Here is a 56,412-nt window from a genome sequence, read left to right on the forward strand (position 1 = left end):
TGCGGATGCAACCGACGATCATCAGTTCATCCATGTCGATCCGGAACGCGCGGCCAAGGAAACGCCTTTTGGCGGCACCATTGCGCATGGCTTTCTGACGCTGTCGCTTTTGTCGACGCTGGCTTATGAAGCGCTGCCGATGCTGGAAGGCGCGACCATGGGCATCAATTACGGCTTCGACAAGCTGCGCTTCCAGTCGCCGGTCAAGACCGGCGCACGGGTGCGCGCGCGCTTCAATCTGGCCGATGCGGATATTCGCCCATCGGGCCGCGTCGTGAATTATTACGACGTGACGCTTGAGATCGAAAACTCGCTCAAGCCTGCGCTAACGGCCACCTGGCTGACGATAGCCGTCGTCGAGCCGCCAGAGGCTTAAGCAGCCGAAAGCTAAGCCGCTTCGCGATATTGCACCGGAAGCCGTCCTTCTTCATCAAGAGGGGCGGCTTTATCTTTATGCGTGGTCATCAGCTCGCGAAAGAAAAACGGGCCATGCAGGAACATGCCGAAATCGTAAAAATTCTTCTTCTCGGCGCCGCGCACATAGAGAAGGTGCATCAGGAAGAAGTTGCCCTTGGAGCGCTTGTAGCGGTTTTCGCTGTGCACATTCTTGAAGCGGATGCGATGAATGAGTGGCGGGTTTGCCGTCTTGATCTTCAGGGCGCTGGCCGGGTCTGAACCGTAGAAATGGATGATATCCGTCAGCACCTGAAATTCCGACCACAGGACCGGGCTATCTTGAAGCACGACGCGCACATCTTCACGCAGCTCCTTCGCTCGTGGATGCAGCGCGATCATCATCAGGCAGGAGCCGACGGCCAGAAGCGACACGGGTTGCCGTGTCAGAAGCTCGGGGCGGTGGCGTTGAACGGCGGCAAGCGCCTCGACAGCTGGCACGGTGCCGAGACTATGCGCGACGATGATGACCTCGTCGGCCTGACTTTCTTCGATCTTGCGCATCAGCGCGTCAGCGAAGGCCGTCCGACGCTGGTTCAGCTTCGCATTGCGGTCGTAAATGCGGTCATAGGCTGCCGACCAGTCGTCGAGCAGATAGGACATGAAGAACTTGTCGCCGGGCTTGCGCACCAGAAGCGTTGCAAGGAAGGCGGCGAGCGGGGCAGACCAGAGAAGATGCGGTACCGAAAAGCCAACCAGCACCGGCGCAGTGGCGATAAGGGCTGCAACGGCCAAAATGGCAAGCGACAGCAGGAAGGGCCACAGGAAGAACAGCACGAAGCGCCAGCTCGTTGTCAGGTAGCGCCAGAGCGTGCCCGTAAACAGGATGTTCATGAAGGCGAAGAAGCCGGTCAGCATTCTCTTCGGTGTCGAGCGCGCGGCATAATCATCGAAAATATCTGCGGTGCCGAACTGGCAGAACTCGGTCTTCGTACGCCAGCCATTGCCTTGTGTCACGGCCATTGTCGTGCCGCTATCGTTTGGTTCGTCCGTCATGGGCGGCAGCTTGGTCTTGGCGTTCCACAGCCGGTCGAAATCTTTCAACACTTGCGCGTGGCGCACACGGACGGCTTTGGGGTGCAGGCCTTCATAGCCTGTGAACTGGATAACGAGTCGCTTGCGGAGGGACATGAAACAAACAAATGGAATCAGAAAAGGGAAACGCCGCCGAAAGATCGGCAGCGCCGTACAATGTCTCCTTCTGGACGACTAATGAGGCCGAATTACGCGGGAAACAGCGGGTCCATTAGCGCATTCGGCCCGCGCGAACCATAGTGAATTGGTGTAAGGACGGTATTTCCTAACAGCGGTGGGCAAAGTTGCATGTTGAGGTGGACAGCCGGGGCTCTTTCTGGTATTAGCCAGCACCAATTTGCAGCGTTTCCGTTGCGAAGCTTGGGAGCCTTAGGGCGTTGCTCGGCCGGTCAGACCGGCTGAAATCGTTAAAAGACCCCCGAACGGCCTCAGGCTTAACCGAAATTCTAACCGATACGGGAATACACGTGCAGGTACTCGTCCGCGATAATAATGTTGATCAGGCTCTCCGCGCTCTCAAGAAAAAGATGCAGCGCGAAGGTATCTTCCGCGAAATGAAGATGCGCGGCCACTACGAAAAGCCATCTGAAAAGCGCGCTCGCGAAAAGGCAGAAGCCGTTCGTCGCGCTCGCAAGCTCGCTCGCAAGCGTGCGCAGCGTGAAGGCCTCGTTGGCGGCGCCCGCGGCGCTCGCTGATCGACCTCAAAACAGGCGCCGCTTTTGTGGCGCCTTTTTGTTTTCCGGTGTGGCTTAAGGCTGCGCCGGATTTTGTGCGTCTTGATTTCAAAGTTTTTGTTGCTGAAACAACTCGGTTTCATCCTTTTATTAAAGTTTAGCGTCGGCCCCAAAAAAGTTTCTAGACTTTGCCGGGCCAGTTATGTGTAAAAACATATAATTAAGATATTCAGCTTTCGGGCCGGGTATCGAAAGGCGAGACAGACTTTTTGCTGCCGCCTTTTCGCTGTCTTTATCTGACAGTTGAAGCGCTCATGCGCCGAAACCGGAGCCGGGGCGGGATGGAGAGAAACGGGACGTCAATGCCCGGTTCGATGGAACTAAAAGGAACACTGTCGTTGCCAACACGCTTCAAGGTGATGCAATCGTCCGGGACAAAGGTTTCGGGTTTCGAGACATTGGGTGGAAACCCCGCGGCTGGAATCGGTCGTCACGGTTTTTTGATTGCCGCCACGCTTTTGGCTCTGGCTGTGGCCGGTTGCCAAAGCTCGACCACAACGGCGCTGAGCACAGTTGATCGGGCACAGGGTTCGAGCGAGAATATCAGCTCGCTTACGAGTGTGATCCAGTCCAATCCGCGTGATCCCGAAGGCTACAATGTTCGCGGCTCCGCCTATGGCAAGGCCGGGCGCTACAAGGAAGCGATCCGCGATTTCGATCAGGCGATTGCGCTCAATCCGAATTTCTATCAGGCCTATTCCAACCGCGCGCTGGTCTATCGCTATATGGGCGATACCAACAAGGCTGCGCAGGATTACAGCAAGGCGATCCAGCTCAATGGACAATATGACGCCGCCTATATCGGTCGCGGCAATGTCTACCGTCAGGCGGGCCGTCTCGATCAGGCGCTGAGCGATTTCAATCAGGCCATCGCCTTGCAGACGACCGACGGTCGCGCCTATCACAATCGCGGCCTGATCTATCAGGCCAAGGGCCAGCACAAGCAGGCCATCGAGGATTTCTCCAAGGCGATTTCGCTCAACTCCACGGCCCCGGAGCCATATAATGGCCGCGGCCTTTCCTATGTGGCGCTGAACGACTTCGACAATGCTTTCGACGATTTCAACACCGCGATTACGCTGGATCAGGGCGTTGCGGAAAGCTGGGCCAATCAGGCGCTGGTTTATGAGCATCGCGGCGAGAAGGCGAAGGCTGCCAGCTCCTATGCAAAGGCTGTGCAGCTTGATCCGAAATACCAGCCGGCGAAGGACGGTTTGTCACGCACACGCGGATAATTCGCAAAAACATTTCCAAATGAAAGGCGGCGCGTCCCAAAATGGGGTGCGCCGCTTTTCTTTATACAAGCCCGCGATATATTACTGCCTATGTCGCTCTTCGATCACATAGGCTTCAAAGCCAGGGATATTCGCCGCAGCCTTTCATTCTATGAAAGCTGCATGCCCGAACTTGGGCTGGAAGTTATAGCGCGTTCGGGCAGCGGCTTCTTCGTTAGCGGCGGGGAGAGGGCGCCCGTGCCCTTCCTCTGGATACATGGCGCGGAAGCCGGTGCGGCTACGGACGCAGCCGACACGAAGCCGGGCGATCGTCTGCATCTCATGTTCACGGCTGGAAGTCGCGATGCGGTGGAGGCGTTTCATCGCGTGGCGTTGAACGCTGGTGGCAGCGACAGCGGCGGCCCCGCTTATCAGGGGCCGGAAGAGATGGGCTATTTTGCCGCTTTGGTCTTCGACCCCGACGGAAACACGCTGGAAGCGGGTTTCCGTGAGAGGAAGCGGTAGAAGTCAACGAATGTGAGCCCTTTATTAATTCTATCTTCGGTCAGAGCTTCTGATGGCAACAGAGTGCGATTGTTTTTTCTTGGCACGCGGGGGGGCAATATAAAAAAACTGTCAGTTGAAGCAGTCTGCATGCTCGACGGGAATATGAGAGTGTGTTTTCGGGTTCGGTCAAATTAACCCAGAATATTTTTAAACATTCGATTTATTTAAAATATATATAATAAAAAGGAAGGTATAATGACGAATATTGCAGGTTTCGCGTTGTCTCTCGTGGATTCATCGGGGCGAACTGAATGTCAGCCATTCTATCATGAAGGGCGTTATTATTCAGCTTTTGTCTACTGTTTTGTAAAGGGGTATGACGAAGACGGACGGGCAGCGATTGTAGATAAAAACAAATTAAAAGACAGTATAAGTTTGGTGAATTTTGCAACAGGAAGACCTTTCTCCGAAAGTGTTGAATGTTCTGTAGTTGATGTTTTCGAAGCTCCAGATTACGAATACAGTAATAAATTAATTGTAAGTTTCAAGTTGGAAAGTAAATGGCGTACTTCTATCACGGTTCCCATCGGGGTGAAGGTTTCGTATATTTATAACCGCGATTCCATATTATGGTATGGATCCTCTGGCGATCCATTGTACTTAAAGGCATAACCCAAAGAGCCGACCTGGTAAAGCAGGTCGGCTTTTGTTTGGCGTCAAGCCTTGGCTTCAGGCGCGCAGGTTGCGCTTGTCGAGGCGGCTGACCAGACGGTCGCCGATCCACTGGATGCCGCAGACCATGATGATCAGGATGATGACGACGGCGATCATGATCTGCGTTTCGAAACGCTGATAGCCGTAGCGGATGGCAAGATCGCCCAGACCTCCCGCGCCGATGGCGCCAGCCATGGCCGATGCGCCCACCAGCGTGATGATCGTCACGGTGAAACCCGCAATGATGCCGGGCAGGGCTTCCGGCACCAGCACTTCGCGCACGATTGTCCAGCGACTTGCGCCCATAGAGCGCGCAGCTTCGACCAGACCATTGTCCACCTCGCGCAGCGATACTTCCGCAATGCGCGCATAATAGGGGATGGCCGCAATCGACAGCGGCACGATGGAGGCCCATGTGCCGATAGACGTGCCGACGATGAAGCGGGTCACCGGGATAAGCGCCACCAGAAGAATGATGAACGGAACCGAGCGGAAGCCGTTGATGATCGCGCCCAGAAAGGTGTTGACCGTCAGGTTCTGGGCAAGGCCGCCGCGCTCGGTCAGGATCATGATGAGGGCAAGCGGCAGACCGACGACGAGCGAAATCAGGCTCGAAAAGCCGGTCATGATGATGGTCTCCCAGAAGGAGCGCCATAGAAGATCAAGCATTGCCTGAGACATAGCCGAGTACCTCCGTGGCGTCTGCATGGGTGTTGAGATAGCCGATAGCGGCTTCGAATTTCGCTTTGTCCTGAGCGGGCAGGCTGATGAAGAGCGTGCCGACGGGCTCACCCTGGATCGTATCCATGCCGCCATGGATCAGCTGCGGCACAAGGCCGGTGGCCGCTGCCACATCGTTGAAGAAAGCGCCGCGCGCAGCTTCGCCTGAAAGCTTGACGCGAAGGATGGCCCGATCTCCCGCCTTGTCGGTTAGGCGTGCGCGCCACGAGGCAGGCAGTTCAGGCGTCAGCACCTGCAACATGCTCTGCGTGACGGGCGACTGCGGATTGGCGAAAACTTTCCAGACCGGACCCTCTTCGGCAATGGCGCCGTGATCGAGCACGATGACGCGGTCGGCGATGCGGCGGATGACCTCCATCTCGTGGGTGATGAGCAGGATGGTCAGGCCAAGTTTGGTATTGATGTCCTTCAGCAGCGCCAGAATGGACTGGGTGGTTTCGGGGTCGAGCGCCGAGGTCGCTTCATCGGAGAGCAGAACGGCAGGCTCTGCGGCAAGCGCGCGCGCAATGCCGACGCGCTGCTTCTGGCCGCCGGAAAGCTGCGCCGGATAATGGTTCGCTTTGTCGGAGAGGCCGACGAGCTCGAGCAGTTCGGCGACGCGGCGGGCGCGCTCGGCTTTGGGCCTGCCTGCGATCTTCAGCGGCAATGCAATGTTTTGGGCAACAGTCTTGGCCGAGAGCAAGTTGAAATGCTGGAACACCATGCCGATGCGACGGCGCAGCGGGCGCAGTTCGGTTTCGCCGAGGCCGGTGATTTCGTGGCCCTCGATGCGGATCGAACCGGAGTCGGGCTTTTCGAGCCCGTTGACGCAGCGGATCAGCGTGGACTTGCCCGCGCCGCTGCGACCGATAATGCCAAGGATTTCGCCGCGCGCGACGGAGAGCGACACGCCATTGATGGCTGCCGTGTTACCGAACATTCGGCGCACGTCTTTCATATCGACGATGGGCGCGGATGCGGTGGATGGCGGTTCAATGGTCACGGCGGGGGTCACGGGGATCACGTTCGTTTCTTCTATAGTTTGATGCGCTGCTGCGAACAGCGGCAAACTGCAATCGGATAAGGCGTCAATGACGGATGATGCCTGTTCAGGCTAAGGCCTGTTCTGGCCAAGCTTGGCCTCTTGCCGATGCTTTTGGGCAATTTTTTTCCATACGTCAATAAAAGCCGCGCCGGAAACATGTTCCGGCGCGGTGTATTGAAAATGAAAAGCTTAGTTCCAGGCCGGGATGCCGGTGCCCTTATAGGCGCGGTCGAGTTCGGCCTTCACAGCGTCGTTCTGGAACGAAGCGACCAGGTTCTTCACCCATTCGGCGTTTTCGTCTTCAGTGCGGACCGCGATGAAGTTGTTGTAAGGATTGTTTTCCTTCGACTCCCAGCCGATGGCTTCTTCCTTCTTCAGATCCGCCTTGGCAGCCCAGTCATTGTTGACGATGGCAGCGTCGAGATCGTCGATGGAACGACCGACCACACCGGCGTCGAGTTCCTTGATCTCAAGCTTCTTCGGGTTTTCGACAATGTCGATCGGGGTGGCCAGAATGCCTGCATCCGGCTTCAGCTTGATCAGGCCCTTTTCTTCGAGAACGCGAAGCGCACGGCCTTCGTTCGACGGATCGTTCGGCACGCCGACGACGGCGCCTTCCTTCAGTTCGTCGAGGCTCTTGTGCTTGCGCGAATAGATGCCGATTGGCCAGACGGCGGTGTAGCCAGCAACGCTGATCTTGTAGCCGTGCTGCTTGATCTGCTCATCGAGATAAGGCTTGTGCTGGAAGGCGTTGGCGTCGATTTCCTTGCGCTCCAGAGCTTCATTCGGCTGGTTATAGTCGTTGAAGGTCACGCGCTCAATATTGAGGCCGTGCTTCTTGCCTTCTTCGGCAACGACTTTCCAGACGTCTTCGTCTTCGCCGCCCATGATGCCGACCTTGATTGTCTTGTCTTCTGCATGGCTCGGAGCCGAGGCAAAGCCTACGGTCAGCGCGGCTGCGGTGAAAAGAAGGGCTTTCAGACCGGCGCGGCGGCTGAAGGCATAACGGGAAAGGGCTGACGACATCTTTGTTTTCCTTAGCTGAACATTTTGGAAAGCCGGTCCCGGATTGCGATCATTAGATGATCATTCTCCCCAGCCCTCCCTGATGCCGATAATTCCTGTTTGCATGGAATTAAACAAGGAAAATTTTTTCTGAAAATCGTGCGGCTGCAAATCTGAAATTGCGTTCACAGGCGAGTGAGCGGATTGCCATTTTCGCTCATTGTTCTCTCAGGAATCTGGTTCTAGAGCGGTTCCGTCAAAGCTGAATCGCTGGAACCGCTCTCGTTATTCGCTTGGGCATTGTCCAGGCGCAAAAACCGCTTCGCACTTTTTGCTGGAAATGCCTATCGATTATCCGCGATAATCATCTGCGCGGCCTTCTCGGCGATCATCAGCGTCGGCGAATTGGTATTGCCGGAGGTGATGGTCGGCATGATGGACGCATCGGCAATGCGGAGACCCGCAATGCCATTGACCCGCAGGCGCGGATCGACGATCGCTTCCGCGTCCTGTCCCATGCGGCAGGTGCCGACGGGGTGGAAAATGGTGGTGCCGATGTCTCCTGCGGCCTTTTCCAGCTGTTCTTGCGTTTCGTAAGCAGGGCCGGGCTTGAACTCCTCCGGGCGATATTGCTGCAAGGGTGCCTGCGCTACGATATGGCGGGTGAGGCGGATTGCATCGGCGGCGACGCGACGGTCGCTTTCCGCCGCCAGATAGTTCGGCCGGATGGCGGGTTGCGCACGGTGATCCGGTGACTTGACGTGGATCGAGCCGCGACTGTCGGGGCGCAGATTGCACACGCTGGCCGTGAAGGCGGGGAAGGGGTGAACGTTTTCGCCGAATTTTTCGAGGCTGAGTGGCTGCACATGATATTGCAGATTGGCGGTTTCATAAGACGGGTCCGACCGGGTGAACACGCCAAGCTGACTCGGCGCCATCGACATGGGGCCGGACTGGCGCAGCAGATATTCCAGCCCGATCATCGCCTTGCCAGAAAGCTTGTTGGCCTTTTCATTGAGGGTCGGAATGCCCGTGACCTTATAGGCGCAGCGCAATTGCAGGTGATCCTGCAGGTTTTCGCCGACCTGTTTGCGCTCCAGCGCAACCGGAATGCCTGCCTGTTGCAGCACGTCACCGCGTCCGACGCCCGACAGTTCCAGCACATGCGGCGAACCGACGGCACCGGCGGCCAGTATCACTTCGCGCCTTGCCTTGACGGTACGGGTCGCGCCGTTCTGGTCGAAGGTCACGCCATTGGCGCGCATTTCCGCAATCTCGATGCGGCGCACATGCGCGCCGGTTTCGACGCGCAGGTTTTTGCGGTTCAGTGCCGGGCGCAGAAAGGCCTTGGCGGAATTCCAGCGAATGCCGCGCTTCTGGTTGACCTTGAAATAGGACACGCCTTCATTGTCACCGCGATTGAAGTCGTCGGTGGCGGGAATGCCCGCCGCAACGGCGGCATCGCGAAAAGCGTCGAGAATATCCCAATGCAGGCGGGCATTTTCGACGCGCCATTCGCCGCCCGCGCCGTGCAACGCGCTGGCACCGGCGTAATAGTCTTCGGACTTCTTGAACAGGGGCAGCACGTCGTCCCAGCCCCAGCCTTCACAGCCCGCCTGCCGCCACAGATCGTAGTCACGCGCCTGACCGCGCATATAGATCATGCCGTTGATCGAGGAGCAGCCGCCGAGCACCTTGCCGCGCGGATAGCCGAGCGCGCGACCGTTCAGGCCGGGTTCGGCTTCCGTGGTGAAGCACCAGTCGGTGCGCGGATTGCCGATACAATAGAGATAGCCGACCGGGATATGAATCCACGCATAATTGTCCTTGCCGCCCGCTTCGAGCAGCAGGACGGAACGGTCCGGGTTCTCGGATAGTCGGTTCGCCAGCGCACAGCCTGCCGTGCCCGCGCCAACCACGATGTAATCGTAGGTGTCGGTCATGATTGTATATCCAGTAAAATGTGGAGCCGCGATCAGCGGATACAGCGACTCATTGAGTAGTGTTTACCCGAACAGTTTCTTTCCCAAACGCGAGGCATAGAACTCTCCGACGATACCTTTACGGAAGAGGATGACGCATGCCATGAAGATGATGCCGGTGACGATTGTGACGGGGAAGTCGGACGTTGCGAGATAGTTCTGCAAGGCGACGACGAAGGCCGCGCCGACGATGGGCCCGATCAGCGTGCCGATCCCGCCAAGCAGTGTCATCAAGATGACTTCGCCCGACATCTGCCAGCCGACATCGGTCAGCGTTGCAAACTGGAAGACGAGCGCCTTCAGACCGCCTGCAAGGCCCGCAAGAGCAGCCGACATCACGAAAGCGGCCAGCTTGTAGCGATTGACGGAGTAGCCGAGCGATATGGCGCGGTTTTCATTCTCGCGCACCGATTTCAGGATCATGCCGAAGGGCGAGTTGATGATGCGCCAGATGGCAAACACGCCGAGCACGAACAGCGCCAGCACAAAGTAATACATGTTCATCGGATTGTTGAGATCGATGAAGCCAAACAGATATCCGCGCGGCACGCCCTGCAAGCCGTCTTCGCCATGGGTGAAGGCAGCCTGCAGGCAGAAGAAGAAGAACATCTGCGACAGCGCCAGTGTGATCATGGTGGAATAGATGCCCTGACGGCGGATGGCGAGATAGCCGATCACCAGACCGAGTGCGGCGGCGGCAAGAACGCCGAGGATCAGGCCCACTTCCGGCGTCACGCCCCATTCCTTCACCGTATGCGCGGTGATATAGGCCGCACCGCCGAAGAAGGCTGCATGGCCGAAGGAGAGAATGCCGGTAAACCCAAGCAGCAGGTTGAACGCCGAGGCAAACAGCGCAAAGCACAGCATCTTCATCAGGAAGATCGGGTAGACCACGAAGGGTGCTGCGGCCAGCGCGATGATGGCGATGATGAGGATGATGGCCGACAGGCTGTTGATCGCCGGTTTGCGGGTCGGGGTGGCGCTATGGCTTGCAGCCGTTGCTTTAAGAGCGGTATCAGCCATATCAGGCCTCCTTCCCGAACAGCCCGGCGGGTCGCACCAGAAGGACGATAGCCATGATGACGAAGATGACGATGCTGGAGGCTTCCGGGTAGAAGACCTTGGTGAGCCCTTCGGCCAGTCCCAGCACATAGCCGGTGATGATGGCGCCGAGGATCGATCCCATGCCGCCGACAACCACCACGGCAAAGACCACGATGATGATGTTCGAACCCATCAGCGGGCTGACCTGATAGATCGGGGCGGCCATGATGCCGGCAACGCCCGCAAGGCCAGCACCCAGCGCATAAGTGAAGGTGAGAAGCAGCGGCACATTGATGCCGAAAGCTTTTACCAGTGTCGGGTTTTCGGTGGCGGCGCGCAGATAAGCACCAAGCTTGGTCTTTTCGATCAGAAGCCAGGTGCCAAGGCAGATGATCAGCGAAGCCACGACCACCCAGGCGCGATAATTCGGCAGGAACATGAAGCCGAGATTGTTGCCGCCTGCAAGCGACGGTGGCACCGCATAGGGCTGTCCGGCAGCACCATAATAATAGCGGAACGTGCCTTCGATCACGAGCGCCAGGCCGAAGGTGAAGAGCAGGCCGTAAAGCGGATCGAGATTATAAAGCCGTGACAGCGCCACGCGCTCGACAATCGCGCCGCCGAGACCGACGATGATCGGAGCCAGAATAAGCGCTGGCCAATAGCCGATGCCAAGCCAGCTCAACAGCAGATAGCCGACAAAAGCGCCCAGCATATATTGCGCGCCATGCGCAAAATTGATGATGCGCAACAGCCCGAAGATGATGGCAAGGCCAAGGCTCAGCATGGCATAGAACGAGCCGTTGATGAGACCGACCAGCAACTGGCCGAGAAGCGCTTGCAGGGGGATTCCAAAAATCATTGTCATGTCAGACTCCCAGCGCTTCGTTCAGGGCCGCCATGCGGTCAGGCAGTTCGGCGGTTGGGAAGTTCTCCGTCACCACGCCATGATCCATCAGATAGAAGCGGTCTGCGACCTTGGCGGCAAAGCGGAAGTTCTGCTCGACCAGAAGGATGGTCATGCCGCGCTTCTTCAGTTCCACCAGCACATCGCCGATGCGCTGCACGATGACAGGCGCCAGACCTTCGGTCGGCTCGTCCAGCAGCAGCACCTTGACACCGGTGCGCAGGATGCGCGCGATGGCCAGCATCTGCTGTTCGCCGCCCGACAGCTTGGTGCCGGGGCTATTGCGCCGTTCATGCAGGTTCGGGAACAGCGCGTAAATCTCGTCCAGAGACATCAGGCTCTGCCCACCCCCCTGACCAACTTTGACGACGACCGGCGGCAGCAGCAGGTTTTCGTGCACGCTGAGCGTGGCGAAGATGCCGCGCTCTTCCGGCACGAAGCCAAGACCCGCATGGGCGATGCGATGCAAAGGCACGCGCATGATGTCTTTGCCCTCCAGCGTGATCGTGCCGGTGCGCTTGCGGATGATGCCCATGATGGCGCGCAAGGTTGTCGTCTTGCCGACGCCGTTGCGGCCCAGAAGCGTGATGGTTTCGCCCGGCCAGATGTCGAGATCGACGCCATGCAGGGCATGGCTTTCGCCATACCAGGCATTCAGTCCGCGCACGGACAGGAGCGGTTGGCCTTTATTCATGTTCGGTTCCCATATAGGCGGTGCGCACGCGCTCGTCCTTCGAGACATCGGCATAGCTGCCGGAGGCGAGGATCTCGCCGCGTTGCAGCACCGTGACATGGTGGGCGATATCGGCCACCACCTTGAGATTGTGTTCCACCATCAAAACGGCGCGGTCCTTCGCGACATCGGCAATGAGGGCGGCAATGGTGTGAACGTCTTCATGGCCCATGCCGGCCATCGGCTCATCCAGCAGCAGCACTTTCGGATCAAGCGCCAGCGTGGTGGCGATTTCGAGCGCCCGCTTGCGGCCATAGGACAGATCGGCAGCCAGTGCATGACGGGCATCGGCAAGGCCGACGCGCTCCAGAAGCTCGACGGCTCTCGCATCCAGCCGGTCCAGCGCGGAAAGCGAACGCCAGAATTGCGTGGCAAGACCGTTCGGGCGTTGCAGCGCCACCTTGACGTTTTCCAGCACGGTGAGATGCGGGAAGGTGGCCGAAATCTGAAACGAACGCACCAGTCCCATCCGCGCCACTTTGGCCGGGTCGGTTTTGGTGATGGTTTCGCCCAGAAGCGTGATCTCGCCGCTTGTCGGCTGCAGAAACTTGGTCAGAAGATTGAACACCGTCGTCTTGCCAGCCCCGTTCGGGCCGATCAGCGCATGAACGCGGGCATGTTCCACATCAAGATCGACATTCTTCACCGCATAAAAGCCGCCAAACGACTTGCCCAAGCCGCGCGCCGACAAAACAGGACGCGCAGCGGCCTGCGATAGAGAAGTCGAGGTCGCCGGCCCTGCTTCACGCAGAGCCGTCACATTGCCAGTCGAAGCTGTCATCCAAAAAGCCTCTTTACTGCGTCACAAGCGGGCAGCCGCTTTCCGAAGGCTTCATGTAAGCCTGATCGCCGGGGATGGTTGCCAGCACCTTATAATAATCCCAAGGCGCCTTGCTTTCATCCGGCTTCTTCACTTCCATCAGATACATGTCATAGATCATGCGTCCATTGGCGCCGACCTTGCCGTGACGGGCAAAGACGTCTTCAACCGGCATTTCATGCAGCTTCTTGGCGACGGCTTCGGTTTCATCCGTGCCTGCTTCCTTGATCGCCTTCAGATATTGTGTGACGGCAGAGTAGGTGCCCGCCTGGATCATATTCGGCATACGGCCGGTGCGGTCGAAGAAGCGCTTGCCGAAGGCGCGCGATTCATCGTCGCGATCCCAGTAGAAGCCTTCGGTGAGCGTCAGGCCCTGTGCGGCTTCGAGGCCGAGACCGTGCACTTCCGACAGGGTGAAGAGCAGGGCGGCGAGGCGCTGGCCGCCGGCCACGATGCCGAATTCTGCGGCTTGCTTGATGGTGTTCGACGTGTCGAGACCCGCATTGGCAAGGCCGACAACCTTGGCGCCTGAAGCCTGGGCCTGCAGCAGGAAGGAGGAATAATCCGTGTTGGACAGCGGATGGCGGACGGAACCGAGCACCTTGCCGCCCTTCGATTCCACGAATTTCGTGGTCTGCTCTTCCAGCGAATAGCCGAAGGCGTAATCGGCGGTTAGGAAGAACCAGGTATCGCCGCCCTGCTGCACGAGCGAACCGCCGGTGCCAACCGCAAGCGCGTGGGTGTCATAGGCCCAATGGAAGCCATAAGGCGTGCACTGCTTGCCGGTCAGTTCCGACGTGGCGGCACCTGTATTGATGGTGATCTTCTTCTTGTCCTTGGACAAGGCCTGTACGGCGAGGCCGACGGACGAGGTCGTCAGTTCCATGATGGAATCGACCTGTTCGGTGTCGTACCACTGGCGCGCGATGTTCGATGCGACGTCCGGTTTGTTCTGATGGTCGGCGGTGATGATTTCAATCGGCGCATCCAGCACCTTGCCGCCGAAATCCTCGGCGGCCATCTTCGCCGCTTCATAAGACCATTTGCCACCGAAATCGGCATAGACGCCCGACTGGTCGTTCAAGATGCCGATCTTGACTTTACCATCGGAAATTTCCGCAGCCGACGCGATGGCGGTTGCAGCCAGCAGTGCTGCCGTTGCGAGTGCAAGACGCTTCATAAAATACTCCTCCCAATAATTCCCTTGACCCCTCGATAAAATCGAACGGTATCCTCCAGAGAAGCGGCCTTTTCCAGGCAGGATGACCGACCTCCTCAGATCGATCATCTTTGTGCTTCCGCCCGATATGTTCCTCCATTCGGGTTTTCGATTGGAACGGTAGCATTGACAAATGCGTACAAGAACAACAATTTTTGAACAGCGTCTGTTCATAAATGTACAGATGCCCTAGGGAAAATGCGGGCAGACTATAGGGAGCAGTATGTGCGGCAGTTTACATGGGACGATCTGCAATATTTTCTGGCTGTTGCGCGCACGGGGCAGCTCTCCACCGCAGCGCGGCAACTGCGCACCAGCCACGTGACGGTGCTGCGCCGTATCGACCGGCTGGAACAGGCGCTGGCCACCAAATTATTCGAGCGCAACCCGCGTGGTTATCTGCTGACGCCGATGGGCGAACGTCTGGTCGAGCCTGCGGAAATCATGGAACGCGAGGCCATGAAGTTCCAGACCGAAGCCACCGGCAATCTCGCGGCGCTGTCGGGCGTTGTGCGTCTTTCGACGCTTGAGGGTTTCGGCAATTTCTTTCTGGCCGACCGCCTGCCGGTGCTGGCGCAATCCTATCCGAGCCTGTTCGTGGAAGTGGTGACGATCCAGCAGATCATGTCGCTTTCGCGCCGCGAGGCGGAACTGTCGATTACGCTGCATATGCCGCGCAACGGGCCTTATCACAGCGAGAAGCTCACATCCTACCGGTTGTTCATCTATGGCCATCGCGACTATCTGGCCCGGCATCCGCCGATCCGCAGCAGGGACGATTTGGCGCGCCATCCCTTCATCGGCTATATCGAGGACATGGTGTTCACGCCCGGCCTTGATTACATGCGCGAGATCCTGCCGGGCCAGCGCTGCACGTATCAAAGCTCCAGCATTCACGCGCAGCTTGTCGCCACGCAGACCGGCTATGGCCTGTGCGTTCTGCCGTTTTTCATAGCCAGCAAGCATCCCGAACTGGTGCCTGTTCTGCCGCACGAAATGCATCTGGAACGCGAATACTGGATGAGCTGCCACGTCGATGTCATGGCAGCGCCGCGTATCCGGGTCATCAGCGATTTCATGGTTCGCGCCGTGCGGGATTTCTCAGGTGATTTTCTCGGCGAAAGTCTTTTGCCTGCGGTCAGAGATTGACGCCCGTAAAGGCGATAAAACACGCCACGGCGAGCGCGATGCAACCAAACAAAATAATGGATAGACTGAGCGCGTTCATGGTCCCCCTCCACTTTACGCAACGTAAAGTGGGTATGCGGGGCTTCGACGTTCGAGTCCAGCTGGAATATCTGCCAGTCAGACGAAAGTCGTAGGCGCAAAATGAAAGCCCCGGACGAACCGGGGCTTTGGATTATTTCTGCTTGGCGAGGCCTTGTTCCCGCATCTGGCTCAGTGACATTTTTGGCGAAAGCGCTTCGGGATCGATGCGGATTTCGATCAAGGCGGGCTTGCCGGATTGCTCGCAACGCTCGAAAGCGGCTGCAAAATCGGCTGTCGCTTCGACCGTTTCGCCGTGCAGGCCGTATGCCCGGGCGAGGGCTGCAAAATCGGGATTGGCGAGGCCCGTGCCGGAAACGCGGCCCGGATAGGTGCGCTCCTGATGCATGCGGATGGTGCCGTACATGCCGTTATTGACCACGACGAAAATCGCCTTCGCATTATATTGCGCGGCGGTCGCCAGTTCCTGACCGTTCATGAGGAAGCAGCCATCACCGGCAAAGGCCACGACGGTGCGCTCCGGCGCCGCTAGCTTGGCGGACACGGCAGCCGGAACGCCATAGCCCATGGAACCGTTAGTGGGTGCCAACTGGCTGCGATAGGTGCGGTACTGATAAAATCGATGCGGCCAGGCGGAATAGTTGCCAGCCCCATTGGTGATGATGGCATCGGCTGGCAGATGCGCGCGCAGCCATTCCATGATTTCGCCCATCTGCACCGCGCCTGGTATGACCGGCGTTTTCATGTTGTCGCGATAATCGGCATTGGCCGTCTCAGCCCATGCCTTGCTGCGCGGTGCGGCGATGGGGGCAAGCTTTGATGCAGCGCGGGCAAAGGCCGGCATGCTGGCATTGATCGGCAGATCGGCGTGATAGACGCGGCCCAGTTCTTCGGCACCCGGATGGATGTGAATCAGCTTTTGCTGCGGCACCGGAATGCTGACAAGTTCATAGCCCTGCGTGGTCATTTCGCCAAGCCGCGCGCCGACCACCACCAGAAGGTCGCTGTCGCGCACGCGCTGCGCCAGTTTCGGGCTGATCGACGTGCCCATTTCGCCCGCGTAAAGCGGATGGGTGTTGTCGAACATGTCCTGACAGCGGAACGAAGCCGCCACCGGCAGATGCATGTTTTCAGCGAATGTTTGCAGGTCGCGCACAGCGTACTGATCCCAACCGCCACCGCCGACGATCATCAGCGGGCGCTCGGCCTTTTCGATCAGTTGCACCATGTCCTGCAACTGGTCCTGACCCGGATGCATTTCGACCTTCTTATAGGCCGGGGCATCGCTGACGGCGGCATAAGATGTCAGCATATCTTCCGGCAGGGCAATCACCACCGGGCCGGGGCGTCCGTTGACGGCGCGATGAAAGGCCTGACTGACCAGTTCAGGAATGCGGGCGGCATCGTCGATCTGCACCACCCATTTGGCCATCTGGCCGAACATGCGGCGGTAATCGACTTCCTGAAAGGCTTCGCGTTCCACCTGATCGCTGGCCACCTGACCGATGAACAGCAGCATCGGTGTCGAATCCTGAAACGCGGTGTGCACGCCGACAGAGGCATTGGTCGCGCCCGGTCCGCGGGTGACAAAGCAGATGCCGGGCTTACCCGTCAGTTTGCCATGGGCGTCGGCCATATAGGCAGCACCGCCTTCCTGACGGCAGACGATCAGTTCGATTTCATCGCGCACATCGTGAAAAGCGTCGAGCGCGGCGAGATAGCTTTCTCCGGGAACGCAGAAAACACGGTCCACGCCGTGAATGCGCAACGCGTCTACCAATATCTGGCCCCCGCTACGCGTATTGGGTTTGCTGGTCATCTGATGCATTTCCTCACTCTCAAAATGCGGACGATTGTTCGTCTCATGTTTGGATGGCATGCGATCCGTAGGTTACTGACATAACAGCATAGCCCCCGGCGCGAATACAGACTAAACATGATGACCAAAACGGATGATCTCATGTCGGGAGGACAAGATGGCGCAAGCAAACTCTGGCAAGATTCGTGTCGGCATTGGCGGCTGGGCGTTCGAGCCGTGGGATGAAAGCTTTTATCCCGAAAAATTGGCGAAGAAGCGCCAGCTGGAATATGCGTCCAGCAAGATGACCTCGATCGAGATCAATTCCACTTATTACGGCCCGCAAAAGCCGACGACTTTCGCCAAATGGCACGACGAAACACCGGAAGGCTTTGTCTTTTCGCTGAAGGCGCCCCGCTTTTCGACCAATCGCCGCGTGCTGGCGGAAGCGGGCGAAAGCATCGAGCGCTTTCTCACCGGCGGGGTGATGGAGCTGAAGGAGAAGCTTGGCGTCGTCAACTGGCAGTTCATGGGCACGAAGAAATTCGATCCCAAGGATTTCGAGGCCTTCCTGAAACTCCTGCCGAAACGTCTCGATGGGCGCGATCTGCGCCATGCGGTGGAAGTGCGCCACGACAGTTTCAATGTGCCGGAATTTACAGCGCTTCTGCGGGAATATGGCGTTGCGGTGGTTATTGCAGGCGATAGCGCATTTCCGCAATTTGCCGATATGACCGCGCCTTTCGCCTATCTGCGCATCATGGGCACCAAGGAAAGCGAGCCGCTTGGCTATAGCGAGGCCGAACTCGACCAGTGGGCGAAGCGGGCAAAAGCGATTGCCGAAGGCCAGAAGCCGGACGGGCTGAAAACCGTCACGCCGCCGGTGGCCGATAATATAGCGCGCGATGTCTATCTCTATGTCATCAGCGGCTATAAGGCGCATAATCCGCACGCGGCCATGGCCTTGATTGATCGGCTGAAATGATGCCTCGTGACGGCTGTTGATTTTCATCTGAGTCGTCCGAGTTCCATCATGCCGCATCTCGATCTTCCCGCCCTTCGCGCCTTCGTCGATACTATTCCGCAGAACTATAAGGGGCCGGGCGGTGTCGTCGCCGTCGTCAAGGACGGCGAAGTCGTCCTCAGCCATGCGTGGGGCTTTGCCGATCTGCGCACGCGCCAGCCGATGACGGCGCAAACGCGGATGCCGATCTGTTCGGTCAGCAAGCAATTCACCTGCGGCGTGCTTCTCGACAGCGTGGGCGAGCCGGAAGCGCTGGACGATGCGCTTCGCACTTATCTTGCCGATTTCGTGGGTGAACGCCCGCGCGTGCGGGACCTGTGCAACAACCAGTCGGGCCTGCGTGATTACTGGGCGCTAACAGTGCTGTGCGGCGGCGACCCGGAAGGCGTGTTTCTGGCCGAAGATGCCCAGAAACTGCTGCGCGGCCTGAAAACCACGCATTTTGCGCCGGGCAGCCATTATTCCTACTGCAACGGCAATTTCCGCATTCTGGCCGATCTGATCGAAAGCCATACGGGCCGTTCACTGGTCGAGCTTCTGGCAGCGCGGATTTTCCAACCGGCTGGCATGAAGACGGCGGAACTCATTCCCGATACGGCGCTTTTCACTGAATGCACCGGCTATGAGGGCGATACGGTGCGCGGGTTTCTGCCCGCCACCAACCGCATTCACTGGATGGGCGATGCGGGCATTTGCGCCTCGCTGGACGACATGATCGCCTGGGAAAAGTTCATCGACGCGACACGCGATGACGCGAACGGACTTTATCGCCGTTTGAGCGGACCGCAGACGTTCAACGATGGCGCAGCCGCCCCTTATGGCTTCGGCCTGAAATTCGAAGAGGTGGGCGGCAAGCGTCTCACCGGCCATGGCGGCGCTTTACGCGGTTGGCGCTGTCAGCGCTGGCATTGCGCCGATGAGCGGATTTCCACCGTCGCCATGTTCAATTTTGAAGGCGGTGCATCCGATCTTGCAGCGAAGCTGATGAAGCTCGCGCTCGGTGTGTCATCGGCGGAATCGCAACGCGTTGAGGCCGATGCGGGCTGGTTCGGCTCATGGTTAGATGCCGAAACCGGTCTGGTGCTGAGCCTTGACGATGCCGGGCGCGGGCGCATGAAGGCGCGTTTTGGAACCAGCCCGGAAGCAATGGATGTGGTGAGCAAGGATGAAGCGCGTTCATCCACGACGGCTATCCGTCGCGAAGGCGATGTGGTCCATCTCACTCGTGCGGATGAAAATCTCTCCCTCACCATGCATCGTGTGACGGGCGAGGCCAAACGTGACATTCTTGGACGTTTCCGCAATGAGGAGCTTGGGGCGGACTTGGCTCTCGTGGCCGAAGGTGGCGCGATCTATGGCGCCTTTGAAGGCTTTCTTGGCAAAAGTGATATGTATCCGCTTTATCCGGTTGGTTCCGATGTCTGGCTTTTGCCGGTGCAGCGCTCCATGGATGCGCCGTCGCCGGGCGAATGGAAGCTGGTCTTCCGTCGTGATGACAAGGGCGATATTATCGCAGTTTCGGTCAGCTGCTGGCTGGCGCGGGCTATTGATTATCCGAAGGTTTCCGACTGAACGAGGAAATTCATGAGCGAGCTCAAGGTCAGAACCCGCGAGACGGGAGCGGTTGCCGCAATGCCGGATGGCCAGTTGCCGGTGATCACCACGCCGACGGGCGGCAAGGTCGAGCTTGTGACGAGCGTCAGCCAGCCGGGCTTCAACCCGCTTGATCTACTCTATGCATCAGTCGCCGCCTGCATGGCGCTGAGCGCGCGGATCGCTGCGGGCAAGCTTGGCCTGCGCGAAAAGCTGGGTGATGTCCGTGTCGAGCTCACAGGCGACAAGACGCATGAAAGCCCGTCGCGTATCGAGCAGTTCCATATTGCGTTTCACTTCGACGGCGATCTTTCAGCCGAAGAGAAACAACACATCGCCGAACTGGCTGAGGAAATCTGCACCGTCAGCAATACGTTGCGCAGCAATCCCGCCTTTGACCTGAAGGTCGAATGATGTCTGCGGCTCCAACCAGACAGTGCAAATAAAATCCGGATATATTTTCAGCTGAAGAATGGGTCGCACTGATTTGCTTTAGTAGCTTAAAAAATTATGAATGAAAAATACATAATCGGCTGTTGCGAATTTTGAATTCGTACATTAATTTGCACAAATTGATAATAGAATGATCACTTAATCATTTATTACTGGAATAAATGATATGATTGTTCTCCGGTTTCTAACTCGATTTTGGGGGGGCGTTTTGGCTGCTGCAGGTACAAAACTTGTTGAAGATGTCGATGTTTCTCGTATCTATGAGAAGCGCTTTCTTGATGCGGGATTGGCCAGACGTGACCGTGTCTGGAAAGTACTCTGCAGTTCTTTTTTTCAGGATCGGTTCCCAGCAGACGGTGCCACGCTCGATCTTGCCTGCGGCTATGGCGAATTTATCAATAACATAAAGTCAGCAAAGAAATATGCTGTCGACATGAATGCGGATGCCCAGCAGCGCCTCAACAAAGATGTCATTTTCCGTCAAACTCCGGCACATGATCTCTCGCATATTCCTGATGGAACCCTTGATCGGGTTTTCACCTCCAATTTTCTGGAGCACTTGCCGTCCAAGGAGGCCTGCAATCATGTTCTGCGCGAGGTATTGAGGACGCTCAAACCCGGCGGAAAATTTGTCGTTCTTGGTCCGAATATTCGCTTCTGCTATGATCTCTATTGGGATTTTTACGATCACTATCTGGAATTGTCAGACCGCTCTCTTGCTGAAGGACTGACACTAAACGGCTATGAAGTTGATGATGTGATCCCGCGGTTTTTGCCATTTACGATGGCTGGAAAACAGCAGACCGCTGATTTTCTCATCAAGGCCTATCTCTCAATGCCGTTTGCTTGGAAGTATTTTGGAAAGCAGTTTCTTGTGACAGCACGCAAGCCGAACTAGACTTTATTGCAGATCACATTAGATTTTTTCTGGATAGTCTGTCATGAAAAGCCCCGCAAAACCGGGGCTTTTTCTGCCTCTGAGGTATGTAACAGCTGACGATTACACCGCTTCGTCGTTGGCGGGCTTTTCCCAGAGGTTCACGCCGCCTTCGACCGCGTATTTGTCGATCTCTTTCAGCTCGGCTGCCGAGAAGGAGAGATTTTCCAGCGCCTTGACGTTTTCGACAATCTGCTCCGGTGAACTGGCGCCGATCAGCGCCGAGGTCACGCGTGGATCGCGCAGCACCCAGGCCAGCGCCATCTGAGCGAGGCTCTGTCCGCGCTTCTTGGCGATTTCATTGAGACTGCGGGCGCGCTCGATATTGTCATCGCTCAGATGGACCGGACGCAGCGATTTGTTGCCCGGCTGGTTGATGCGCGCATCTGCCGGAATGCCGTTGAGGTAGCGATTGGTCAGCAAGCCCTGCGCCAGCGGCGTGAAGGCGATGACCCCTGCGCCGACATCGTCGGTGGCCGACAGAAGATCTTTTTCGATCCAGCGGTTGAACAGGTTGTAGGACGGCTGGTGGATCAAGAGCGGCACGTTGCGCGCAGCGAGGATTTTGGCGATTTCGCGTGTCTTGCCTGCCGAATAGGACGAGATGCCGACATAAAGCGCCTTGCCCTGTTCGACCGCGCTTGCAAGCGCGCCAGCCGTTTCTTCCAGCGGCGTATTGGCGTCAAAACGGTGTGAATAGAAAATATCCACATAGTCGAGGCCGAGGCGCGACAGGCTCTGGTCGAGGCTCGCAAGGATCGCCTTGCGCGAACCGCCGCCGCGCCCATAGGGGCCGGACCACATTTCCCAACCGGCCTTGCTGGAGATGATCAGCTCGTCGCGATAACGGCTAAGATCGCTTTTCAGGATCTGGCCGAAATTGCGTTCTGCCGAGCCGGGAGGCGGGCCGTAATTATTGGCAAGATCGAAATGGGTGATGCCGAGATCGAAGGCCTTGAACAGCATCGCCTTTTGACGGTCGAGCGGAATTCCGTCGCCGAAATTGTGCCAGAGGCCGAGCGAAATAGCAGGCAGGACGAGACCACTGCGCCCGACGCGGCGAAAGGTGGCGTTGTCGTAGCGGTCGGAAGCGGCGAGATAGGACATGAAAAACCCTGTGGTAATAAGGTGCGTTGCGTCTTGTAGGAATTGTCGGAAGGAATCAGGTTTCTTTCCGGCGGCAAGTTAAGCTCAAACGAATTATAGGTCGAGGCCGTGGCGGATTTCTTTCAAAATCCGCACGACTCTTCTCCTTCGTCAGATCACGTTGCGGATGCGTTCCACCCCGAGCTTGATGACGCTTTCCATCGCGGCGCGGGCTTTTTGCGGATCGCGGGAGGCGATGGCGTGGGCAATGCGCAGATGATTGGCCGCACATTCGGCGATGCCTTCATGCGATGCAGCCGGAGAGGAAAGCTGGAACGACACGGCAAGTGCTGCCTCGATCAGCCCGCTGACCGAGCGCATGAACGGATTTCCTGACATGCGGGCGACCGCGAGGTGAAACTCCAGATCGACCTTGGCGATCGTTTCGGGCGTGTGCTGCGGATTGTCGAACTTGGCGGCGAGCGCATAGAGTTCCACGATTTCGTCGCTGGTGGCACGCTCGGCTGCGGCTGCGGCTGCAGCGGGTTCGAGCGCCATGCGCATTTCGGCCAGATGATCGACGAAGACCTCGTCGAAGCCGGCCTCGAAGCGCCATGTCAGGACATCGGGATCGAAGAAGTTCCAGCTGGCATGGCCCAGGACACGGGTGCCGACCTTCGCCTTGGGTTCGATCAGGCGTTTGGCGGCAAGTGTTTTCATCGCCTCGCGCAGGACCGTGCGGGAAACGCCGAAGCGCAACGACAATTCGTTGTCGCCGGGCAGGATCGAACCTTCGGGAATGGTGCCCGCGACGATGCCGCGCCCGAGTTCCCCCACGACGACAGCGTGGCTGTTATGCCGCTTGCGTCCGGTTATGGCCGTTTCCAGCAATCCCAATTCAGGCCTCCTTCATGCGTTGACGCGCCAGTCTTAAGTCGGAGAACCACAGGAGTCCTCGTTGCAGGGCGATGAACAGGAACAGCAATATACCGATTGCGATTTTCGTCCACCAGGAAGACAGCGTGCCGTCGAAAACAATATAGGTCTGTATCAGCCCCTGTATCAGAATGCCGACAAATGTTCCTGCAACCAGTCCCGCGCCGCCGGTCAGAAGCGTTCCGCCGATGACCACCGATGCGATGGCATCCAGTTCCACGCCCACCGTCGCCAGCGAATAGCCGGACGAGGTATAGAGCGTATAGACGATACCGGCGAGGCCGGAAAGCACGCCCGACATGGTATAGATGCCGATGGTCGTGCGACCGATGGGAACGCCCATCAGTTCCGCCGATTGCTGATTGCCGCCAAGTGCATAGATGTTTGCGCCAAAGCGCGTGCGATGGGCAATAATGCTGCCGACGATGAACACGGCCAGCATAAGCATGGCGATGAATGTCAGCCTGCCGCCGCCCGGCAGCCGGAAATAAAGCCCCTGCAACGTGTCGATGAAGGGGTGTGAGATCGGCACCGATTCCGTCGAGATCAGGAAGGCCGCGCCGCGCGCGAGGAACATGCCAGCCAGCGTCGCGACGAAAGGCGGAATGCCGAGATAATGGATCATCATGCCCATCCATGCGCCAAAAAGCGCGGCGATGGCGAGAACAAGCGCGAATGCGAGCAGAGGATGCACGCCGAGTTTTCCGACGAGAACCGCGACGAAAACGCTGGTGAAGGCGATGACTGAGCCGACCGAAAGATCAATGCCGCCGGAAATGATCACGAAGGTCATGCCGACCGCGGCAATGCCGAGAAAGGCATTGTCGGTCAGGAGATTGCCGATCACCCGTGTCGAGAGCATGTTCGGGAATTGCACTGCGCAGATCGCATAGGCGATCAGGAAAATCGCCACAGTGGTCAGAAAGGGCAGGTTGCGAAGAATTCTCATTGTCCTGCTCCTTGATGAGTGTGTCGGGTGCCGTTGACGGCGGCGCCCTTGCGCTGCGAGCGCAGGAAGCCGATCAGGTTGACGATGGCCGCCGACTGGAAGGTGAGCACCACGATGATGATGCCAGCCTTGATGATGAGGTTGAATTCCGGCGGAAAGCCCGCCATCAGAATGCCGGTATTGATCGACTGGATGATCAGTGCGCCGAGCAGCGAGGCGGTGATCGAAAAGCGTCCGCCATTGAGCGATGTGCCGCCGATCACGACCGCCAGAATGGCGTCGAGTTCAAGCCACAGACCGGCATTGTTGGCGTCCGCGCCACGAATGTCGGCGGTGGCGATCAGGCCTGCAAGCGCTGCGCCGACGCCCGAAACGGCATAGACGCTGAACAGCAGGAACCGCGCCTTGACGCCCGCCAGCATGGCGGCGCGCCGATTGATACCGGTTGCCTCGATCAGGAAACCGAGCGCGCTGGAGCGCACCGCAATGCCGACGACCAGCCCGGCCAAAAGCCAGATCAGCACCGGAATGGGTATGCCGATAAATGAGCCGGAGCCGAGCGCGGCGAAGGCGTCATTGTTGAAGGTGAGGATTGCGCCTTCGGTGATAAGCTGGGCGATGCCGCGCCCCGCCACCATGAGGATCAGGGTGGCGATGATCGGCTGGATATCGAAGACGGCGACCAGAAAGCCGTTCCACAGCCCACACAACAGGCCGACACCGAGTGCTGCCGGAATGACGACAGCCAGCGGATAGCCCGCAACGATCAGCGATGCGGCGAAAGCGCCGCTGATCGCCATGACGGCGCCGACCGAAAGGTCGATGCCGCGAGTGGCGATCACCAGCGTCATGCCGACGGCCAGAATGGCGACCGGTGCTGCGCGCACCAGAATGTCGATCAGGCTGCCATAGAGGCGACCGTTCTGGAACGAAATGTCGAGAAAGCCGGGCGAGATGACGGTGTTTGCGGCAAGAATCAGAATGAGGGCTGCGAGCTGCGGCGCCAGTCTTTTGAATTTTCTGGATATGCGGGCAATCATGCTGCAGCTTCCTTCTGGCTTGCAGAAGCAGTTTTCGGACCGGTCTCCGCAATGGCGCGCACGATATTGTCGGCGGTGATTTCTTCACCGTGCAATTCGGCGACATGGCGACGGTCCGACAGAACCACCACGCGATTGGCGACGGCGGCCAGTTCCTCGAATTCGGATGAGATGATGACGAGCGCCATGCCTTGTCCGCAGAGTTCGCCGATGAGTTTCAGGATTTCGGCATGCGCCCCGATGTCAATGCCGCGTGTCGGTTCATCGAGAATCAGCAGGCGGGGATCGGTGGCGAGCCAGCGCGCCAGAATGGCCTTTTGCTGGTTGCCGCCGGATAGAAACTTGATCGGCTTGTGCGGATCGGGCGGACGGATATCGAGCGCCTTGATGTAGCGGTCCGCGAGCGCGGCTTTTTCGCGCGAGGACAGCGGCTTCGCCCAGCCGCGTTTGCCTTGCACGGCAAGCGCGATATTTTCCGCCACCGAAAAATCGCCGATGATGCCATCGGTCTTGCGCTCTTCCGGACAGAAGGCGAAGCGCTCTGAAATGGCGGCAACGGGCGAGGGCAGCTTGATCTCCTTGCCATCGACGGTGAGCTGGCCGCTATCGGCTTCATCAACGCCGAACATGAGAAGCGCGGTCTCGGTGCGGCCCGAACCGAGCAAGCCTGCAATGCCCACAGCTTCGCCGGGCTTGATGGCGAGATCGAATGGCGCAACACTGCCTTTCTTGCCGTACCCTGCAAAGCGGATCGGCGCGACCGTGTCGTCGCTGACCTCCTCGGTCAGCTGACGGCGCACGGTTTCCTGCAACTGGTGGCCGAGCATCATGGAAATGAGATCGGTGCGCGGCAGTTCCGACAGGTTGCGGCTGCCGACCAGACGGCCATTGCGCAGTACGGTGGCGCAATCGGCAATCGCATAGACCTGATCCAGAAAATGCGTGATGACGATGATGCCGAGTCCTTCGGCCTTCAACTGGCGCAGAACCGTGAACAGCATTTCGACTTCGCGCGCATCAAGGCTGGCGGTCGGCTCATCAAGGACAAGCACTTTGCCCGACAGATCGACGGCGCGCGCAATCGCGATGATCTGGCGTATGGCCACGGAATAGGCCGACAGCGGCGCGCTGACGTCGATGTCGAGACCATAACGCGCGAGGAGCGCCGTTGTGTCCTTTTCCATGCGCCGACGATCCACGAAGCCGAAGCGGCGCGGCTGGCGACCGAGAAAGACATTTTCGGCGACGGTGAGGTTTTCCAGCAGGTTTACCTCTTGATAGACGGTGCCGATGCCGAGCGTCTGCGCTTCCGCTACGGAGGCAGGCGCAATGGGCTGGCCGTCAAGCAGGATCGACCCGTCAAAGCCATGATAGGCGCCGGTCAATATCTTGATGAGGGTGGATTTGCCCGCACCGTTTTCACCCAGCAAGGCATGGATTTCGCCGCGTTTGAGCGCGAAATCGACATGGTCAAGTGCGGTGACGCCCAGAAAGGATTTGGTGATCGAGCGAGCTTCGAGAAGCGGTATAACCGACGCCGGTTGAGCGCCTGTTTCGGGGCGAGCCATGGCAGTCTTCCGTTTGCGAATTGCAACGATACCCTTCGCCAAAACGGGCCGAAGGGAAACCGGGCCGCCGAAAGCTGGCGGCCCGAATGACACGAAGATTAGTAGCCGAGGCCCTTCTTGGCTTCGTATACGGCCTTCGGATCGTCAGCCTGTGTGTAGAGCTTGGATTCCGTCTGGATCCACTTCGGCGGAACGGTGCCCTTATCCTTGAACGCCTCGATGGCGTCGAAAGCCGGACCGGCCATGTTCGGCGTCAGCTCCACGGTGGCATTGGCTTCGCCATTGGCCATGGCCTGGAAGATATCCGGCACGGAATCGATCGACACGATCTTGATGTCGGTGCCCGGCTTCAGACCGGCTTCCTTGATGGCCTGAATGGCGCCGACGGCCATGTCGTCATTATGGGCATAGACTGCGCAGATATTCTTGCCGCCGCCTTCAGCCTTGATGAAGCTTTCCATGACTTCCTTGCCCTTGGTGCGGGTGAAGTCACCGGTCTGCGAACGGGAAATCTTGATGTTGTCGTGACCCTTGATCGCTTCCTCAAAGCCCTTCTTGCGGTTGATCGCAGGCGACGAACCGGTCGTGCCCTGAAGTTCGACCACATTGCAGGACTTGTCGCCGATATCCTTCACCAGCCAGTCACCGGCAACCTTGCCTTCATGGACCTGATCGGAGGTCACGGCGGTGAGATAGAGATCTTCCGGCGAATCAATCTGGCGGTCGAGCAGGACGACAGGAATTTCAGCTTCCTTGGCTTCCTTGAGGACCGCGTCCCAGCCGGTGGAGACGACCGGGGCGATCAGGATCGCATCGACGCCCTGTGCGATGAAGCCGCGCACGGCCTTGATCTGGTTTTCCTGCTTCTGCTGGGCATCGGCGAATTTCAGCGTATAGCCGCGCTTTTCAGCTTCCTGCTTGGTCAGGGCGGTTTCTGCGGCGCGCCAGCCCGATTCCGAACCGATCTGCGAGAAACCGACAGTCAGCGATGCGGCGGATGCGCTTGAAATCAGTGCGAGCGAAAATGCGGCTGACAGAGCCGCGAGACTGCGTTTCATAATATTTCCTCCCAATAAGGCCCTCCCGGCCTTGAGGGATATGAAGCATATAATATTACTTTATGGCAAGCGCCTTTGAAGAAAATTGCGCGATAATCGCCTGCGACAAACAGGCATTTTGATTATTAGAATATTAAAATCAATGAGTTGAATCTTGTGGAGGGCATTGAAGACTGCAAGTCTGTGTATGCGGGGTCCTCGCTTGCTTGACAAAGGCGGCCTTGGCAAAATAGTCATATTAATAAGGTGAGCCGTCGCAAGGCATGAAAGAGTTTTCAAACGGCCGGTATGGAGTTTCCGCGATTCGTCGCGGTCTGGGAGGTTTAATGTTACGTCTGGTACAGTTCCGCGATGCGGGCGGTGAAACGCGTGTGGCTGCATGCGGTGATGAGGGTGCGGCCCATATCGTCAAAGGCGCTTCGACGACCTATGAACTGGCCTGGGCGGCAATTGGCGCGGGAATCAGCCTTGCAGAGCAGGTGGAGCGCAATGGCAAGGGCGAAGCCGTCGATATCGACGCCGCTCTGGCTGCGGGCCGCGTGGGCCTGCCGATCACCCATTCCGATCCAGCACATCTGATCGTTGCAGGCACGGGCCTCACGCATCTTGGTTCTGCTGATGGTCGCGACAAGATGCACAAGGCTGCGCAGGCTGCCGAAAAACCGACCGATTCGATGCGCATGTTCCTGATGGGTGTCGAGGGCGGCAAGCCGAAGCCCGGTCAGACGGGCGTGCAGCCGGAATGGTTCTACAAGGGTGACGGTTCTGCGCTCGTCGCCACCGGTGGCGAACTGGTTTCGCCTTCCTTCGCGGAAGATGGTGGCGAAGAGCCGGAATTGGCGGGCATTTATCTGATAGGCCCGAATGGTCAGCCGCATCGTATCGGCTTCTGCCTTGCCAATGAATTTTCCGACCATGTGACCGAGAAGCAGAATTATCTATGGCTTGCCCATTCCAAGCTGCGTCAGGCATCGCTTGGACCGGAACTCTTTGTGGGCGCTCTGCCGGATCATGTCGAAGGCGTGTCGCGCATTCGCCGCGGCAATGACGTGATCTTCGAAAAGCCGTTCCTGTCCGGCGAAGCGAACATGTCGCACACAATAGCCAATCTTGAACATCACCATTTCAAATATGAGCTGTTCCGCCGTCCGGGCGATATTCACGTGCATTTCTTCGGCACGGCGACCCTGTCCTTCTCGGAAGGCGTGAAGACGCAGACCGGCGACCAGTTCGAAATTTCCGCCAAGCCGTTCCGTTATCCGCTGGTCAACAAGCTGGCTCAGGCGACGGCCAAAGACGTTGCCGTGAAAGCGCTTTGAACATGGCTATCCAATCCAACATCGCCTTAGCAATCGTCGGTCTCGGCAAGATCGCGCGCGACCAGCATCTGCCGTCCATCGAGGCGGTGGATGGTATCGCGCTTGCCGCTGTCGCCAGCCGCAATGCCGGACTGGATAGCGTGCCGTCGTTCAACGATATCGAGCAGTTGCTGGCATCCGACGTGGCCATCGATGCCGTGTCGTTGTGCACGCCGCCGCAGGGTCGCTTCGCCCAAGCCTATGCCGCTTTGAAAGCGCGCAAGCATGTGATGCTGGAAAAGCCGCCCGGCGCGACCATTTCCGAGGTGCAGGCGCTGGACCGTCTGGCCAAGGCGGAAGGGTTGTCGCTTTACACCACCTGGCATTCGCGCGAGGCGGCTGCGGTGGAACCGGCCCGCGAGTTTCTCAAAGACGCCGTGATCCGTTCGGTTGCCGTTGCGTGGAAGGAAGACGTGCGCCATTGGCATCCCGGCCAGCAATGGATCTGGGAGCCGGGCGGGCTCGGTGTATTCGATCCGGGCATCAATGCGCTGTCCATCGTGACGCATATTCTGCCGGAACGCTTTTTCCTCACGCAGTCGGACCTCTATTTCCCGGAAAATCGCGCCGCGCCGATTGCGGCTGACCTTCAGTTCCAGACGGAAAGCGGCATTCCCGTTTCGTTTGAACTGGATTGGCGCCAGACTGGCCCGCAGACCTGGGATATTCGCGTCGAAACCGACAAGGGCACGCTTCTGCTCAGCCATGGCGGCAGTCGCCTGACTATTGCTGGCGATGAAAAAATGGCTGAGCCGGACCGCGAATATCAGCGCCTTTACAAGCATTTTGTGCAATTGATCGGTGAGGGGCGTTCGGATGTCGATCTCGCTCCCCTGACTCATGTGGCCGATGCGTTCCTGTTCGGAAAGCGCCACGCGGTCGAAGCATTTGTAGATTAGGAAACGGGGTCGTTCGCGGCCTCTTACCCAGCAGGACAAAGACATGAACAAGCCCGTCACTCCGAAAACGCCAAAGTTCCGCTCGCGTGCATGGTTCGACAATCCGGACAATGTCGATATGACGGCGCTCTATCTCGAGCGCTACATGAATTATGGCTTGAGCCAGGAAGAATTGCAGTCGGGCCGCCCGATCATCGGCATCGCGCAGACGGGTTCGGACCTGTCGCCCTGCAACCGTCACCATCTGGAACTGGCCAATCGCGTCCGCGAAGGCGTGCGTGAAGCGGGCGGTATCGTCATCGAATTTCCGGTCCATCCGATCCAGGAAACCGGCAAGCGTCCGACCGCTGGTCTCGACCGCAACCTTGCCTATCTCGGCCTCGTGGAAGTGCTCTACGGCTATCCGCTTGATGGCGTCGTGCTCACCATCGGTTGCGACAAGACCACCCCTGCCTGCCTGATGGCTGCGGCGACGGTCAATATTCCGGCGATTGCGCTTTCGGTCGGCCCGATGCTGAACGGCTGGTTCCGTGGCGAGCGCACCGGTTCGGGCACCATCGTCTGGAAGGCGCGCGAACTTCTGGCGAAGGGCGAGATCGATTATCAGGGCTTTGTGAAGCTGGTTGCGTCCTCGGCACCGTCCACCGGCTATTGCAACACGATGGGCACGGCGACGACCATGAACTCGCTGGCCGAAGCGCTCGGCATGCAGCTTCCCGGTTCCGCCGCCATTCCGGCACCTTACCGTGACCGTCAGGAAGTGGCTTATCTGACCGGTCGCCGTATCGTCGAGATGGTCTATGAAGACCTTAAGCCTTCGGATGTCCTGACCAAGGATGCGTTTGTGAACGCGATCCGCGTCAATTCCGCCATTGGCGGTTCGACCAATGCGCCGATCCATCTGAACGCGCTCGCCCGCCATGTCGGCGTTGAGCTGACCGTGGACGACTGGCAGAAATATGGCGAGGAAATCCCGCTTCTGGTCAATCTCCAGCCAGCCGGTGAATATCTCGGTGAAGATTATTACCATGCCGGTGGTGTGCCAGCAGTCGTCAACCAGCTGATGGGGCAGGGCCTCATCAACGAGGATGCGCTGACCGTCAACGGCAAGACCATCGGTGAAAACTGCAAGAACGCCACCATTGAAGACGGCAATGTCATCAAGACCTATGACCAGCCGCTGAAGAAACATGCCGGTTTCCGCGTGTTGCGCGGCAATCTGTTCTCGTCGGCGATCATGAAGCTCAGCGTCATTTCGGACGAGTTCCGCAATCGCTACCTCTCCGACACGAAAGACCCGAATGCCTTCGAGGGCAAGGCGGTCGTGTTTGACGGACCGGAGGATTATCATCATCGCATCGACGATCCGTCGCTGGAAATCGACGAGCACACGGTTTTGTTCATGCGCGGCGCTGGCCCGATCGGCTATCCGGGCGCTGCCGAAGTCGTCAATATGCGCGCACCGGATTACCTTCTGAAGAAGGGTATCAGCTCGTTGCCCTGCATCGGCGACGGTCGCCAGTCGGGTACGTCGGGTTCGCCGTCGATCCTCAATGCTTCGCCGGAAGCGGCGGCTGGCGGCGGTCTGGCCATCTTGCGCACCGGCGACCGCGTGCGCATCGATCTCGGTCGCGGTACGGCGGATATCCTGATCTCGGATGAGGAACTGGCTGAACGCCGCAAGGCTCTGGAAGCCGCTGGCGGCTACAAATATCCGGAAAGCCAGACGCCTTGGCAGGAAATCCAGCGTGCTGTCGTCGGCCAGATGGAAACGGGCGCGGTTCTGGAAAATGCGATCAAGTATCAGGATATCGCGCATACGCGCGGCCTGCCGCGTGACAACCACTAGAGCGGTTCCGATGGCTGTTGATAAAAAGCCGTTTGCTGCTGTCGCCGACTGGGGCACCACCCGGTTGCGGCTCTGGACGCTGGATGCGAACGGCGCTGTGCTGGGTGAAAGCCGGGGCGATGACGGTCTGTTGCGGGCAAAGGAAGCCGGTTTCGAGCCAACGCTCGAACGGCATCTGGCCACGCTCGGCGCGCCCGCCGATCTGCCCGTGGTGATCTGCGGCATGGCCGGTTCCCGGACCGGCTGGATCGAAGCGCCCTATATGAGCCTGCCTGCCGGGCTGGACGGCATCGTCAGGGCTGCGGTGCGCGTGCCTGCGCGCCGTCACGTCATCATGCTGCCGGGCGTTGCGCGGCGGGATGAGGCGGCGCCGGACGTGATGCGCGGCGAGGAGACAAAACTGCTCGGCCTTGTGCATCGCGGAACGCATGATGCCGTTGTCGTCATGCCGGGCACCCATGCCAAATGGGTGCGGATCGCCGATGGTGGTCTTGCTGATTACCGGACTTTCATGACGGGCGAATTGTTCGCGCTTTTGAAAGACAAGTCGGTGCTGGCCGGGGCGCTGGAAGGTGCAGGCGCGGTTGACCCGCACGGCGCGGCTTTCGCGGCAGGTGTGAAGGCCTCGCTCGAAACGCCGGAACTGATCGCCAATGCGCTGTTTTCGGTTCGCGCGGGCTGGCTTGTGCATGACCGCAAGCCGACCAACCAGCTGGCGCGGCTTTCCGGCCTGTTGATCGGGCTGGAAGTTGCTGGCGGTCGTACGCTGTACGGCAAGCCGCAGCAGGTGCTGCTTTTGTCCGATGGCATGATGGGTGCGCTTTATGCCAGCGCGCTTGAAATTGCCGGGCTGGCCGTCAAGCGTATCGAGGCGGACGAACTGGTGCGCGACGGTCTGTTCATGGCGGCAAGACACGCTTTTGCGGGAGTTTTACAATGAGCGCGCGTGTTGCATGGCCAAAGCTGCGCTATCCGCTGGTCGCGATCCTGCGCGGGATTCGTGCAGAAGAAACGGAAGCAATCGTCGACGCGCTGATCGAGACGGGCTTTGAAGCCATCGAAATCCCGCTGAATTCGCCCGATCCGTTCGTGTCGATTGGCAAGGCTGCAAAGCTTGCACCGGCCAATGTGCTGATTGGTGCAGGCACTATGTTGAGCGTCGAGGATGTGGATCGGCTGCACGATGTCGGCGGTAGGCTGATGGTCAGCCCCAATGTCGAGCCGGACGTCATTCGCCGCGCAAGCGGCCATGGCATGGTGACGATGCCGGGCGTGTTCACGCCGACGGAAGCCTTTTCAGCGATCCGTGCAGGCGCATCGGCACTGAAATTTTTCCCGGCCAGCGTGCTGGGCGCAGATGGGATCAAGGCGGTTTCCGCCGTCTTGCCGAAGGGTGTTCCGCTTGGCGCTGTGGGCGGCGTTTCGGAAAGCGATTTCGCAACCTATGTCGCGGCGGGCGTGAGCTGCTTCGGTCTTGGATCGAGCCTTTACAAGGCTGGTTTCACCGTGGCCGATGTGCGCGAGCGCGCCCGGCGCGCTGTGGCTGCATGGGAGGCAGTTGCGGGCTGAAGGAGGCGCGCAATTTGTTAGGGTTTAGGCATTTTTGAAGAGGGGTTAAACCCTTGTTCAGAAATGGACTTGGAGGCATTCCGCAATCTGCAGGCCAACAATTTGGGCGGGGCGCGGGAGTTTGGGAGAACGGCAGGTTTCGAGGCGAAGCCTGTCCCAATTTTTGGGAGTGTAACAATGGCAGGTATGAAAACTCTAACCCTGGCAGTCGCGCTGGCCGCGCTTGCCTTCACGGGCATGGCCCGCGCCGAAGACAAGGGTCTTGTGGCGGTTGCCATGCCGACGAAGTCGTCGGCGCGCTGGATCGCCGATGGCGACAACATGGTCAAGGTTCTGAAGGAACGCGGTTATCAGACCGACCTTCAATATGCTGAAGACGATGTGCCGAACCAGCTGGCGCAGATCGAAAACATGGTGACCAAGGGCGCCAAGGTTCTCGTCGTTGCGTCCATCGACGGCACCACGCTGTCTGACGTGTTGGCCAAGGCCCATGATGCAGGCATCAAGGTCATCGCTTATGACCGTCTGATCCGCGATACGCCGAATGTCGATTATTATGCGACCTTCGACAATTTCCAGGTCGGCGTGCTGCAAGCACAGTCGATTGAAACAGCTCTGGACCTGAAGAACAAACCGGGCCCGTTCAATATCGAACTTTTCGGCGGCTCGCCGGACGATAACAACGCCTACTTCTTCTACAATGGCGCCATGTCCGTGTTCCAGCCTTACATCGACAGCGGCAAGGTTGTCGTGGCCAGCGGCCAGACCGGCATGGACAAGGTTGCAACGCTGCGTTGGGACGGTGCGACGGCTCAGGCCCGCATGGATTCCATCCTGTCCGCTTACTATTCAGACAAGCGCGTCGATGCAGTTCTGTCGCCTTATGACGGCATCTCCATCGGCATCCTGTCGTCGCTGAAGGGCGTCGGCTATGGCAGCGGCGACATGCCGATGCCGGTCGTTTCCGGTCAGGACGCCGAAGTGCCTTCGGTCAAGTCGATCCTCGCCGGTGAACAGACCGCGACGATCTTCAAGGACACCCGCGAACTGGCCAAGGTCACCGTCGATATGGTTGACGCGTTGATGAGCGGCAAGGAGCCGGAAGTCAACGACACCAAGACCTATAACAATGGCGTCAAGGTTGTCCCGGCTTACCTGCTGAAGCCGGTGATCGTCGACAAGTCGAACTGGAAAGAAGTCCTGGTCGACAGCGGTTACTACAAGGAAGACCAGATCAAGTAATCTGGTCCTGACAGGGCGTGTCGGCGTGCCGTCCAGCACGCCCGACACCGCCTCTTGCATATGCGCGGTTTCGGGCCGAAAATCCGGTAGTTTTCCGGCTTCGTCCGAAACAGCATCGAATTTCTGTAATGCCATTGCCTCAATCCCAGGCTTACCTCAGTTTTGAACTGGGGTAGGCTGCTAGATTGACAGCGTTGTCTTTTTTAGGCTGTGCTTTGAAAGAAGGCTTTCGCCTGTGCGCGATGGCATTCGGAAAACCTGCGGCATCGCATGAAGCAACCGGACGGTTCTTCGGATGGGCAGGCAACAGGGTTTGGAGCGTCGAGGTCAGCATCCGGAGGGATGCGGGGCGCTCTATCGGGAGTGAGCGATGAATGTAGCCAATCCTGTCCCGCTTGAGGAGCAGGGCGGCCAGCTGAATGCGGCTGGCAAACCTATTCTTGAAATGCGCGGCATCAGCAAATCCTTCGGGGTCGTGAAGGCGTTGAGCGACGTCAATTTCACGGTCATGCCGGGGGAAATTCACGCATTTGTCGGCGAAAACGGCGCTGGCAAATCCACACTCATGAAGGTGCTGTCGGGCGTTTATCCCCATGGCAGCTATGAAGGCTCGATTTTCTTCGACGGGGAAGAACGACAGTTTCGCGACATCAACGATTCCGAAGCGCTCGGCATTGTCATCATCCATCAGGAACTGGCGCTGATCCCGCTGATGTCGATTGCGGAGAATATTTTTCTGGTCAATCCACCGGCGAGCCATGGCGTCATCGACCGCAGTGCGGTGCATATGCGCACGCGGGAACTTTTGAAAAAGGTTGGCTTGTCGGAATCGCCCGACACGCTGATCACCGATATCGGCGTCGGCAAGCAGCAGCTGGTGGAAATCGCCAAGGCGCTGTCGAAGCGCGTACGCTTGCTGATCCTCGACGAGCCGACGGCCAGCCTGAACGAGACCGACAGTGCAGCGCTTCTGACGCTCCTGAAAGAGTTTCGCGCGCAGGGCATCACGTCGATCCTGATTTCGCACAAGCTCAATGAAATTCGCGAAGTCGCCGACAAGATCACCGTGCTGCGCGACGGCAAAGCCGTGGCGACGCTCGATTGTCATGCAGGCGAGGTCGAGGAAGACGATATCATCCGCAAGATGGTCGATCGTGATCTGGAAAGTCGCTATCCGAAGCGCGAGCCGAAGATCGGCGATGTGATTATGGAGGTCGACAACTGGTCGGTCTATCATCCGCTGCATCCGGAGCGCCATTCGGTCAAGAACGTATCGTTCCAGGTCAAGGCGGGCGAAATCGTGGGCATTGCAGGCCTGATGGGCGCGGGCCGCACCGAATTCGCCATGAGCCTATTCGGGCGCTCCTGGGGCACGAATATCACCGGCGAGGCCCGCATCAATGGCAAGGCTGCGGATATTTCCACGGTGGCGCGGGCGATCAAGTCCGGGCTTGCCTATGTGACCGAGGATCGCAAGAAGCTCGGCCTCGTACTGGGCGAAAACATTTCGCGCAACATCTCGCTGGCCAATCTGCGCGGTGTCAGCCCGAAGGGCGTCATCGACGATATTCGCGAAATGAAGGTTGCCGGTGATTATCGCAATCAGATGAGCATCCGCAGCCACAACGTCTTTCAGCAGACCGGCACGCTTTCGGGCGGCAATCAGCAGAAGGTCGTGCTATCGAAATGGCTGTTCACCGGGCCGGATGTGCTGATCCTCGATGAACCGACGCGTGGCATCGATGTCGGCGCGAAATACGACATTTACACCATCATCAATTCACTGGCGGAGAGCGGCAAGGGCGTGGTCGTCATTTCTTCAGAAATGCCGGAACTGATCGGCATCTGCGACCGCATCGTCGTCATGCATGAAGGCGCTTTCGTCGGCGAAGTCGCCGGCGAGGAAGCCACGCAGGAAAATATCATGCGCGCCATCATGCGGAACAAGGGAAAACAGCAATGAGCGAGACTATCATCGGAAGCAACCAGACCAGCAGCGTGGGGCGTTATCTCAAGAACAATCTGCGCGAATCCGGGATGCTGCTCTCGCTCGTCGCGATCATGATCTTCTTCCAGATCGTCACCGGCGGCGTGCTGATGAAGCCGCTGAACCTGACCAATCTGGTGTTGCAGAACAGCTATATCGTCATCATGGCGCTCGGCATGCTGCTGATCATCGTCACCGGCCATATCGACCTGTCGGTCGGTTCGGTTTGCGGTTTCATCGGCGCGCTGGCGGCGGTGATGATGGTGAAATGGGGTATCCCGTTCCCCATTGCCGCCATTCTCTGCCTGCTGGCAGGCGGTATCATCGGCGCATTGCAGGGGTTCTGGGTCGCCTATTTCAACATACCGTCCTTCATCGTGACGCTGGCGGGCATGCTGGTCTTCAAGGGCCTGATGCTGGCCGTGCTCGGCGGCCAGTCGGTCGGCCCGTTCCCGGTCGTGTTTCAGAAACTTTCGTCGGGCTTTATTCCTGAAATCATCGGCACCACGGCAGGCGGCGTCTATCTCACCTCGCTCGTCATCGGTGTGCTTTTGGCCGGTTTCATGATCTGGCAGAATGTGAAATCGCGTCAGCGCCACATCGCCCATGAAGTCGAAACAGAACCGTTCAGCCTGTTCGTCATCAAGAACATCCTGTTCTTCGCGGCCATTGCCTATCTGTCGCTCTTGATTTCGATGCATCGCGGCTTGCCGAACGTGCTGATCATCATGGCGGTGCTGATTGCAGCCTATGCGTTCCTCACCAACCGCACGGTGATCGGTCGCCAAATCTATGCGGTCGGCGGCAACCGCCACGCGGCCAAGCTGTCCGGCGTGAAGACCGAACGGCTGACCTTCCTTGCTTTCGTCAATATGGGCGTACTGGCTGCTCTCGCCGGTCTGGTTTTCGCAGCGCGTCTCAATACGGCGACGCCGAAGGCAGGCATCGGTTTCGAGCTGGACGTGATCGCGGCCTGCTTCATCGGCGGCGCATCGGCCTATGGCGGCGTCGGTCGCGTGACGGGTGCGGTGATCGGCGCGCTGATCATGGGCGTGATGAACAACGGCATGTCGATCCTCGGCATTGGTATCGACTATCAGCAGGTCATCAAGGGTATCGTGCTGCTGGGTGCCGTCTGCATCGACGTCTACAACCAGAAGCGTTGATATTTCGGCTCTGGCGGCCTGCAAATGGCGTTGTTTTGCGCTTCCGGTGCTCACGTACCTTTAAGTACGCTGCGCGCCGGTTCTCAAACTCCACCATTTTCGGCTCGCCATAACCAAAATACGCCTGATGTTTCGCCTTTGCGGGGGCTGGCGAAGCTCGAAACCGCGCCGGAAGCAATTCCGGCGCGGTTTTGTTTTGAGCGCGACGCATGTCCCTCATCCTGAGGAGGGAGGGAAAATGGGTGCGTCACAACTCAGATCGCGGTGCGGCGTGCGTGGTTGAGATAGATCTCGCGCAGGCGCTGGGCGACCGGGCCGGGCTTGCCGGTGCCGATAGTCTTCTCGTCGATCACGGTGATCGGCGTGACGAAAGTACCTGCGCTGGTGAGAAAAGCTTCCTTGGCCGCATAGGCTTCATCGATGGTGAAGAGGCGCTCTTCCAGTTTCATGCCGGTCTCGGCGATCAGTTGCAACAGCGACAGGCGCGTGCAGCCGGGCAGGATGGCATTGCTGTTGGGGCGTGTGACGACGACATCATCCTCGGTCACGATATAGGCGGTGGACGATGCGCCTTCGGTGACATAGCCGTCCTCGATCATCCAGGCTTCGTCGCAACCGGCATTTTTGGCGATTTCCTTGGCGAGCGCTTGCGGCAGCAGGCACACCGTCTTGATATCGCGGCGCTTCCAGCGCAGGTCGCCCAGCGAGAGTACGCGCGCGCCGGTTTTCAGCGCAGGCTTGTCGAGCAGATTGGCTTCCTGCGTGAACAGAACCACGGACGGTTTGATGCCTTTGGCGGCCACGAAATCGCGGTCGCGACCATCGCCACGGGTGATCTGGAGATAGACCATGCCTTCAGTCAGATTGTTGCGGCGCACCAGTTCGCGCTCGATGGCGACGATTTCGTCTTCGCTCAACGGCATCGGAATGCCGATTTCGCCGGTGGAGCGGCGCAGGCGCGTCATATGCGGGCCGCTGTCGATCAGCTTGCCTTCCAGCACGGCGGTCACTTCATAAATGCCGTCGCCGAAGAGAAAACCCCGGTCGAAGATGGAAATGCGGGCATCGCGCGCGGCAACATAGTCACCGTTGACGTAGACAATACGGTTCTCGAGGTCTTCTGCTGAAACGGCCATTTGGGTTTGTCCTGAAAAGAAAGGGCCGCGACGAGTGTCGCAGCCCTTTCATAGAGCATTTCCAGCAAAAGTGCGAAGCGGTTTTGCGTAGGATAATGCGTGAAAACAAATGGATAGAGCAGTTCCGACGTTTCCGTTAAATAGAAACGGCTCTATCCAACTGATATTCTCAAGAAACCGTTATTTTCAGGCAGCCTGTCTGGCTGCTTCAATGGCTTCGCTGCGGATTTCTTCCGTCAGTTTCAGGCGCAGTTCGGAAAATTCCGGGCTTGCCTTGACGTGGTAGGAACGCGGATGCGCGATATCGACCGGCGTGATCGATTTGATCTTGCCCGGCCGCGCCGTCATCGTGACCACGCGCGTGGCCATGAAGATCGCCTCTTCAATATCGTGGGTGACGAAAAGCACTGTCTTCTGCTCGCGTTCCCAGATGCCGAGCAGCAATTCCTGCATCAGACCGCGCGTCTGGTTGTCGAGTGCGCCAAACGGCTCGTCGAGCAACAGGATTTTCGGATCATTGGCCAGCGCGCGGGCAATGGCTGTGCGCTGCTGCATGCCGCCCGAAAGCTGTTTCGGCCAGTGATTTTCAAAGCCGCGCAGCCCCACCTTGTCGATATAGCTATCGACGATTTCGCGGGCCTCTTTCTCAGGCGTACCCTTTTCGCGCAGGCCGAAGCTGACATTCTGGCGGATGGTGAGCCATGGAAACAGCGTATAGGACTGGAACACCATGCCGCGATCAGCACCCGGTCCGGTAACTGGCTTGCCTTCCAGCGTCACCGTGCCCGTCGTCGGCTTGTCGAGACCGGCGATGATGCGCAGAAGCGTGGACTTGCCGCAACCCGAAGGGCCGAGAATGGTGACGAAGTCGTTCTTCGGAATGATGAGATCGGTTGCCTGTAGCGCCAGCGTCGGCTTACCGCCGTGCACGCCGGGGAAGGTGCGGCTGACGCCCTTAACAACCAGTTCCTGATCGGTCTTGGCAGCCATTACGCGAACCTCCATGCAAAGAGCCAGCGGTTGAAATATTTGAAGGCGAGGTCGGAAATCAGGCCGATCACACCGATGACGATGATGCCGAAAATGATCTGGCCGGTGGCCATCAGCGCCTGACTGTTGATGATCATGTAGCCGATACCCGACGACGCGCCGATGAGTTCGGCGACGATCACATAGGTCCACGCCCAGCCCAGCACGAGGCGCAGCGTTTCGGCAATGTCCGGAGCGCTGGCAGGCATAAGCACACGGCGGATGATGCCGCTGTTCGATGCGCCAAGCGTATAGGCGGCCTCGACCAGATCGCGGCGGGTATTGGCGACGGTGACCGCGATCATGAGGATGATCTGGAACACCGCGCCGATGAAGATGACAAGCAGCTTTTGCGTTTCGCCGATGCCGGACCACAGGATCAAGAGCGGCACGAAAGCTGAAGCCGGCAGATAGCGCGCAAAGGAGACGAAAGGCTCCAGCAGCGCTTCGATGGGCTTATAGGCGCCCATGGCGACACCGAGCGGGATGGCCACGATGCTTGCAAGCACGAAGCCGCCCAGCACGCGCCAGACCGTCATGCCGATATCGGACAGGAAGCCCTGATTGGCAATGAGGTCATAGCCGTCTTTCATCATGGTGATGGGATCGGCGAGGAAGGTGGACGAGACGAAGCCGCCAAGCGTGGCGATGCCCCAGAACACAAAAAATAGAATGAAAAACAGGATGCCCAGTAAGATCCGGGTCGTGTTGCCTATCGGCTGCAAAGGCTGCATGACATTGTCCGTTCAGTCGCGCGCCCGTCTTCACAGGAAGACGGAAGGGGAGAGGTCGGTCCGGGCGTCGCCGCCCGGAACTGTTGCAGAAACCGATCTTACTTGATGAAGCTCGTATCCACGATGTCATCGAGGTTCGGCTTCGACTTGATCACGCCAGCCTGCAACAGCAGATCAGCCGCTTCGGCGGAGAATGCCTTGAAATCGCCTTCGAAGAACTTGTGATTGGCGGCCTTGTCCTGCCAGCGCAGATATTCGGCAGAAGCACCGAATTCCTTGCCCGACTGCTTCACGTCCTTGCCCATGATTTCATAGGCCTTGTCCTTGTCGGCAGCGATCAGCTCCAGCGCTTCGAAATAGCTGTCGGCAAGCGCCTTTGCAGCTTCCGGGTTCTTTTCGAGGAAGGCAGGCGTGCAGCCAACTGTATCCGTCACAGCCGGATAGTCGAGCGTGGTGGCGAGAATCTTGCCCTTGTCGGGCGCAGCGCGCACGGTCGAGAGATAAGGTTCATAGGTCATGGCCGCGTCGTTCTGGCCAGCCACGAATGCCTGTGCTGCCGGTCCCGGCTCCATGTTGACGACCTTCACATCCTTGGTGGTCATGCCGTTTTTGGCGAGCATGAAGGCCAGCAGGAAGTAAGGCGAGGTGCCCGGTGCGGAAGCGGCAATGGTCTTGCCCTTCAGATCGGCGAAGGAATTGACGTCGGCGCGCACGGCAATGCCGTCGGCACCGTAGGACTTGTCCATCTGAAAAATCTGCTTGGACTTCACGCCAGCCGCGTTCCAGACAATCCAGGTTTCAACGGTGGTGGCGGCGCACTGAATGTCACCCGATGCCAGCGCCAGATGGCGGCTTGCCTGCGGAATCTTGTTCAGCGTGACGTCCAGTCCGTGCTTCTTGAAAATGCCCGCTTCCTTGGCGAGCGTCAGCGGGCCGAAACCCGTCCAGCCCGAAAAGCCGATGGAAACGGCAGTCTCGGCCTGAGCGGCGGAAGCAAAAGCGAATGCTGCCAGTGCAACACCTGCAAACCACGATTTCTTCATGAATAGTACCCCTTTTATGTGTTTATAAGCCTATACATATCGATCCGAGCAAATTAGCAGGACCGTCCTTCCTGTCCAGAGATGCCGACAAAGATTTCTTTGCGGGCATTTCTGTTGGAAATTATTTAAACCCCTGATCCGATTGCAATAATCGTAATCAGGAACAGGTCTCCCTTACCCTTTATTTCGATAGCGCTCTCCGCAAGACCGTCTAGGACCACCGCATCATGGGAACCCAGATGCGTGAGCGCGGTATCGGACTTGAGTGCAAATTCTCCTTCTGCACAGAAAATAAGCAGCGTTTCGCCCGTGGCCCCGGTTTCCAATGTCGCCGCGGCTTCGTTGCCGGTGATGCGGCGGACGTGATGTGTATAGCGGCCACGCCGGGTCATGACATTGAGGTCGGTGATGACCGAGCCGATCAGCTGCGCCGACGACTGGCTGTCGGCAGCAAAGGCAAAGGGTTCGCTTTCGCGGGTGAGGGTGCTTTTGTGGCCTTCGACATCAAGCACAATGCCGTCGCCCTCGAGCACCGACAAGCTGCGGTCGATGCCGGGAAAGAGGGAAAACGGACCGTCATTTGCGACGCTCGCCATGGAGACGCGCCAGTCGAAATCATCGACGGACGCCCCTTGCGGGTGAATCGCGATCTCGACCGTCACGCCGCCGCCATTTTTCCACGGCATGCGGCGATGATTTTCAGCTTTTAGAAGAGCGACGGCCATTCGACCTCAGTTCCCCAGAATGCCGGGCAGGCGCAGGCCCTGCTTTTTCGCCCAGTCGAGCGCTTCTTCATAGCCCGCATCGGCATGGCGCATGACGCCAGTGGCCGGATCGTTCCACAAGACGCGCTCCAGACGGCGGTCCGCATCTTCCGTGCCGTCGCAGCAAATGACCATGCCCGCATGCTGGCTGAAGCCCATGCCGACGCCGCCGCCGTGATGCAGCGACACCCAGGTCGCGCCCGAAGCGGTGTTGAGGAGGGCGTTGAGCAGCGGCCAGTCGGATACGGCGTCCGAACCGTCCTTCATGGCTTCCGTTTCGCGGTTTGGCGAGGCGACGGAGCCGCTGTCGAGATGGTCGCGACCGATGACGATCGGCGCTTTCAGCTCGCCATTGCGGACCATTTCGTTAAAGGCGAGGCCGAGACGATGGCGGTCACCAAGGCCAACCCAGCAAATGCGCGCGGGCAATCCCTGAAAGGCGATGCGGTCACGCGCCATGTCCAGCCATTTGTGCAGGTGCTTGTTGTCGGGCAGCAGTTCCTTCACCTTGGCGTCGGTCTTGTAGATATCTTCCGGGTCACCGGAAAGGGCAGCCCAACGGAATGGGCCGACACCACGGCAGAACAGCGGGCGAATATAGGCAGGGACGAAGCCGGGGAAGGCAAAGGCATTTTCAAGGCCTTCTTCCAGTGCCATCTGACGAATATTGTTGCCATAGTCGAGGGTCGGAATGCCCATGTTCCAGAAGTCGACCATCGCCTGCACATGGAGTTTCATCGAAGCGCGCGCGGCCTTTTCGACGGCTTTCGGGTCGCTTTCCTGTTTCGCGCGCCATTCGGCGACGGTCCAGCCGAGCGGCAGATAGCCATGCACCGGGTCATGCGCGGAAGTCTGGTCGGTGACGATATCCGGCTTCACGCCACGCTTGACGAGTTCCGGGAATATTTCCGCCGCATTGCCGATCAGCGCGATGGACTTTGCCTCGCCTGCCTTGGTCCAGGCTTCGATCTTGGCCAGCGCCTCATCGAGGCTGTCGGTCTTTTCATCGACATAACGGGTGCGGAGGCGGAAATCGGCGCGGGTTTCGTCACATTCCACGGCGAGGCAGCAGGCGCCAGCCATGACCGCCGCTAAGGGCTGCGCGCCGCCCATGCCGCCAAGGCCGCCGGTCAGAATCCACTTGCCGGTGAGGTTGCCGCCAAAATGCTGGCGACCGGCTTCGACAAAGGTTTCGTACGTGCCCTGAACGATGCCCTGCGCGCCGATATAGATCCAAGAACCGGCGGTCATCTGGCCATACATGGCGAGACCCTTCTTATCCAGTTCGTTGAAATGATCCCAAGTTGCCCAATGCGGAACGAGGTTGGAATTGGCGATCAGAACACGCGGCGCATCCTTGTGGGTGCGGAAAACGCCGACCGGCTTGCCGGACTGTACCAGCAGGGTTTCGTCTTCATTGAGCGTCTTGAGGGTCGCGACGATGCGATCGAAATCGTCCCATGTGCGGGCCGCGCGGCCAATGCCGCCATAAACCACCAGCTCATGCGGACGCTCGGCCACATCGGGGTCGAGATTGTTCATCAGCATGCGCAGCGGCGCTTCGGTCAGCCAGCTCTTGGCGTTGAGTTCGTCGCCTCGTGGGCTGCGCACTTCGCGCTCATTATGGCGTGGGTTCGACATGGTGTTCTCCTCAGGATTTCAGGTCGTGCGCGAGCTTTTCCAGCCGCTGCAAAAGGGTTTTGAGATGGGCGCGCAGCCTGTCCGCCTTGGCCTCGTTATAGGCGAAGGGAACGGCTTCAGTCGCAAGATGGGTCGATTGGGCAAGCTCCATCTGGATGGCGTGGACGCCGGTTTCCGGCTTGCCGTAATGGCGTGTCGTCCAGCCGCCCTTGAAGCGGCCATTGAGGATCGACGTGTAACCTTCCGCCTCGCCGGTCACTTCGACGGCCGCCGCCTCGATCTTGGGATCGCAGGTCTTGCCCATATCCGTGCCGATGTTGAAATCGGGCAATTTGCCTTCAAACAGGAAGGGAATATGCGAGCGGATCGAATGGCAATCATAGAGGATGGCGACGCCGTGGATTGCCTTCACACGGCTGATCTCGGCGGCCAGCGCCGCGTGATAGGGGGCGTGAAAGCGGGCGACGCGGTCGGCAATGTCGGCTTCGGTCGGCGCTTCTCCATCCTTCCAGATCGACAGCCCGTCAAAGTCGGTTTCCGGGATCAGCGTGGTGGTGTTCTGCCCCGGATAGAGGCTCACACCTTCCGGGTCGCGATTGGCGTCGATGCAATAGCGGTGGAAGGTGGCGCGCACCATGGTCGCGCCGTCGATGAGACCGTCATAAAGCCTGTGAATATGCCAGTCGGTGTCGGCAAGAATTTTGCCATTGTCGTTGAGCCGCGCAAAAATATCTTGCGGCACATCGGTTCCGGTGTGTGGAAGGCCAAGAATGACGGGCGAAGTGCCCTGACGAACTTCGAACGGGCTCATGATCACGCCTCCAGCGCTGGCAGGATGCCGTCCGAAACCGCCCCGGCAAGCGCACCGTCAGCCACCAGATCGGCGGCATTCTTCAGGTCGTCGGCCATATAGCGGTCGTCATCCAGTGTCGGCACGCGCCCGCGCAACACGGCGATGACCTTGGCCAGTTCCGGGCTGGTGGTCAGCGGCTCGCGCAGCTCGACGCCGAGTGCGCCGGTCAGCGCCTCGATGCCGATAATGGCATTGAGATTGGCCGTCATCTGCAACAGGCGGCGCGCACCGTGGCAGGCCATGGACACATGGTCTTCCTGATTGGCCGAGGTCGGCGTGGAATCGACCGACGCCGGATGCGCCATCTGCTTGTTTTCGCTCATCAGCGCGGCAGAGGTGACTTCGGCGATCATGAGGCCGGAATTGAGGCCCGGCTTGCGGGCGAGGAAGGCCGGAAGGCCAAACGACAGCGCCGGATCGACCAGTAGCGCGATACGGCGCTGGGCGATAGCGCCGATTTCGCAGACGGCAAGCGCAATCTGGTCGGCGGCGAAGGCAACCGGTTCAGCGTGGAAATTGCCGCCCGATACGGCGCGTCCGTCCGAGAGAACGAGCGGATTGTCGGTAACCGCATTGGCTTCGATTTCCAGCGTGCGGGCTGCCTGCCGCAGAATGTCGAGGCAGGCACCATCGACCTGCGGCTGGCAGCGGATGCAATAGGGGTCCTGCACGCGCTGGTCGCCTTCAAGATGGCTCTGGCGAATGACGGATCCATCGAGCAGGGCGCGCAATGCACGGCCAGCATCGATCTGTCCCTTATGACCGCGAAGCGTGTGGATTTCCTCGTGGAACGGCGCATCCGATCCCATGGCCGCATCGGTGGACAATGCGCCGGTGATCAGTGCCGTCTGCGTGGCACGATGGGCGCGGAACAGACCCGCCAGCGCCAGGGCAGTCGAAGTCTGCGTGCCGTTGATCAGCGCCAACCCTTCCTTGGCGGCAAGCACGACAGGCTTCAGACCGGCCTTTTCCAGTGCCTTTGCGCCGGAGAGGCGCTCGCCCTGATAGAAGGCTTCACCTTCGCCGATCATGGCCGCCGTCATATGCGCCAGCGGGGCAAGGTCGCCTGAAGCGCCGACGGAACCCTTTTCCGGGATCATCGGGATCACGCCTTTTTCCAGCATGTCTTCGAGAAGCGTGATGATTTCAAGTCGCACGCCGGACGCGCCGCGACCGAGCGAAATCAGCTTCAGTGCCATGATGAGGCGTACGATATTTTCCGGCAAAGCGTCGCCGACACCGCAGCAATGCGATAGGATCAGGTTGCGCTGAAGCGTGGCGACATCGCCCGCCGCAATGCGGATCGAGGCGAGTTTTCCAAAGCCGGTATTGATGCCGTAAACAGGTTCGTCACCGGCTGCGATTTCGGCAATGCGCGCAGCCGCCTTTTCGACACGGGCATGAAAGGCGGGGTCAATGCGCACGGGAACCGCAACGCGATAGATGGTTTCCAGCGTTTCAAGCGGGACAGAACCAGGCTTGAGGATGATGGTCATGACAGGCTCCGTTGCGGATAGTTAGATATGGCCCTTGAAAACCCGCTTCCACAGCGGGTTGAAGCCGATGCGATAAACGAGTTCGGCGGGCCGCTCGACGCTCCAAATGGCAAGATCGGCATCCTTGCCAATGGCAAGCGTTCCGGTCTGGTCGAGAATGCCGAGCGCCCGTGCGGCCTCGCGGGTGACACCCGCGATGCATTCATCCACCGTCATGCGAAACAGCGTCGCGCCCATATTCATGGTGAGCAGCAGCGAGGTCAGCGGCGATGTGCCCGGATTGTTGTCGGTGGCGAGCGCCATCCTGGTGCCGGCGGCGCGGAAGGCTTCGACTGGCGGCTTTTGCGTTTCGCGGATGAAGTAGTAAGCGCCGGGAAGCAGCACGGCGACCGTTCCGGCCTTGGCCATGGCGGCGGCACCATCCGCATCGGTATATTCGAGATGATCGGCGGAAAGCGCACCATAGGATGCGGCAAGGGCTGCGCCATGAAGATTGGAAAGCTGGTCGGCGTGAAGCTTGACCGGAATGCCATGCGCCTTGGCCGCATCAAACACACGGGCGATTTCATCCGGCAGAAAGGCGATGCCTTCGCAGAAACCATCCACCGCATCGGCCAGTTGTTCAGCTGCGATGGCGGGCAGCATATCGTTGATGACGCGGTCGATATAAGCGGCCTTGTCGCCGTTCATTTCCGGCGGCAAGGCATGGGCGCCAAGGAACGTGGTGCGGATTGCAACGTCGCGTTCTGCACCCAGCCGACGGGCGGCTTTCAGCGACTTGATTTCGCTGTCGCGGTCGAGACCGTAACCGGACTTGACTTCAACCGTGGTGGCGCCTTCGGCGATCAGCGCATCGAGACGGGGCAGGGTTTCACGCACCAGATCGTCTTCGCTGGCCGCGCGCAGGTTCTTGACCGATGAAACAATGCCACCACCGGCGCGGGCAACTTCTTCATAGGAAGCGCCCTGCAAGCGCAGCTCGAATTCATGCGCGCGATTTCCGGCATGGACGAGGTGCGTGTGACAATCGACGAGCCCCGGCGTGATCAGCCGGTTTTCGCAATCGATTCTCTCATAAGACGCATAGTCTTCGGGCAGAGCGGACTGCGGGCCGACATAGGCGATCTTGCCGTCCTTAACGGCAAGCGCTGCATTCTCGATGAGGCCAAGGCCGTCCGCGTCTTCCTCCAGCGTCGCAATCCGCGCATTGATAAAAACGATGCCTGAATTCTTGAGCATGAGCGTTTTCTCGCTTCCCCTGTTTTTTGATAATGTATATACATATCAGAGGCGCAGCCAAGAGAAAAAATGCGCGGGAACATTCGAGGAGTTAATTTTCATGTCAGCAGCCAAGTCTGAACAGCGTTTCATCCATGCCGGTCAGGCGCTTCTCGATAATGGCTGGGCTGAGAATGTTCGCATTGGCATTGCCGGTGGAAAGATCACCTCGTTGGAGGCGGATAAAGCGGCAGGAGCTGGGGACGAGCGCCACGCGGCGATCATCGCAGGCGTGCCGAACCTGCACAGCCACGCTTTCCAGTACGGAATGGCGGGGCTTGCCGAAAGGCGCGGGCCGTCTGCCGATTCGTTCTGGAGCTGGCGCGAGATCATGTACAAATTCGCGCTCACCATGTCGCCCGAACAGGCCGAAGCGGTGGCGTTGCGACTTTATGTCGATATGCTGGAAGCTGGATTTACCCGCGTCGGCGAATTTCATTATCTGCATCACGACCGCGACGGAACGCCTTACGCCAATCTCTCCGAGATGGCCGACCGCATTGTGGCTGCTGCCAGCGCGGTGGGCATCGGCCTGACGCTGCTTCCGGTTTTCTATGCGCATTCGGGTTTCGGCGGCAGCGCGCCCAATGAAGGCCAGCGCCGTTTCATCAATGATCCGGACCACTTTGCGCGACTGATCGAAGGCTGCAGCCGAGCGCTGGCCAATTTCGACGGCGCAGTTTTGGGCGTTGCGCCACACAGCCTGCGCGCCGTAACGCCGGATGAACTGGACGTCGTGACGAAGCTTTTGCCCGATGCGCCGGTGCATATCCATGTGGCCGAACAGGTGAAGGAAGTGGAGGATTGCATTGCCTGGGCGGGCAAGCGTCCTGTCGAGTGGCTTCTCGATAATCAGGAGTTGTCCTCGCGCTGGTGCCTCATCCATGCGACCCATATGACCGACGATGAAACCCGGCGCATGGCCGCAGCCGGTGCTATTGCCGGTCTTTGCCCGGTGACGGAAGCCAATCTCGGCGACGGAACCTTCAATGCGACGGTTTTTGCGGAAGCAGGCGGCAAGTTTGGCGTCGGTTCGGATTCCAATGTGCTGATCGGTATTGGCGACGAGTTGCGGCAGCTTGAATATTCGCAGCGCCTCCAACATTGCGCCCGCAATGTGCTGGCCGAAAGCGAAGCCTCCACGGGGCGCGCCTTGTTCGAAGGCGCGGTGCGCGGCGGCAACATCGCGATGGGTCGCGCCGATGACGGGTTGAAGCTTGGCGCGTCGGCGGATTTTGTCGCGCTGGATATGGCGCGGCTGCCCCATGCCAAGGGCGATGCCGTGCTGGATGGCTGGATTTTTGCCGGTCGAGCGCAGGTCAGTGACGTGTGGGTACGCGGCGTGAAACAGGTGGAGGGCGGTCGTCACCGCTTGCGGGATCAGGCCGAGCGTGCTTTTCAGAAAACGATTGGCGAATTGCTCGGCTGAAGAAATTCCTGCAAAAGTGGGAAACAAAGGGGGAATAGCATGGCGGATGACGGTTCAGCGGCAAAAGACGGCCCGGTGCTTTCACTGCATCAGCGTATTTTGGACGATATTGAATCGCGCATCCTGTCTGGAGAGTGGGCGCCGGGGCACCGTATTCCGTTCGAACATGAACTGACCGAGCAATATGGCTGCTCGCGCATGACGGTCAACAAGGCGCTGACTCAGCTTGCCAAGGCCGGTCTGATCGAGCGCAAGCGCAAATCGGGCAGCTTCGTTTCGTTTCCTCGTTCGCAGGCCGCCATTCTTGAAATTCATGATATTCGCGATGAGGTGGCTGCACTCGGTGCGCCCTACCGGTTCGAGCTGCTCAAGCGCTGGGACCGTCTGAGCGGGCCAGCGGACGCGCAGAAGATCGATATTCCGCGCCACACGCAGATCATCGATCTGGTCTGCCGTCATCACGCCGGGCAGCGGGTGTTTGCGCTGGAAGAACGCATCATCAATCTGGCCGCCGTGCCGGATGCGGCGGGGGCGGATTTTTCCGAACACTCGCCCGGTCCATGGCTCGTGGCCTGCGTGCCGTGGAGTAGCGCCCAGCACTCCATTCGCGCCATTGCCGCTTCTCCGGAAAATGCCGCATTGCTCGATATTGCGCCGGGCTCGCCCTGTCTGGTGATCGAACGCCAGACCTGGAATGCCGATCTGCCGGTGACGCATGTGCGCTTCACCTATCCCGGCGACAGCCACGCGCTGGTGGCCAGATTCACGCCGTCGCAAGGGTAATTCCAAAAAGAAAAAAGCCGCCGCAGTGGGAGCGGCGGCCAAGAGGCGGCGTGATCGGGGTGGCGATCACACCGCGCGTTTCACTATGCCTTAAGCGGCGCGCTTCAGGGCGTCGCGGATGACCGAAACGATCGTGTCGATCTGTTCCTTTTCCACGATCAGCGGCGGCGACAATGCAATCACATCGCCGGTGACGCGGATCAGCAGACCCTTCTTGAAGCAATCCACGAAGACGTCATAGGCGCGTGCGCCCGGTGCGTCCTTGCGCGACGACAATTCGATGGCGCCGACCAGACCAAGATTGCGGATGTCGGTGACATTCGGCGCATCCTTCAGCGAATGCAGCGCTTCCTGCCAATGATCGGCAAGCTGGGCACCACGGGTCAGCAGGCCTTCCTCGGCATAGATTTCCAGCGTTGCGAGACCAGCAGCGGAAGCGACCGGATGGCCGGAATAGGTGTAGCCGTGGAAAAGCTCGATTGCGTTTTCCGGGCCGGTCATCAGGCCGTCATGGACCTTGCGGCTCGCAAAGACCGCGCCCATTGGAATAGCGCCGTTGGTCAGGCCCTTGGCGGTGGTGACGAGATCGGGAATGACGCCGAAATAATCGACCGCGAACGGGGTGCCGAGACGACCGAAACCGGTGATGACCTCATCGAAGATCAGCAGGATGCCGTGCTTGTCGGCGGTGGCGCGGATGCGTTCCAGGTAGCCCTTCGGCGGCAATATGACGCCAGCGGAACCGGACATGGGTTCGACGATGACGGCGGCAATCTTTTCAGCGCCGTGTAGTTGGACCAGACGTTCCAGATCGTCGGCCAGTTCGATGCCATGCGCCGGCAAGCCCTTCGAGAAGGCATTGCGCTCGATATCCAGCGTGTGGCGCATATGGTCGGCGGGAATCTGCGGGAAAACGCGGCGGTTGTTGACCAGACCGCCAACCGAAATGCCGCCGAAACCAACGCCGTGATAGCCTTTTTCGCGACCCAGAACCATGGTGCGGGTGCCCTGACCGATGGCGCGCTGATAGGCGATGGCGATCTTCAGTGCGGTATCGACCGATTCCGAACCGGAATTGGTGAAGAATACGCGATCAAGCTGCGCAGCCGGACCACCCGGCGCAATCGCGGCGAGTTTTTCGGCAAAGTCGAAAGCAACATTGTGGCCCATCTGGAAGGTCGGCGCGAAGTCCATCGTGGAAATCTGGCGCTCAACGGCTTCAGTGATCCGCTTGCGGCCATGACCGGCATTGCAGCACCAAAGACCTGCCGTACCGTCGAGAACCTGATTGCCGTCGGTGTCGGTGTAATACATACCCGAAGCGCTGGCGAGCAGGCGCGGCGCGGCCTTGAACTGCCGATTTGCGGTGAACGGCATCCAGAAGTTTTCAAGGCTGGGCGCGTTGGTTTTGGTGAGCATGGGAACCTCCTATTTTCAGGCAGGAGGACACGCTTTCTTGAAGGCAACAAGCCCTTTTCTTCAAGGATTTAAGCTGTTGATTTTATGAGGATGGTTTCAGAAAATTATGCTATATCGAACATGATAAACACAAAGGGGAATGCCCGATGAGCATCGATATCGGCGGAAGGTTACGCTATGTGCGCATGCGGCAGAATCTGTCGCAACGCGAGCTTGCAAAAAGGGCTGGTGTGACCAACTCGACCGTGTCGCTGATCGAGGCCAACCAGTCCAATCCGTCGGTCGGCGCTCTCAAGCGTATTCTCGATGGTATTCCCATCGGCATGGCCGAGTTTTTCGCGCTGGAGCCGGATACGCCGCACAAGGTATTCTATCAGGCGGAAGAGCTGGTGGAAATCGGCAAAGGTCCCATTTCCTACCGGCAGGTGGGCGACCATCTGTTTGCGCGCTCGTTGCAGATATTGAAGGAGCGGTATGAACCAGGCTCCGATACGGGCAAGGTGCTGCTGATGCATGAGGGCGAGGAGGGCGGTATCGTCATATCGGGCCGCATCGAAGTGACGGTGGGCAGCGACCGGCGCATATTGGGACCGGGCGACGCCTATTATTTTTCCTCAAAACTGCCGCATCGCTTTCGCTGTATCGGACCGACAGCCTGCGAGGTGGTCAGCGCCTGCACGCCGCCGAGTTTCTGACGGCGCGCAGGCGGGTCTTTTAGTTGTAGCGCGAGATACCGAGATCGTCGGCGCGGATGTCGGGCTTATTGCCGCTGACCAGATCGGCCAGAAGCTTGCCCGAGCCGCAGGACATGGTCCAGCCCAGCGTACCGTGACCGGCATTGATGAACACATTGTCGTAGCGGGTTCCGCCGATGATCGGCGTGGAATCCGGTGTCATCGGGCGCAGGCCCGACCAGAAGGTCGCGGCCTTGAGGTCGCCCCCGGGGAACAGATCGCTGACCGACAGGTCGAGCGTGGCGCGGCGCGCTGCCGGAAGGTCTTTGGTGAAGCCGGACACTTCGGCCATGCCGCCGACACGGATACGGTCGCCGAGGCGCGTGATGGCGATCTTGTAGCTTTCGTCCAGAACCGTCGAGACCGGTGCGCGGCTTTCGTCGATGATCGGTGCGGTGATCGAATAGCCCTTCACCGGATAGATCGGCGCGTTGAGACCCAGCGACTTGACGAGCGCGGGCGTATAGCTGCCGAGCGCGACCACATAGCGGTCGGCTGTCAGAATACCGTCTGACGTTTCCACGCCGGAAACGCGCCCGCCGGATAGAACCAGCGACTTGATATTCACGCCGAAGCGGAATTTTACGCCCATGCCTTCGGCAATCTTGGCCAGCGCATTGGTGAATTTGAAGCAGTCGCCGGTTTCATCATGCGGCAGGCGCAGGCCGCCGACGAACTTGTCCTTCACGCGGGCTAGCGCCGGTTCGATTTTCGCGCAGTCGTCGCGGTCGAGCACTTCGAACGGCACGCCGTCCTGACGCAGCACCTCGATATCCTTGCCGATGCCGTCGAGCTGGTATTGCTCGCGGAAAAGCTGCAACGTGCCCTGCATACGCTGGTCATATTCAATGCCGGTATCCTTGCGCAGCTCTACAAGTACATCGCGGCTATATTCTGCCACGCGCACCATGCGGGTCTTGTTGACCTTGTAACGGCTGTCCGTGCAGTTGGCGAGCATCTGCATCAGCCACACATACTGCTTGGGATCGGAAGTCGGGCGAATGACGAGCGGCGCATGTTTCTGGAACAGCCACTTTGCTGCCTTCATCGGAATGCCGGGCGCGCCCCATGGCGAGGCATAACCGGGCGAAACCTGACCGGCATTGGCGAAGCTGGTTTCCAACGCCGGACCTTCCTCGCGGTCGATGACCGTCACTTCATGGCCGAGCTTGGCCAGATAGTAAGCCGTTGTGACGCCAATAACGCCGCTGCCGAGTACGGTAATCTGCATGTTCGCCTCTTATTGTTATGTGTTTTGGCTCGACAGCGCACTATCCACGTAGATACGAGCATAGCGATGACCGAGCGCAGTCAGAATTTCATAAGGGATCGTGTCGCATTGGCTGGCCACGTCTTCCAGCCGCTGGTGCGGGCCGATCAGTTCCACGAGGCTACCGAGCTTGAGCGTGCCTTCCGCCAGCGCGCTGACATCGAGCGTGATGGAATCCATCGAAACGCGCCCGACGATGGGCAGCCGGGTGTCGCCGTAAAAGGCCGAACCCTTGTTGCTGAGCGCGCGGAACCAGCCATCGGCATAGCCCACCGCAATGGTGGCGATCCGCATGGGCGCTTGTGCGATATAGGTGCCGCCATAACCGATGGCCGCGCCCTTATCCACGTCGCGCACCTGAATGACGCGGGCCGACAGTGTCAGCACCGGCACGATAGCGCTTTTGGGGCCGACGCCATAAAGCGCGACACCGGGGCGGGCGAGGTCGAAATAATAGGCTTTGTCGAGAAAGCTGCCGCCCGAATTGGCGAAGGCCACCGGCAGCTTCGGCAGCCGAGCCAGAGCGGCGCGCATGGTCGCAAGCTGGCTTGCATTGGCCGGATTTTCCGGTTCGTCGCCGCTCGCCAGATGGCTGATGATGAAGCGCACCTCGATGCCGTCGAGCAGCGAAAGATTGTCCGCCAGCCGGTCTAGCTCTTTGGCCGAAAGGCCGAGGCGCGACATGCCGGTATCGACCTGCAAAAGTGCTGGCAGTTTCTTGCCGCTGCTGGCCGCGAGTCTGGCCCAGTTTTCCACCTGTTCCAGCGAGTTGAGCACCGGCACGATGCCTTCGCGGGCGCAGGCAGCTTCCGTTCCGGGCTGCAAGCCGTTCAGGACATAAAGTGTGGCGTCAGGGTTCAGGGCAGGCCGCAGCGCGATTGCTTCGCTCAGATGCGCTACGAAGAAATCGCGGCAACCCGCTTCATAAAAGGCAGGCGCAACGCGATGCGCGCCAAGGCCATAGGCATCGGCTTTGACGACCGCCGCCGCACGGGTCGGCGCGATATGCCGCGCAACGGCGGAATAATTGTGCCGCAAGGCCGCAAGGTCGATGGTCAACACGCCGCCCGCGGCGAGATCGCTTTGCTCTTTCGAAAAATGCATCGACATTTCAACCATATCCATTGCGCAACGGTCATTGCCCTTATCCGCCGAATGCGTTGCCGCATTCCGCCAGGGTATCGAAATATATTAATCGAAGACTATTCGAATGTTTTTGCTATCTGTCGCAGATTATGCGAATTTTGGCACATCTTGCGCACGTTTTAGCTTTTCATTCGAAGAATCTGCATGGCCACACTCGACAGTATAGACCGCAACATCATTCGCTGCCTGCGCCGCGACGGGCGCATGACCAACAGTCAGCTTGCCGCCGAGGTGGGGCTGTCACAATCCGCCTGTCTGCGGCGGGTGCAGATTTTGGAAGAGGGCGGTGTCATCCGTGGCTATACGGCCATTGTGGGTTCATCGGGTGGTGACGAACGGCTGGTCGCAATCGTGCGCATCACGCTCGACCGGCAGACGGAAGAATATCTCAACCGCTTTGAAGAGGCGGTGCGCCGTCACCCGGAAGTGCAGGAATGCTATCTGATGACGGGGGATGCAGATTATATTCTGCGCGTTGAAGCCGAGAATGCGGCGGCTTACGAGATCATTCACAAGGAAATCCTGTCGCGCTTGCCGGGCGTGGCGCGCATCCATTCCAGCTTCGCCATTCGCACGGTGCTGCTTTCGAAAGCGCCGTCATCGCGGGCGTAAAAAGCAAAAGCCCGGCATTGCCGGGCGTTTTCAACGCATGTGCTGATCAATGTAGCTGCCACGCATCCCCCCTCATCCTGAGGAGCCTCTCCTGAGCTTGTCGAAGGAGAGGCTCCTCAGGGTGAGGGAAGAAGAGGCGTGGTCGTTTAAAAATTGACCGAGTGCAGGACCGATGCGTCAATGGTGTTGATATCGCGCTTGCCGCACAGCGCCATGGTGACGTCGAGTTCCTTGCGGATGATTTCGAGCGCCAGCGTGACGCCTTCCTTTCCCATGGCGCCGAGGCCATAGAGGAAAGGGCGACCGATGAAGACGCCCTGAGCGCCAAGCGCGCGGGCCTTCAGCACGTCCTGACCGGAGCGGATGCCTCCATCGACATGCACTTCGATCTGATCGCCAACGGCATCGACAATCGGCTTCAGCATGGAGATGGACGACGGCGCGCCGTCGAGCTGGCGACCGCCATGGTTGGACACGATGATGGCATCGGCGCCGGTCTTGGCGGCCATCTTCGCGTCTTCCACATCAAGGATGCCCTTGAGGATCAGCTTGCCGCCCCATTGTTCCTTGATCCAGGCCACGTCGTTCCAGTTCATCTGCGGGTCGAACTGTTCTGCCGTCCAGGAGGACAGCGAGGACAGATCGGTCACGTTCTTGGCGTGGCCGGCAATGTTACGGAAGGTGCGGCGTTGCGTACCCATCATGCCCATGCACCAGCCCGGACGGGTCGCCATCTGCCAGATATGCTTCGGGGTGAACTTCGGCGGGGCGGACAGGCCGTTGCGGATATCCTTGTGGCGCTGGCCGAGAATTTGCAGATCGAGTGTCAGCACCAGAGCCGAGCAGCCTGCGGCCTTGGCGCGACCGATCAGGTTCTTCACGAAGTCGCGGTCCTTCATCACATAAAGCTGGAACCAGAACGGCTTCTTCGTCACCGAGGCAACATCCTCGATGGAGCAGATGCTCATGGTGGAAAGCGTGAAGGGCACGCCGAAAGCTTCCGCAGCCTGTGCGGCCAGCATTTCGCCATCGGCATGCTGCATGCCGGTAAGGCCTGTCGGCGCAAGCGCGACCGGCATGGCCACATCCTGACCGATCATGGTCGTTGCCAGCGAACGGTTGGTCATGTCGACCAGCACGCGCTGGCGCAGCTTGATCTTCTTGAAGTCGTCCT

Annotated in this window: 52 protein-coding genes (2 of these 52 cut by a window edge); 22 read left to right on the forward strand and 30 right to left on the reverse strand. The window is 58.9% G+C overall.

The annotated features are described in order from the left end of the window. Window positions 1-376 carry the 3' portion of a MaoC family dehydratase gene (locus tag WIX40_RS16930; protein ID WP_339440774.1) on the forward strand. It extends 101 nt beyond the left edge of the window, so only the last 376 of its 477 coding nucleotides appear in the window; the start codon falls outside the window, past its left edge; its stop codon occupies window positions 374-376. 11 nt (window positions 377-387) lie between these two features. Here WIX40_RS16930 and WIX40_RS16935 read toward each other — a convergent pair whose 3' ends face one another. After that, the gene (locus WIX40_RS16935; RefSeq protein ID WP_339440776.1) at window positions 388-1,584 is read right to left on the reverse strand and encodes an alpha/beta hydrolase; all 1,197 of its coding nucleotides are present in this window, start codon (window positions 1,582-1,584) and stop codon (window positions 388-390) included. Between the two features lie 371 nt (window positions 1,585-1,955). Here WIX40_RS16935 and rpsU point away from each other — a divergent pair, with 371 nt between their 5' ends. From rpsU to WIX40_RS16955, 4 genes are all read left to right on the forward strand, one after another. Then, entirely contained in the window at window positions 1,956-2,183 is a 228-nt protein-coding gene (rpsU, locus tag WIX40_RS16940; RefSeq protein ID WP_078341232.1) for a 30S ribosomal protein S21, read from the forward strand. 353 nt (window positions 2,184-2,536) lie between these two features. Continuing rightward, window positions 2,537-3,457 carry a tetratricopeptide repeat protein gene (locus tag WIX40_RS16945; protein WP_109370288.1) on the forward strand — a complete coding sequence of 307 codons (921 nt, stop codon included), beginning with the start codon at window positions 2,537-2,539 and terminating at the stop codon, window positions 3,455-3,457. Window positions 3,458-3,547: 90 nt separating this feature from the next. Beyond that, window positions 3,548-3,961, forward strand: coding sequence for a VOC family protein (locus WIX40_RS16950; protein WP_339440778.1), 414 nt, complete (start codon window positions 3,548-3,550; stop codon window positions 3,959-3,961). A 237-nt stretch (window positions 3,962-4,198) separates the two neighbouring features. Then, window positions 4,199-4,615 (forward strand): hypothetical protein, encoded by a 417-nt coding sequence (locus tag WIX40_RS16955; RefSeq protein WP_171319582.1) that lies wholly within the window; start codon window positions 4,199-4,201, stop codon window positions 4,613-4,615. Between the two features lie 57 nt (window positions 4,616-4,672). Here the strand turns inward: WIX40_RS16955 and WIX40_RS16960 are convergent, their stop codons facing one another. From WIX40_RS16960 to WIX40_RS17000, 9 genes are all read right to left on the reverse strand, one after another. Further along, window positions 4,673-5,338: a methionine ABC transporter permease gene (locus WIX40_RS16960; protein WP_339440780.1), complete on the reverse strand. Its 666-nt coding sequence runs from the start codon at window positions 5,336-5,338 to the stop codon at window positions 4,673-4,675. After that, entirely contained in the window at window positions 5,319-6,380 is a 1,062-nt protein-coding gene (locus WIX40_RS16965) for a methionine ABC transporter ATP-binding protein (protein WP_339441073.1), read from the reverse strand. The genes WIX40_RS16960 and WIX40_RS16965 overlap by 20 nt, the downstream gene beginning before the upstream one ends. Window positions 6,381-6,611: 231 nt before the next feature. Beyond that, entirely contained in the window at window positions 6,612-7,448 is an 837-nt protein-coding gene (locus WIX40_RS16970; protein WP_140026338.1) for a MetQ/NlpA family ABC transporter substrate-binding protein, read from the reverse strand. A gap of 323 nt (window positions 7,449-7,771) precedes the next feature. Then, a complete protein-coding gene (locus tag WIX40_RS16975) occupies window positions 7,772-9,370 on the reverse strand; it encodes a GMC family oxidoreductase (protein ID WP_339440782.1) in 1,599 nt (532 codons plus the stop codon). 63 nt (window positions 9,371-9,433) lie between these two features. Next, window positions 9,434-10,432 (reverse strand): branched-chain amino acid ABC transporter permease, encoded by a 999-nt coding sequence (locus tag WIX40_RS16980; protein ID WP_339440783.1) that lies wholly within the window; start codon window positions 10,430-10,432, stop codon window positions 9,434-9,436. Between the two features lies 1 nt (window position 10,433). Further along, a complete protein-coding gene (locus tag WIX40_RS16985) occupies window positions 10,434-11,321 on the reverse strand; it encodes a branched-chain amino acid ABC transporter permease (protein WP_094513372.1) in 888 nt (295 codons plus the stop codon). A gap of 1 nt (window position 11,322) precedes the next feature. Further along, a complete protein-coding gene (locus WIX40_RS16990; RefSeq protein WP_339440787.1) occupies window positions 11,323-12,054 on the reverse strand; it encodes an ABC transporter ATP-binding protein in 732 nt (243 codons plus the stop codon). Then, complete coding sequence (locus WIX40_RS16995) at window positions 12,047-12,874, reverse strand: ABC transporter ATP-binding protein (protein ID WP_109365924.1); 828 nt, start codon at window positions 12,872-12,874, stop codon at window positions 12,047-12,049. Before WIX40_RS16995 ends, WIX40_RS16990 begins: the two co-directional genes overlap by 8 nt. A 13-nt stretch (window positions 12,875-12,887) precedes the next feature. Further along, window positions 12,888-14,093: an ABC transporter substrate-binding protein gene (locus WIX40_RS17000; RefSeq protein WP_109369604.1), complete on the reverse strand. Its 1,206-nt coding sequence runs from the start codon at window positions 14,091-14,093 to the stop codon at window positions 12,888-12,890. Window positions 14,094-14,357: 264 nt separating this feature from the next. Here WIX40_RS17000 and WIX40_RS17005 point away from each other — a divergent pair, with 264 nt between their 5' ends. Beyond that, window positions 14,358-15,281, forward strand: a complete 924-nt coding sequence (locus WIX40_RS17005) for a LysR family transcriptional regulator (protein WP_121536616.1) — start codon at window positions 14,358-14,360, stop codon at window positions 15,279-15,281. Between the two features lie 211 nt (window positions 15,282-15,492). On the opposite strand, the gene WIX40_RS17010 is transcribed toward WIX40_RS17005, so the two are convergent. After that, the gene (locus WIX40_RS17010) at window positions 15,493-17,178 is read right to left on the reverse strand and encodes a thiamine pyrophosphate-binding protein (RefSeq protein WP_339440788.1); all 1,686 of its coding nucleotides are present in this window, start codon (window positions 17,176-17,178) and stop codon (window positions 15,493-15,495) included. Window positions 17,179-17,335: 157 nt separating this feature from the next. Between WIX40_RS17010 and WIX40_RS17015 the strand changes: the two genes are divergently transcribed. From WIX40_RS17015 to WIX40_RS17030, 4 genes are all read left to right on the forward strand, one after another. Continuing rightward, the gene (locus WIX40_RS17015; RefSeq protein WP_109369602.1) at window positions 17,336-18,142 is read left to right on the forward strand and encodes a DUF72 domain-containing protein; all 807 of its coding nucleotides are present in this window, start codon (window positions 17,336-17,338) and stop codon (window positions 18,140-18,142) included. Window positions 18,143-18,190: 48 nt separating this feature from the next. Next, window positions 18,191-19,753, forward strand: coding sequence for a D-aminopeptidase (locus tag WIX40_RS17020; RefSeq protein WP_339440789.1), 1,563 nt, complete (start codon window positions 18,191-18,193; stop codon window positions 19,751-19,753). 12 nt (window positions 19,754-19,765) lie between these two features. Further along, complete coding sequence (locus WIX40_RS17025; protein ID WP_339440791.1) at window positions 19,766-20,188, forward strand: OsmC family protein; 423 nt, start codon at window positions 19,766-19,768, stop codon at window positions 20,186-20,188. A 247-nt stretch (window positions 20,189-20,435) separates the two neighbouring features. Then, window positions 20,436-21,125 (forward strand): class I SAM-dependent methyltransferase, encoded by a 690-nt coding sequence (locus tag WIX40_RS17030; RefSeq protein WP_339440793.1) that lies wholly within the window; start codon window positions 20,436-20,438, stop codon window positions 21,123-21,125. 102 nt (window positions 21,126-21,227) lie between these two features. Here the strand turns inward: WIX40_RS17030 and mgrA are convergent, their stop codons facing one another. The 6 genes from mgrA to ytfQ form a co-directional block, all read right to left on the reverse strand. Further along, window positions 21,228-22,271: an L-glyceraldehyde 3-phosphate reductase gene (gene mgrA, locus WIX40_RS17035; protein ID WP_339440795.1), complete on the reverse strand. Its 1,044-nt coding sequence runs from the start codon at window positions 22,269-22,271 to the stop codon at window positions 21,228-21,230. Between the two features lie 150 nt (window positions 22,272-22,421). Further along, window positions 22,422-23,147, reverse strand: a complete 726-nt coding sequence (locus WIX40_RS17040) for a FadR/GntR family transcriptional regulator (protein ID WP_109369598.1) — start codon at window positions 23,145-23,147, stop codon at window positions 22,422-22,424. A 1-nt stretch (window position 23,148) separates the two neighbouring features. Next, window positions 23,149-24,135, reverse strand: coding sequence for a galactofuranose ABC transporter, permease protein YjfF (gene yjfF, locus WIX40_RS17045; protein ID WP_109369597.1), 987 nt, complete (start codon window positions 24,133-24,135; stop codon window positions 23,149-23,151). After that, window positions 24,132-25,175: an ABC transporter permease gene (locus WIX40_RS17050; protein WP_171318453.1), complete on the reverse strand. Its 1,044-nt coding sequence runs from the start codon at window positions 25,173-25,175 to the stop codon at window positions 24,132-24,134. Before WIX40_RS17050 ends, yjfF begins: the two co-directional genes overlap by 4 nt. Then, a complete protein-coding gene (locus WIX40_RS17055) occupies window positions 25,172-26,743 on the reverse strand; it encodes a sugar ABC transporter ATP-binding protein (RefSeq protein WP_339440797.1) in 1,572 nt (523 codons plus the stop codon). Before WIX40_RS17055 ends, WIX40_RS17050 begins: the two co-directional genes overlap by 4 nt. Before the next feature lie 98 nt (window positions 26,744-26,841). Next, entirely contained in the window at window positions 26,842-27,801 is a 960-nt protein-coding gene (gene ytfQ, locus WIX40_RS17060; RefSeq protein ID WP_109369594.1) for a galactofuranose ABC transporter, galactofuranose-binding protein YtfQ, read from the reverse strand. 326 nt (window positions 27,802-28,127) lie between these two features. On the opposite strand from ytfQ, the gene araD1 reads away from it, so the two are divergent. The 8 genes from araD1 to mmsB all read left to right on the forward strand — a co-directional run bounded on the left by araD1 (window position 28,128) and on the right by mmsB (window position 37,871). Then, window positions 28,128-29,120, forward strand: a complete 993-nt coding sequence (araD1, locus tag WIX40_RS17065; RefSeq protein ID WP_339440798.1) for an AraD1 family protein — start codon at window positions 28,128-28,130, stop codon at window positions 29,118-29,120. Window positions 29,121-29,122: 2 nt separating this feature from the next. Continuing rightward, window positions 29,123-30,058 (forward strand): Gfo/Idh/MocA family protein, encoded by a 936-nt coding sequence (locus tag WIX40_RS17070; protein WP_339440799.1) that lies wholly within the window; start codon window positions 29,123-29,125, stop codon window positions 30,056-30,058. A gap of 43 nt (window positions 30,059-30,101) precedes the next feature. Further along, window positions 30,102-31,907 (forward strand): IlvD/Edd family dehydratase, encoded by a 1,806-nt coding sequence (locus WIX40_RS17075; protein WP_339440801.1) that lies wholly within the window; start codon window positions 30,102-30,104, stop codon window positions 31,905-31,907. A gap of 10 nt (window positions 31,908-31,917) precedes the next feature. Beyond that, the gene (locus tag WIX40_RS17080; protein WP_339440803.1) at window positions 31,918-32,847 is read left to right on the forward strand and encodes a 2-dehydro-3-deoxygalactonokinase; all 930 of its coding nucleotides are present in this window, start codon (window positions 31,918-31,920) and stop codon (window positions 32,845-32,847) included. Beyond that, window positions 32,844-33,476, forward strand: a complete 633-nt coding sequence (locus tag WIX40_RS17085) for a 2-dehydro-3-deoxy-6-phosphogalactonate aldolase (RefSeq protein ID WP_339440804.1) — start codon at window positions 32,844-32,846, stop codon at window positions 33,474-33,476. The genes WIX40_RS17080 and WIX40_RS17085 overlap by 4 nt, the downstream gene beginning before the upstream one ends. 177 nt (window positions 33,477-33,653) lie before the next feature. Next, window positions 33,654-34,718 carry a multiple monosaccharide ABC transporter substrate-binding protein gene (chvE, locus tag WIX40_RS17090; protein WP_339440806.1) on the forward strand — a complete coding sequence of 355 codons (1,065 nt, stop codon included), beginning with the start codon at window positions 33,654-33,656 and terminating at the stop codon, window positions 34,716-34,718. 370 nt (window positions 34,719-35,088) lie between these two features. Beyond that, window positions 35,089-36,681 carry a multiple monosaccharide ABC transporter ATP-binding protein gene (mmsA, locus tag WIX40_RS17095; protein WP_339440807.1) on the forward strand — a complete coding sequence of 531 codons (1,593 nt, stop codon included), beginning with the start codon at window positions 35,089-35,091 and terminating at the stop codon, window positions 36,679-36,681. Next, window positions 36,678-37,871, forward strand: coding sequence for a multiple monosaccharide ABC transporter permease (mmsB, locus tag WIX40_RS17100; protein ID WP_339440809.1), 1,194 nt, complete (start codon window positions 36,678-36,680; stop codon window positions 37,869-37,871). The genes mmsA and mmsB overlap by 4 nt, the downstream gene beginning before the upstream one ends. 254 nt (window positions 37,872-38,125) lie before the next feature. On the opposite strand, the gene WIX40_RS17105 is transcribed toward mmsB, so the two are convergent. The 9 genes from WIX40_RS17105 to hutI all read right to left on the reverse strand — a co-directional run bounded on the left by WIX40_RS17105 (window position 38,126) and on the right by hutI (window position 47,806). Next, complete coding sequence (locus tag WIX40_RS17105; RefSeq protein ID WP_171318459.1) at window positions 38,126-39,007, reverse strand: D-amino-acid transaminase; 882 nt, start codon at window positions 39,005-39,007, stop codon at window positions 38,126-38,128. 186 nt (window positions 39,008-39,193) lie between these two features. Then, window positions 39,194-39,997 carry an ABC transporter ATP-binding protein gene (locus tag WIX40_RS17110; RefSeq protein WP_171318460.1) on the reverse strand — a complete coding sequence of 268 codons (804 nt, stop codon included), beginning with the start codon at window positions 39,995-39,997 and terminating at the stop codon, window positions 39,194-39,196. Next, window positions 39,997-40,770, reverse strand: coding sequence for an ABC transporter permease (locus tag WIX40_RS17115; RefSeq protein WP_109369583.1), 774 nt, complete (start codon window positions 40,768-40,770; stop codon window positions 39,997-39,999). The genes WIX40_RS17110 and WIX40_RS17115 overlap by 1 nt, the downstream gene beginning before the upstream one ends. 98 nt (window positions 40,771-40,868) lie before the next feature. Then, window positions 40,869-41,813, reverse strand: a complete 945-nt coding sequence (locus WIX40_RS17120; RefSeq protein ID WP_109369582.1) for an ABC transporter substrate-binding protein — start codon at window positions 41,811-41,813, stop codon at window positions 40,869-40,871. A 125-nt stretch (window positions 41,814-41,938) separates the two neighbouring features. After that, the gene (locus WIX40_RS17125; protein WP_339440811.1) at window positions 41,939-42,538 is read right to left on the reverse strand and encodes a HutD/Ves family protein; all 600 of its coding nucleotides are present in this window, start codon (window positions 42,536-42,538) and stop codon (window positions 41,939-41,941) included. A 6-nt stretch (window positions 42,539-42,544) separates the two neighbouring features. Continuing rightward, window positions 42,545-44,218 carry a urocanate hydratase gene (gene hutU / locus WIX40_RS17130; RefSeq protein WP_339440812.1) on the reverse strand — a complete coding sequence of 558 codons (1,674 nt, stop codon included), beginning with the start codon at window positions 44,216-44,218 and terminating at the stop codon, window positions 42,545-42,547. A 10-nt stretch (window positions 44,219-44,228) separates the two neighbouring features. Then, on the reverse strand, window positions 44,229-45,029 hold the full coding sequence (hutG, locus tag WIX40_RS17135) for an N-formylglutamate deformylase (protein ID WP_339440813.1): 801 nt from the start codon (window positions 45,027-45,029) through the stop codon (window positions 44,229-44,231). A gap of 2 nt (window positions 45,030-45,031) precedes the next feature. Further along, window positions 45,032-46,567 carry a histidine ammonia-lyase gene (gene hutH / locus WIX40_RS17140; RefSeq protein ID WP_339440815.1) on the reverse strand — a complete coding sequence of 512 codons (1,536 nt, stop codon included), beginning with the start codon at window positions 46,565-46,567 and terminating at the stop codon, window positions 45,032-45,034. A gap of 21 nt (window positions 46,568-46,588) precedes the next feature. Next, window positions 46,589-47,806 carry an imidazolonepropionase gene (hutI, locus tag WIX40_RS17145; RefSeq protein WP_339440817.1) on the reverse strand — a complete coding sequence of 406 codons (1,218 nt, stop codon included), beginning with the start codon at window positions 47,804-47,806 and terminating at the stop codon, window positions 46,589-46,591. 100 nt (window positions 47,807-47,906) lie between these two features. Between hutI and WIX40_RS17150 the strand changes: the two genes are divergently transcribed. Both WIX40_RS17150 and hutC read left to right on the forward strand, forming a co-directional pair. Then, on the forward strand, window positions 47,907-49,274 hold the full coding sequence (locus WIX40_RS17150; RefSeq protein ID WP_339440819.1) for a formimidoylglutamate deiminase: 1,368 nt from the start codon (window positions 47,907-47,909) through the stop codon (window positions 49,272-49,274). A 39-nt stretch (window positions 49,275-49,313) separates the two neighbouring features. Further along, window positions 49,314-50,057: a histidine utilization transcriptional repressor HutC gene (gene hutC, locus WIX40_RS17155; RefSeq protein ID WP_109369575.1), complete on the forward strand. Its 744-nt coding sequence runs from the start codon at window positions 49,314-49,316 to the stop codon at window positions 50,055-50,057. 90 nt (window positions 50,058-50,147) lie between these two features. Here hutC and aptA read toward each other — a convergent pair whose 3' ends face one another. Beyond that, window positions 50,148-51,476: an omega-aminotransferase AptA gene (gene aptA / locus WIX40_RS17160; RefSeq protein ID WP_109369574.1), complete on the reverse strand. Its 1,329-nt coding sequence runs from the start codon at window positions 51,474-51,476 to the stop codon at window positions 50,148-50,150. A 146-nt stretch (window positions 51,477-51,622) separates the two neighbouring features. Here aptA and WIX40_RS17165 point away from each other — a divergent pair, with 146 nt between their 5' ends. Continuing rightward, a complete protein-coding gene (locus WIX40_RS17165) occupies window positions 51,623-52,171 on the forward strand; it encodes a type II toxin-antitoxin system RelB family anti-toxin (protein WP_339440822.1) in 549 nt (182 codons plus the stop codon). Window positions 52,172-52,190: 19 nt separating this feature from the next. Here the strand turns inward: WIX40_RS17165 and WIX40_RS17170 are convergent, their stop codons facing one another. After that, on the reverse strand, window positions 52,191-53,441 hold the full coding sequence (locus WIX40_RS17170) for a D-amino acid dehydrogenase (RefSeq protein WP_171318470.1): 1,251 nt from the start codon (window positions 53,439-53,441) through the stop codon (window positions 52,191-52,193). 15 nt (window positions 53,442-53,456) lie between these two features. After that, window positions 53,457-54,599 (reverse strand): alanine racemase, encoded by a 1,143-nt coding sequence (gene alr, locus WIX40_RS17175; RefSeq protein ID WP_339441075.1) that lies wholly within the window; start codon window positions 54,597-54,599, stop codon window positions 53,457-53,459. A 171-nt stretch (window positions 54,600-54,770) separates the two neighbouring features. On the opposite strand from alr, the gene WIX40_RS17180 reads away from it, so the two are divergent. Further along, complete coding sequence (locus WIX40_RS17180) at window positions 54,771-55,238, forward strand: Lrp/AsnC family transcriptional regulator (protein WP_078338830.1); 468 nt, start codon at window positions 54,771-54,773, stop codon at window positions 55,236-55,238. Between the two features lie 146 nt (window positions 55,239-55,384). Here the strand turns inward: WIX40_RS17180 and WIX40_RS17185 are convergent, their stop codons facing one another. After that, a protein-coding gene (locus tag WIX40_RS17185; RefSeq protein WP_339440824.1) for an alpha-hydroxy acid oxidase crosses the window boundary here: on the reverse strand, window positions 55,385-56,412 show its 3' portion. The gene runs 118 nt beyond the window's last position; only the last 1,028 of its 1,146 coding nucleotides appear in the window; the start codon falls outside the window, past its right edge; its stop codon occupies window positions 55,385-55,387.

It is taken from the genome of Ochrobactrum teleogrylli, from assembly GCF_037482325.1.
In the GTDB taxonomy this organism is placed as follows: Bacteria; Pseudomonadota; Alphaproteobacteria; order Rhizobiales; family Rhizobiaceae; genus Brucella; species Brucella teleogrylli.

What these genes read in the sequence shown, in the direction of transcription:
- WIX40_RS16935 (WP_339440776.1), bottom strand. Translation starts at nt 1,584, where the DNA reads ATGTCCCTCCGCAAGCGACTCGTTATCCAGTTCACAGGCTATGAAGGC.
- WIX40_RS16945 (WP_109370288.1), top strand. Translation starts at nt 2,537, where the DNA reads ATGGAACTAAAAGGAACACTGTCGTTGCCAACACGCTTCAAGGTGATG.
- WIX40_RS16950 (WP_339440778.1), top strand. Translation starts at nt 3,548, where the DNA reads ATGTCGCTCTTCGATCACATAGGCTTCAAAGCCAGGGATATTCGCCGC.
- WIX40_RS16955 (WP_171319582.1), top strand. Translation starts at nt 4,199, where the DNA reads ATGACGAATATTGCAGGTTTCGCGTTGTCTCTCGTGGATTCATCGGGG.
- WIX40_RS16960 (WP_339440780.1), bottom strand. Translation starts at nt 5,338, where the DNA reads ATGTCTCAGGCAATGCTTGATCTTCTATGGCGCTCCTTCTGGGAGACC.
- WIX40_RS16970 (WP_140026338.1), bottom strand. Translation starts at nt 7,448, where the DNA reads ATGTCGTCAGCCCTTTCCCGTTATGCCTTCAGCCGCCGCGCCGGTCTG.
- WIX40_RS16975 (WP_339440782.1), bottom strand. Translation starts at nt 9,370, where the DNA reads ATGACCGACACCTACGATTACATCGTGGTTGGCGCGGGCACGGCAGGC.
- WIX40_RS16980 (WP_339440783.1), bottom strand. Translation starts at nt 10,432, where the DNA reads ATGGCTGATACCGCTCTTAAAGCAACGGCTGCAAGCCATAGCGCCACC.
- WIX40_RS16985 (WP_094513372.1), bottom strand. Translation starts at nt 11,321, where the DNA reads ATGACAATGATTTTTGGAATCCCCCTGCAAGCGCTTCTCGGCCAGTTG.
- WIX40_RS16990 (WP_339440787.1), bottom strand. Translation starts at nt 12,054, where the DNA reads ATGAATAAAGGCCAACCGCTCCTGTCCGTGCGCGGACTGAATGCCTGG.
- WIX40_RS16995 (WP_109365924.1), bottom strand. Translation starts at nt 12,874, where the DNA reads ATGACAGCTTCGACTGGCAATGTGACGGCTCTGCGTGAAGCAGGGCCG.
- WIX40_RS17000 (WP_109369604.1), bottom strand. Translation starts at nt 14,093, where the DNA reads ATGAAGCGTCTTGCACTCGCAACGGCAGCACTGCTGGCTGCAACCGCC.
- WIX40_RS17010 (WP_339440788.1), bottom strand. Translation starts at nt 17,178, where the DNA reads ATGACCAGCAAACCCAATACGCGTAGCGGGGGCCAGATATTGGTAGAC.
- WIX40_RS17015 (WP_109369602.1), top strand. Translation starts at nt 17,336, where the DNA reads ATGGCGCAAGCAAACTCTGGCAAGATTCGTGTCGGCATTGGCGGCTGG.
- WIX40_RS17020 (WP_339440789.1), top strand. Translation starts at nt 18,191, where the DNA reads ATGCCGCATCTCGATCTTCCCGCCCTTCGCGCCTTCGTCGATACTATT.
- WIX40_RS17025 (WP_339440791.1), top strand. Translation starts at nt 19,766, where the DNA reads ATGAGCGAGCTCAAGGTCAGAACCCGCGAGACGGGAGCGGTTGCCGCA.
- mgrA (WP_339440795.1), bottom strand. Translation starts at nt 22,271, where the DNA reads ATGTCCTATCTCGCCGCTTCCGACCGCTACGACAACGCCACCTTTCGC.
- yjfF (WP_109369597.1), bottom strand. Translation starts at nt 24,135, where the DNA reads ATGAGAATTCTTCGCAACCTGCCCTTTCTGACCACTGTGGCGATTTTC.
- WIX40_RS17050 (WP_171318453.1), bottom strand. Translation starts at nt 25,175, where the DNA reads ATGATTGCCCGCATATCCAGAAAATTCAAAAGACTGGCGCCGCAGCTC.
- WIX40_RS17055 (WP_339440797.1), bottom strand. Translation starts at nt 26,743, where the DNA reads ATGGCTCGCCCCGAAACAGGCGCTCAACCGGCGTCGGTTATACCGCTT.
- ytfQ (WP_109369594.1), bottom strand. Translation starts at nt 27,801, where the DNA reads ATGAAACGCAGTCTCGCGGCTCTGTCAGCCGCATTTTCGCTCGCACTG.
- araD1 (WP_339440798.1), top strand. Translation starts at nt 28,128, where the DNA reads ATGTTACGTCTGGTACAGTTCCGCGATGCGGGCGGTGAAACGCGTGTG.
- WIX40_RS17070 (WP_339440799.1), top strand. Translation starts at nt 29,123, where the DNA reads ATGGCTATCCAATCCAACATCGCCTTAGCAATCGTCGGTCTCGGCAAG.
- WIX40_RS17075 (WP_339440801.1), top strand. Translation starts at nt 30,102, where the DNA reads ATGAACAAGCCCGTCACTCCGAAAACGCCAAAGTTCCGCTCGCGTGCA.
- WIX40_RS17080 (WP_339440803.1), top strand. Translation starts at nt 31,918, where the DNA reads ATGGCTGTTGATAAAAAGCCGTTTGCTGCTGTCGCCGACTGGGGCACC.
- WIX40_RS17085 (WP_339440804.1), top strand. Translation starts at nt 32,844, where the DNA reads ATGAGCGCGCGTGTTGCATGGCCAAAGCTGCGCTATCCGCTGGTCGCG.
- chvE (WP_339440806.1), top strand. Translation starts at nt 33,654, where the DNA reads ATGGCAGGTATGAAAACTCTAACCCTGGCAGTCGCGCTGGCCGCGCTT.
- mmsA (WP_339440807.1), top strand. Translation starts at nt 35,089, where the DNA reads ATGAATGTAGCCAATCCTGTCCCGCTTGAGGAGCAGGGCGGCCAGCTG.
- mmsB (WP_339440809.1), top strand. Translation starts at nt 36,678, where the DNA reads ATGAGCGAGACTATCATCGGAAGCAACCAGACCAGCAGCGTGGGGCGT.
- WIX40_RS17105 (WP_171318459.1), bottom strand. Translation starts at nt 39,007, where the DNA reads ATGGCCGTTTCAGCAGAAGACCTCGAGAACCGTATTGTCTACGTCAAC.
- WIX40_RS17110 (WP_171318460.1), bottom strand. Translation starts at nt 39,997, where the DNA reads ATGGCTGCCAAGACCGATCAGGAACTGGTTGTTAAGGGCGTCAGCCGC.
- WIX40_RS17115 (WP_109369583.1), bottom strand. Translation starts at nt 40,770, where the DNA reads ATGCAGCCTTTGCAGCCGATAGGCAACACGACCCGGATCTTACTGGGC.
- WIX40_RS17120 (WP_109369582.1), bottom strand. Translation starts at nt 41,813, where the DNA reads ATGAAGAAATCGTGGTTTGCAGGTGTTGCACTGGCAGCATTCGCTTTT.
- WIX40_RS17125 (WP_339440811.1), bottom strand. Translation starts at nt 42,538, where the DNA reads ATGGCCGTCGCTCTTCTAAAAGCTGAAAATCATCGCCGCATGCCGTGG.
- hutU (WP_339440812.1), bottom strand. Translation starts at nt 44,218, where the DNA reads ATGTCGAACCCACGCCATAATGAGCGCGAAGTGCGCAGCCCACGAGGC.
- hutG (WP_339440813.1), bottom strand. Translation starts at nt 45,029, where the DNA reads ATGAGCCCGTTCGAAGTTCGTCAGGGCACTTCGCCCGTCATTCTTGGC.
- hutH (WP_339440815.1), bottom strand. Translation starts at nt 46,567, where the DNA reads ATGACCATCATCCTCAAGCCTGGTTCTGTCCCGCTTGAAACGCTGGAA.
- hutI (WP_339440817.1), bottom strand. Translation starts at nt 47,806, where the DNA reads ATGCTCAAGAATTCAGGCATCGTTTTTATCAATGCGCGGATTGCGACG.
- WIX40_RS17150 (WP_339440819.1), top strand. Translation starts at nt 47,907, where the DNA reads ATGTCAGCAGCCAAGTCTGAACAGCGTTTCATCCATGCCGGTCAGGCG.
- hutC (WP_109369575.1), top strand. Translation starts at nt 49,314, where the DNA reads ATGGCGGATGACGGTTCAGCGGCAAAAGACGGCCCGGTGCTTTCACTG.
- aptA (WP_109369574.1), bottom strand. Translation starts at nt 51,476, where the DNA reads ATGCTCACCAAAACCAACGCGCCCAGCCTTGAAAACTTCTGGATGCCG.
- WIX40_RS17165 (WP_339440822.1), top strand. Translation starts at nt 51,623, where the DNA reads ATGAGCATCGATATCGGCGGAAGGTTACGCTATGTGCGCATGCGGCAG.
- WIX40_RS17170 (WP_171318470.1), bottom strand. Translation starts at nt 53,441, where the DNA reads ATGCAGATTACCGTACTCGGCAGCGGCGTTATTGGCGTCACAACGGCT.
- alr (WP_339441075.1), bottom strand. Translation starts at nt 54,599, where the DNA reads ATGGTTGAAATGTCGATGCATTTTTCGAAAGAGCAAAGCGATCTCGCC.
- WIX40_RS17180 (WP_078338830.1), top strand. Translation starts at nt 54,771, where the DNA reads ATGGCCACACTCGACAGTATAGACCGCAACATCATTCGCTGCCTGCGC.